Annotated in this window: 51 protein-coding genes and 1 pseudogene (1 of these 52 only partly in view); 31 read left to right on the forward strand and 21 right to left on the reverse strand. The window is 71.5% G+C overall.

The window, feature by feature from the left end; translation table 11 throughout:
- Positions 1-160: 160 nt before the first annotated feature.
- Positions 161-727, forward strand: coding sequence for a hypothetical protein (locus tag OG462_RS21695; RefSeq protein WP_406059891.1), 567 nt, complete (start codon positions 161-163; stop codon positions 725-727).
- Here OG462_RS21695 and OG462_RS21700 read toward each other — a convergent pair.
- The 5 genes from OG462_RS21700 to OG462_RS21720 all read right to left on the reverse strand — a co-directional run bounded on the left by OG462_RS21700 (position 685) and on the right by OG462_RS21720 (position 4900).
- Positions 685-1089: a hypothetical protein gene (locus OG462_RS21700; RefSeq protein WP_406059893.1), complete on the reverse strand. Its 405-nt coding sequence runs from the start codon at positions 1087-1089 to the stop codon at positions 685-687. The genes OG462_RS21695 and OG462_RS21700 overlap by 43 nt on opposite strands.
- Before the next feature lie 130 nt (positions 1090-1219).
- A complete protein-coding gene (locus OG462_RS21705; RefSeq protein WP_406059895.1) occupies positions 1220-1681 on the reverse strand; it encodes a RidA family protein in 462 nt (153 codons plus the stop codon).
- On the reverse strand, positions 1678-2871 hold the full coding sequence (locus tag OG462_RS21710) for an MFS transporter (RefSeq protein ID WP_406059897.1): 1194 nt from the start codon (positions 2869-2871) through the stop codon (positions 1678-1680). Before OG462_RS21710 ends, OG462_RS21705 begins: the two co-directional genes overlap by 4 nt.
- 107 nt (positions 2872-2978) lie before the next feature.
- Entirely contained in the window at positions 2979-3452 is a 474-nt protein-coding gene (locus tag OG462_RS21715) for an RrF2 family transcriptional regulator (protein WP_406066646.1), read from the reverse strand.
- 104 nt (positions 3453-3556) lie between these two features.
- Complete coding sequence (locus tag OG462_RS21720; protein ID WP_406059899.1) at positions 3557-4900, reverse strand: PLP-dependent aminotransferase family protein; 1344 nt, start codon at positions 4898-4900, stop codon at positions 3557-3559.
- Positions 4901-4976: 76 nt separating this feature from the next.
- Here OG462_RS21720 and OG462_RS21725 point away from each other — a divergent pair, with 76 nt between their 5' ends.
- From OG462_RS21725 to OG462_RS21760, 8 genes are all read left to right on the forward strand, one after another.
- The gene (locus OG462_RS21725; protein WP_406059901.1) at positions 4977-5774 is read left to right on the forward strand and encodes an alpha/beta fold hydrolase; all 798 of its coding nucleotides are present in this window, start codon (positions 4977-4979) and stop codon (positions 5772-5774) included.
- Positions 5775-5811: 37 nt separating this feature from the next.
- Positions 5812-6243, forward strand: a complete 432-nt coding sequence (locus OG462_RS21730; protein WP_406059903.1) for a hypothetical protein — start codon at positions 5812-5814, stop codon at positions 6241-6243.
- A 10-nt stretch (positions 6244-6253) separates the two neighbouring features.
- Positions 6254-6685, forward strand: a complete 432-nt coding sequence (locus OG462_RS21735) for a hypothetical protein (protein ID WP_406059905.1) — start codon at positions 6254-6256, stop codon at positions 6683-6685.
- Positions 6686-6761: 76 nt separating this feature from the next.
- A complete protein-coding gene (locus OG462_RS21740) occupies positions 6762-7754 on the forward strand; it encodes an endonuclease/exonuclease/phosphatase family protein (RefSeq protein ID WP_406059907.1) in 993 nt (330 codons plus the stop codon).
- A gap of 18 nt (positions 7755-7772) precedes the next feature.
- Positions 7773-8009, forward strand: coding sequence for a DUF2630 family protein (locus OG462_RS21745; protein WP_073908441.1), 237 nt, complete (start codon positions 7773-7775; stop codon positions 8007-8009).
- An 85-nt stretch (positions 8010-8094) separates the two neighbouring features.
- On the forward strand, positions 8095-10050 hold the full coding sequence (locus tag OG462_RS21750) for an FUSC family protein (RefSeq protein WP_406059909.1): 1956 nt from the start codon (positions 8095-8097) through the stop codon (positions 10048-10050).
- Between the two features lie 197 nt (positions 10051-10247).
- Positions 10248-11723: an APC family permease gene (locus tag OG462_RS21755; protein ID WP_406059911.1), complete on the forward strand. Its 1476-nt coding sequence runs from the start codon at positions 10248-10250 to the stop codon at positions 11721-11723.
- A 139-nt stretch (positions 11724-11862) separates the two neighbouring features.
- Positions 11863-12852, forward strand: a complete 990-nt coding sequence (locus tag OG462_RS21760) for a hypothetical protein (protein ID WP_406059913.1) — start codon at positions 11863-11865, stop codon at positions 12850-12852.
- Positions 12853-12952: 100 nt separating this feature from the next.
- On the opposite strand, the gene OG462_RS21765 is transcribed toward OG462_RS21760, so the two are convergent.
- Positions 12953-15025 (reverse strand): PhoX family protein, encoded by a 2073-nt coding sequence (locus OG462_RS21765; RefSeq protein ID WP_406066648.1) that lies wholly within the window; start codon positions 15023-15025, stop codon positions 12953-12955.
- A 257-nt stretch (positions 15026-15282) separates the two neighbouring features.
- On the opposite strand from OG462_RS21765, the gene OG462_RS21770 reads away from it, so the two are divergent.
- The gene (locus OG462_RS21770; RefSeq protein WP_406059915.1) at positions 15283-17022 is read left to right on the forward strand and encodes a VWA domain-containing protein; all 1740 of its coding nucleotides are present in this window, start codon (positions 15283-15285) and stop codon (positions 17020-17022) included.
- Here the strand turns inward: OG462_RS21770 and OG462_RS21775 are convergent.
- Complete coding sequence (locus OG462_RS21775) at positions 16989-18104, reverse strand: sensor histidine kinase (protein ID WP_406059917.1); 1116 nt, start codon at positions 18102-18104, stop codon at positions 16989-16991. The two genes, OG462_RS21770 and OG462_RS21775, sit on opposite strands and share 34 nt — an antisense overlap.
- Complete coding sequence (locus tag OG462_RS21780) at positions 18101-18757, reverse strand: response regulator transcription factor (protein ID WP_406059919.1); 657 nt, start codon at positions 18755-18757, stop codon at positions 18101-18103. The genes OG462_RS21775 and OG462_RS21780 overlap by 4 nt, the downstream gene beginning before the upstream one ends.
- A 156-nt stretch (positions 18758-18913) precedes the next feature.
- On the opposite strand from OG462_RS21780, the gene metG reads away from it, so the two are divergent.
- On the forward strand, positions 18914-20521 hold the full coding sequence (gene metG / locus OG462_RS21785; RefSeq protein WP_406059921.1) for a methionine--tRNA ligase: 1608 nt from the start codon (positions 18914-18916) through the stop codon (positions 20519-20521).
- Positions 20522-20590: 69 nt separating this feature from the next.
- On the opposite strand, the gene OG462_RS21790 is transcribed toward metG, so the two are convergent.
- Positions 20591-20941, reverse strand: coding sequence for a DoxX family protein (locus tag OG462_RS21790; protein ID WP_406059923.1), 351 nt, complete (start codon positions 20939-20941; stop codon positions 20591-20593).
- A gap of 100 nt (positions 20942-21041) precedes the next feature.
- A pseudogene (locus OG462_RS21795) lies at positions 21042-21344 on the reverse strand (Uma2 family endonuclease); the annotation flags it as partial.
- A gap of 267 nt (positions 21345-21611) precedes the next feature.
- On the opposite strand from OG462_RS21795, the gene OG462_RS21800 reads away from it, so the two are divergent.
- Entirely contained in the window at positions 21612-22388 is a 777-nt protein-coding gene (locus OG462_RS21800; RefSeq protein WP_406059925.1) for a triphosphoribosyl-dephospho-CoA synthase, read from the forward strand.
- Here the strand turns inward: OG462_RS21800 and OG462_RS21805 are convergent.
- The 3 genes from OG462_RS21805 to OG462_RS21815 all read right to left on the reverse strand — a co-directional run bounded on the left by OG462_RS21805 (position 22385) and on the right by OG462_RS21815 (position 24482).
- Positions 22385-23329: an intradiol ring-cleavage dioxygenase gene (locus OG462_RS21805; RefSeq protein WP_406059927.1), complete on the reverse strand. Its 945-nt coding sequence runs from the start codon at positions 23327-23329 to the stop codon at positions 22385-22387. The genes OG462_RS21800 and OG462_RS21805 overlap by 4 nt on opposite strands.
- Positions 23330-23400: 71 nt before the next feature.
- Positions 23401-23610, reverse strand: coding sequence for a DUF397 domain-containing protein (locus tag OG462_RS21810; protein WP_406059929.1), 210 nt, complete (start codon positions 23608-23610; stop codon positions 23401-23403).
- The gene (locus tag OG462_RS21815) at positions 23607-24482 is read right to left on the reverse strand and encodes a helix-turn-helix domain-containing protein (RefSeq protein WP_406059931.1); all 876 of its coding nucleotides are present in this window, start codon (positions 24480-24482) and stop codon (positions 23607-23609) included. The genes OG462_RS21810 and OG462_RS21815 overlap by 4 nt, the downstream gene beginning before the upstream one ends.
- A gap of 151 nt (positions 24483-24633) precedes the next feature.
- Here OG462_RS21815 and OG462_RS21820 point away from each other — a divergent pair, with 151 nt between their 5' ends.
- The 7 genes from OG462_RS21820 (at position 24634) to OG462_RS21850 (ending at position 33660) form a co-directional block, all read left to right on the forward strand.
- A complete protein-coding gene (locus OG462_RS21820) occupies positions 24634-25065 on the forward strand; it encodes an ATP-binding protein (protein ID WP_406059933.1) in 432 nt (143 codons plus the stop codon).
- Positions 25066-25354: 289 nt separating this feature from the next.
- Entirely contained in the window at positions 25355-26203 is an 849-nt protein-coding gene (locus tag OG462_RS21825; RefSeq protein ID WP_406059935.1) for a helix-turn-helix domain-containing protein, read from the forward strand.
- Between the two features lie 55 nt (positions 26204-26258).
- Positions 26259-27143, forward strand: a complete 885-nt coding sequence (locus tag OG462_RS21830; protein ID WP_406059937.1) for a hypothetical protein — start codon at positions 26259-26261, stop codon at positions 27141-27143.
- Positions 27144-27339: 196 nt separating this feature from the next.
- Entirely contained in the window at positions 27340-27861 is a 522-nt protein-coding gene (locus OG462_RS21835) for an SseB family protein (protein ID WP_406059939.1), read from the forward strand.
- Entirely contained in the window at positions 27858-28505 is a 648-nt protein-coding gene (locus tag OG462_RS21840) for a hypothetical protein (RefSeq protein ID WP_406059941.1), read from the forward strand. The genes OG462_RS21835 and OG462_RS21840 overlap by 4 nt, the downstream gene beginning before the upstream one ends.
- Positions 28505-33184 (forward strand): putative T7SS-secreted protein, encoded by a 4680-nt coding sequence (locus OG462_RS21845; protein WP_406059943.1) that lies wholly within the window; start codon positions 28505-28507, stop codon positions 33182-33184. Before OG462_RS21840 ends, OG462_RS21845 begins: the two co-directional genes overlap by 1 nt.
- The gene (locus tag OG462_RS21850; RefSeq protein ID WP_406059944.1) at positions 33178-33660 is read left to right on the forward strand and encodes a hypothetical protein; all 483 of its coding nucleotides are present in this window, start codon (positions 33178-33180) and stop codon (positions 33658-33660) included. The genes OG462_RS21845 and OG462_RS21850 overlap by 7 nt, the downstream gene beginning before the upstream one ends.
- A 68-nt stretch (positions 33661-33728) precedes the next feature.
- Here OG462_RS21850 and aspS read toward each other — a convergent pair whose 3' ends face one another.
- Positions 33729-35555, reverse strand: coding sequence for an aspartate--tRNA ligase (gene aspS / locus OG462_RS21855; protein ID WP_406059946.1), 1827 nt, complete (start codon positions 35553-35555; stop codon positions 33729-33731).
- Positions 35556-35725: 170 nt separating this feature from the next.
- Between aspS and OG462_RS21860 the strand changes: the two genes are divergently transcribed.
- Together OG462_RS21860 and OG462_RS21865 are read left to right on the forward strand one after the other, a co-directional pair.
- Positions 35726-37846, forward strand: coding sequence for a SpoIIE family protein phosphatase (locus OG462_RS21860; RefSeq protein ID WP_406059948.1), 2121 nt, complete (start codon positions 35726-35728; stop codon positions 37844-37846).
- Positions 37847-38024: 178 nt separating this feature from the next.
- Complete coding sequence (locus OG462_RS21865; RefSeq protein ID WP_406059950.1) at positions 38025-38840, forward strand: MBL fold metallo-hydrolase; 816 nt, start codon at positions 38025-38027, stop codon at positions 38838-38840.
- On the opposite strand, the gene OG462_RS21870 is transcribed toward OG462_RS21865, so the two are convergent.
- From OG462_RS21870 to OG462_RS21880, 3 genes are all read right to left on the reverse strand, one after another.
- Positions 38837-39958 carry an AI-2E family transporter gene (locus tag OG462_RS21870; protein WP_406059951.1) on the reverse strand — a complete coding sequence of 374 codons (1122 nt, stop codon included), beginning with the start codon at positions 39956-39958 and terminating at the stop codon, positions 38837-38839. The genes OG462_RS21865 and OG462_RS21870 overlap by 4 nt on opposite strands.
- A gap of 191 nt (positions 39959-40149) precedes the next feature.
- Positions 40150-41112 carry a pirin family protein gene (locus OG462_RS21875; RefSeq protein WP_406059952.1) on the reverse strand — a complete coding sequence of 321 codons (963 nt, stop codon included), beginning with the start codon at positions 41110-41112 and terminating at the stop codon, positions 40150-40152.
- Between the two features lie 133 nt (positions 41113-41245).
- Positions 41246-41737, reverse strand: a complete 492-nt coding sequence (locus OG462_RS21880) for an SseB family protein (RefSeq protein WP_406059953.1) — start codon at positions 41735-41737, stop codon at positions 41246-41248.
- Positions 41738-42087: 350 nt separating this feature from the next.
- On the opposite strand from OG462_RS21880, the gene OG462_RS21885 reads away from it, so the two are divergent.
- Complete coding sequence (locus tag OG462_RS21885; RefSeq protein WP_406066649.1) at positions 42088-43917, forward strand: acyl-CoA dehydrogenase; 1830 nt, start codon at positions 42088-42090, stop codon at positions 43915-43917.
- Between the two features lie 150 nt (positions 43918-44067).
- On the opposite strand, the gene OG462_RS21890 is transcribed toward OG462_RS21885, so the two are convergent.
- Positions 44068-44619: a YciI family protein gene (locus OG462_RS21890; protein ID WP_406059955.1), complete on the reverse strand. Its 552-nt coding sequence runs from the start codon at positions 44617-44619 to the stop codon at positions 44068-44070.
- A 74-nt stretch (positions 44620-44693) separates the two neighbouring features.
- Here OG462_RS21890 and OG462_RS21895 point away from each other — a divergent pair, with 74 nt between their 5' ends.
- Both OG462_RS21895 and OG462_RS21900 read left to right on the forward strand, forming a co-directional pair.
- A complete protein-coding gene (locus OG462_RS21895; RefSeq protein ID WP_406059957.1) occupies positions 44694-46001 on the forward strand; it encodes a M18 family aminopeptidase in 1308 nt (435 codons plus the stop codon).
- A 47-nt stretch (positions 46002-46048) separates the two neighbouring features.
- Positions 46049-46393, forward strand: coding sequence for a hypothetical protein (locus OG462_RS21900; RefSeq protein ID WP_406059958.1), 345 nt, complete (start codon positions 46049-46051; stop codon positions 46391-46393).
- Between the two features lie 88 nt (positions 46394-46481).
- Here OG462_RS21900 and OG462_RS21905 read toward each other — a convergent pair whose 3' ends face one another.
- Positions 46482-48281, reverse strand: a complete 1800-nt coding sequence (locus OG462_RS21905) for an NHL domain-containing thioredoxin family protein (protein ID WP_406059960.1) — start codon at positions 48279-48281, stop codon at positions 46482-46484.
- Between the two features lie 85 nt (positions 48282-48366).
- Here OG462_RS21905 and OG462_RS21910 point away from each other — a divergent pair, with 85 nt between their 5' ends.
- A complete protein-coding gene (locus OG462_RS21910) occupies positions 48367-48861 on the forward strand; it encodes an LURP-one-related/scramblase family protein (protein WP_406059962.1) in 495 nt (164 codons plus the stop codon).
- A 13-nt stretch (positions 48862-48874) separates the two neighbouring features.
- Here OG462_RS21910 and OG462_RS21915 read toward each other — a convergent pair whose 3' ends face one another.
- Positions 48875-50077, reverse strand: coding sequence for a trans-sulfuration enzyme family protein (locus OG462_RS21915; RefSeq protein WP_406059964.1), 1203 nt, complete (start codon positions 50075-50077; stop codon positions 48875-48877).
- 63 nt (positions 50078-50140) lie between these two features.
- Here OG462_RS21915 and OG462_RS21920 point away from each other — a divergent pair, with 63 nt between their 5' ends.
- The 5 genes from OG462_RS21920 to OG462_RS21940 all read left to right on the forward strand — a co-directional run bounded on the left by OG462_RS21920 (position 50141) and on the right by OG462_RS21940 (position 55280).
- Positions 50141-51676 carry a PLP-dependent aminotransferase family protein gene (locus OG462_RS21920; RefSeq protein ID WP_406059966.1) on the forward strand — a complete coding sequence of 512 codons (1536 nt, stop codon included), beginning with the start codon at positions 50141-50143 and terminating at the stop codon, positions 51674-51676.
- Between the two features lie 170 nt (positions 51677-51846).
- Positions 51847-52218, forward strand: coding sequence for a hypothetical protein (locus OG462_RS21925; protein ID WP_406059968.1), 372 nt, complete (start codon positions 51847-51849; stop codon positions 52216-52218).
- 14 nt (positions 52219-52232) lie between these two features.
- A complete protein-coding gene (locus OG462_RS21930) occupies positions 52233-53690 on the forward strand; it encodes a hypothetical protein (RefSeq protein ID WP_406059969.1) in 1458 nt (485 codons plus the stop codon).
- Positions 53691-53734: 44 nt separating this feature from the next.
- The gene (locus OG462_RS21935) at positions 53735-54343 is read left to right on the forward strand and encodes a hypothetical protein (protein WP_406059971.1); all 609 of its coding nucleotides are present in this window, start codon (positions 53735-53737) and stop codon (positions 54341-54343) included.
- Between the two features lie 52 nt (positions 54344-54395).
- Positions 54396-55280 carry a histidine kinase gene (locus tag OG462_RS21940; RefSeq protein ID WP_406059972.1) on the forward strand — a complete coding sequence of 295 codons (885 nt, stop codon included), beginning with the start codon at positions 54396-54398 and terminating at the stop codon, positions 55278-55280.
- An 83-nt stretch (positions 55281-55363) separates the two neighbouring features.
- Here OG462_RS21940 and OG462_RS21945 read toward each other — a convergent pair whose 3' ends face one another.
- Complete coding sequence (locus OG462_RS21945) at positions 55364-56161, reverse strand: carbon-nitrogen family hydrolase (protein WP_406059974.1); 798 nt, start codon at positions 56159-56161, stop codon at positions 55364-55366.
- A 155-nt stretch (positions 56162-56316) separates the two neighbouring features.
- Between OG462_RS21945 and OG462_RS21950 the strand changes: the two genes are divergently transcribed.
- Positions 56317-57108 carry the 5' portion of a maleylpyruvate isomerase family mycothiol-dependent enzyme gene (locus OG462_RS21950; RefSeq protein WP_406059976.1) on the forward strand. Its footprint extends 36 nt past the window's final position, so only the first 792 of its 828 coding nucleotides appear in the window; it begins with the start codon at positions 56317-56319; the stop codon falls past the right edge of the window.

Genomic DNA, 57108 nt, shown 5'->3' on the forward strand with positions numbered 1-57108 from the left:
GGCGCGGAAGAGCGCGCGGCGCGGAAGCGGGCGCTCCCCCCAGTCTCCGTCGCCCGGCGCCGTCTCGCCAGAGCGGAGGAGCTCTCCTCCCTCGCCCGGCGGAGGCGGACCGCCCTCCGGAGCGATGTCCGGGCCCGTGCCCCGGCGGGACGCTGACCGCATGATGAGAATCAAGGCCCTTCCCGACGTGCCCCGCTGGGCCGTCCTCGCCGCCCACGCCGTCCCGCTCGTCACCCTCCCGTCAGGGCTGTGGCGCCTCGCGCTCGTCGCCGGTCTCCCGGTCACCCAGGACACCGGGCTCGGCCCCTTGGGCTTCGGGGAGTCCGTGTACGTCGTCTCCCTCAGTGTCGTGTCGGAGCTGCTCGCCTTCCTCACCCTGGGGCTCGTCCGCTCCTGGGGCGAGGTCTTCCCGCGGTGGATGCCGTTCCTCGGCGGGCGCCGGGTGAACCCGGCCGCCGCGACCGGCGCGGCCCTGGCCGGGGTGGCGGGGCTGTGCGCGATCGCCGCCTGGGGCGCGTACGCCTCGTACGCCGGTCTGGGGCCCGGCATCCCGGCCACGCCGGCGCAGGACGCCCTGCTGGTCGCCTGCTACGCACCGCTCCTGGCCTGGCCGGTGCTGCTCGCCGCCGTGACGGTCGCCTATCGTCGGCGCCGCCGCGGTGACGAGCGTCGGGGTGGGGGTCGTCAGTACGGCGCAGGCCGCCCGGCGGCGTCCTCGTGGGTGTAGAAGAGGTAGTACGCGGCGGTGGCGGTGACCGCGCCGAAGGCCAGTCCGAGCCCGCTCGAAGACAGGATGCTGGCATCGGACAGGCTGAAGAGGAAGCCGACGGCGATGCCCGAGAAGGCACCCCAGGCGGCGGCCCGCACCTCGCGGGGGAGGACGTGGCCGTGGCGCCGCAGCAGGTGGATCCCCGCGGCGAGGACGATGGCCGAGATGAGGCCGAGCCACAGCTGCCCCAGGGTGAGGGGGCCGCCGTCGCGGGCGATGGTGGGCGCCCAGAGGCCGTACAGGACGCCGAGGGTGACCGGTACTCCCCAGCCGTGGGTGCTGAACTGGCGCCCGACGGGTACCGCTGCGTGTGCGGCCATGGCAGGAGCTCCTTCGTCTCTCGCCCCCCTGCTGCTTCCCGCACCCTCAAGGGCACACCCGCGCCCGGCGCCCCGCAAGTGGAGCAGGCGGCGGGCCGGGCGGAGGGGGTCGTGTGCCTCGGACGGGCGGTCAGGCGGCGGGCCGCACGGCGACCGCGTCGATCTCGAAGAGCATGCCCGGCAGGGCGAGCGCCGCGACCCCGCTGAGGGTCTGGGCCGGCAGCCGCTCGCCGAAGTGGGCGTGCAGGCCCTTGCCGAGGGCCTCCAGCTTGGCCATGTCGTGGTCGACGACGTACGAGCCGAGCCGGACGACGTTCTCCAGGCCGAGGCCGACGCCTTCGAGGGCGAGCCGCAGGTTGGTCAGGGAGAGCTCGACCTGGGCGGCGAAGTCGCCGGGGACGGGGGAGCCGCCGGCGTCGGAGGCGTACTGGCCGCCGATGAAGACGAGCTCGCCGGGCGCGGAGACGGCGTGGCTGTAGCCGAAGGGGGTGGGGTCGTGGAGGGTGTCGGGGTTGGTGATGACCCGCTGGTCGGCGGGGGCGGCGGAGGCCTGAGCGGCAGAGGTCTGGGCGGCGGAGGTCTGAGCGGTCATGACTGATCGTTCCTTCCGGAGAGTGCGGCCACGGGGAACGCGGCCAGGATGAGTGCGGCGCCCGCGAGGAGCACCGTGCTGAGGGAGTACGCGTCGGCCAGGAGCCCGCCGAGGAGGGCCCCGAGGGCGATCGCGAGGCAGAAGACGCTGACGTTGAGTCCGGTGGCGGTCTCGACGTCGTCGGGAGCGGCGGCCATGAACCAGGACTGGAGCGCGACCGAGACCCCGCCGTAGGCGAGCCCCCAGAGGAGCAGCAGCCCGGCGCCGGCGAGCGCGGAGTCGCCGAAGAGGTGGACGGCGAGGAGGACGGTGCCGAGCGCGGCGGCGATGACCGCGAGCGTACGGCCCGGAGAGCGGGCGGCCCGGGAGCCGGCGAGGAAGTTCCCGGCGACGCCCGCGACGCCGTACCCGAGGAGCAGGGCGCCGAGGAGCGAGTCGGGGATCCCGGAGTGGTCGGTGAGCAGCGGGCGGACGAAGGAGTACGCGAGGAAGTGCCCGGTGACGAGGGCGAGGGTGAACAGAAGCCCGGCCCGCACGCGCCGGTTGCGGCGGGGCAGGGCGACGAGGGCCGCCGGCCCGGAGCGGGCACCGGGTCCCTGACGCGTGCGTGCTCCCCCTCCCCCTCCCGCTCCCGTTCCCGGCAGGCGGGGCAGCAGGGCCCGCAGGGCGACCGCCGCGAACAGCGCGAGGACTCCGGTGGCGGCGAACGCCCAGCGCCAGCCCACCCGTTCGGTCAGGAGGGTGGCGGCGGGGACGCCGAGGACCGAGGCGGCCGAGACGCCGCCGAAGATCACGGCGGTGGCTCGTCGCACGGCGTCGGCGGGCACGAGCCGCGGCGCGAGGCCGCCGGCGAGCGCCCAGAAGCCGCCGATGGCGATGCCGAGCAGGACGCGGGCGCTGAGGACGACCGCGAGGTGTCCGGCGAGGGCGGAGACGAGGTTGGCGGCCGAGGCGAGGAGCAGGAAGGCCACCAGGAGCGCCCGGCGGTCGGCGCCGGCCGCGCGGACGGTGACGAGCGGTGCGGCGAGGGCCGCGACGAGGCCGGGCACGGTCACCATGAGGGCGGCGGTGCCCTCGGAGACGGAGAGGTCGGCGGCGGCCGGCGTGAGCAGTCCGACCGGTACGAGTTCGGCGGTCATGACCGTGAAGATGCCGAGTGTCACGGCGGCGACGGCGGGCCACCCGCTCACCGTGCCCTTGCCTGCCTGCCCTGCCTGCCCTGCCTGCTTTAACTGGACATCTAACATCCAGAATCACCTCCTTCAGAAGCCCTCCCGCAGCCGGGAGGGCGGCCTGTTCAGACGTTGGCGAACCAGCGGCGGAGCCGCTCGGGCGCGGCCGGTGCCTGGAGTTCGGCCCGCTCCCGGATGTCGTCCAGGGTCTGGGCCGAGAGCTCCCGGCGCCAGGCCAGGTCGGCCCGCCCCATGGCCCCGGCGATGGCGCACTCGGCGGCGTAGGTCTCCGGCGCCCCCGCACCGGGCCCCTTCTGCCGGATCTCTGTACAGCGGAAGGCCTCGTCAGGGCCTTCGACGGCGGCGACGACATCCATCAGCGTGATCCGGTCGAGGCCGCGCGCCAGCCGGAAGCCGCCCTTGGGTCCGGAGACCGAGGTGACGATCCCGGCGCGGGCGAGTGCCTGGAGCTGCTTGTTGAGATAGGCCGGGGGCAGCTCGTGATAGGCCGCGAGACGCGCGGCGGTGACCGCCCGTCCGGACCCGATCCAGGCCAGGTTCAGGCAGCTGTGCAGCGCCCATTCCACGCCCTCACTCATCTTCATATCCTGGACTCTACATATCCAGAATAGGGAGTGCAAGGACGGAACCGCCGAACACGCGGCCCGTTCAGGCCCGTTCACACGCTGCCCCCTCCGCCCCCTCACGCTCCCTCCGCCGCCAACGCCGCGAGCCGCCCGAGCGCCTCGTCGAGGACGGCTCGCGGCGGGGAGGCGAGCCCGATCCGGATCGCGTCCGGAGCCGTGTCCGTACCGTCCCGGCCACCCACCGCGAAGGCGCCGCCCGGAGTGACCGCCACGCCCGCGCGTGCGGCGGCCGCCGCCGTGAAGGTCTCCGCCCGCCAGGGCGCGGGCAGCTCCCACCAGCAGTAGTACGCGTACGGGGAGGTCCGGACGACCTGCCCGGCGAGCCGCCGCCGGACCAGGGCGTGCCGGGCCTCCGTGTCCGCCCGCTTGGCGGCGACCGCCTCGGCGACCGTGCCGTCCCCGGCCCACCGGGTGGCGGCCGCGAGCGCGAGGCCGCCCGCCGTCCAGGCACCGGAGCGCAGGGCCTCCGCCACCGCCGCCCGGAGCCGTCCGGGTACGACGAGGTAGCCGACGGTCAGGCCGGGCGCGAGCCGCTTGGAGAGGCTGTCGACGAGGAGGACCCGCTCGGGGGCGTGCGCGGCGAGCGGTGCGGGCGCGTCCGGTACGAGGAAAGCCCAGGTGGTGTCCTCGACGGCCGTCAGGTCCAGGCCCCTGAGCGCCTCGGCCAGTTCGGACCGGCGCCCCTCCCCGGCGGTCGAGGAGAGCGGGTTGTGCAGGGTGGGCTGGAGGTAGACGGCGGCCAGCGGCGCCGCCCGGTGGGCCGCCGCGAGCGCCTCGGGCCGTACCCCCTCGTCGTCGAGGGCGAGCGGTACGAGCCGGATGCCGAGCGTCTCCGCCACCGCTTTGACCAGGGGATACGTGAGCGCTTCGACGCCCAGCCGGCCGCCGGGCGGGACGAGGGCGGAGAGGGCGGCGGCGATGGCCTGCCGGCCGTTCCCGGCGAAGAGGACGCTCTCGGGGTCCGGCGCCCAGCCGGGCCGGGCGAGCACGGTCGCCGCCGCGTCGCGGGCCTCCGGGGTGCCGGTGGCGGCGGCCGGCCGGGAGACGGCCTCGGCCAGCACGTCGGGCCGGGCGAGGGCGGCGAGCGCGCGGGCCATCAGCTCCGACTGCCCTTCGGCGACGGGGTAGTTGAGCTGGAGGTCGACGGGCGCGGCGCCGGTCGCCTCGGTGAGCGCGGGGCCCGGCAGCGGGGGTGCGGCCCGGACGAAGGTGCCGCGCCCGACCTCCCCGACGACGAGGCCCCGGCGGGCGAGCTCCCCGTACACGCGGATGGCGGTCGAGTTCGCGATGGCGTGGCGGCGGGCGAAGACCCGCTGCGGCGGCAGCCGGTCACCGGGCCGCAGCCGCCCGTCCCGTACGGCGGCCTCGACCCGATCGGCGATCCTCCGGTACTCCTCCACGCCCAGCCCCTCCCCCATTGCACCGAGAGCAAAGATCTTATTGCACCGAGAAGTTGGCGGTGCCTAGCCTGCGGACATGCACGTCACCCGCACCCTCGCCACCGAGATCCACTACGAGGACAGGGGCGAGGGCCCCGCCCTCCTCCTCGTCCACGGCCACCCCTTCGACCACACGATGTGGCAGCCCCAGATCGACCGCTTCTCCCGTACGCACCGGGTGATCGCCCCCGACCTGCGCGGCTACGGCGCCACCCCGCTCGGCGCGCACCCGGACTCCACCGACCTCGGCGTCTTCGCCGAGGACCTCGTCGACCTCCTCGACGACCTGAAGATCGAGCAGTGCGTCCTCGCCGGTCTCAGCATGGGCGGCCAGATCGCCATGGAGCTCTACCGCCGCCACCCCGGGCGGATCCGGGGCCTCGTCCTCGCCGACACCTTCCCCGCCGCCGAGACCGACGAGGGCAGGACCGCCAGGAACGCCATGGCCGACCGGCTCCTCGCCGAGGGGATGAGCGGGTACGCCGACGAGGTACTGGACCGGATGGTGGCCCCGTACAACACCCATGCCGCGCCGCACGTGCACCGCATGATGCGCGAGACCGACCCGGTCGGCGCGGCCGCCGCACTGCGCGGCCGGGCCGAGCGCCCCGACTACCGGGAGACGCTCACCACGGTCCCGTTCCCCGCGCTCGTCGTGGTCGGCCGCGACGACACGTACACCCCGGTCGCCGACGCGGAGGACATGTGCACGCTGCTCCCGCACGCCACGCTCGCCGTCGTCGAACGGGCCGCGCACCTGCCCAACCTGGAGCGGCCCGAGGAGTTCGACGCCGTCCTCGACACCTACCTCCGCTCACTCGTACGGCCCAACTGAAGATTCGGATCCGCACGAACACTCGGACGATGGGGCCATGAGCCAGAACACGGCACCACCCCGCACCCCGAGCTCCTCCAGCAGCGCCTGGGCGGCCGGCGGCACGCTCTTCGCCGGCGTCCTCATGCTGATCACCGGCTTCATGGACATCTTCCAAGGCATCGCCGGCATCGCCGAGGACGACGTCTACACCCGCGTCGGCGACTACGTCTTCAAGTTCAACCTCACCACCTGGGGCTGGATCCATCTGATCCTCGGCATCGTGGTCGCGATCGCCGGTTTCGGGATCCTCAAGGGCGCGGAGTGGGGACGGGTCGCCGGTATCGCGCTGGCCTCCCTCAACATCCTCTTCCAGTTCCTCTTCCTGCCGTACCAGCCGTGGTGGGCGCTGTTCTCGATGGCCATCTCGGTCTTCGTGATCTGGGCGCTGGCCACGGACGAGCTGTACGGCTCGGACAGGAAGCACTGAGGGCGGGCCCATGAGACGCATCCCTGCCATCGCCCTCGGGATCACCACCGCGGCGACGCTCACCCTCACCGGGTGCGACGCCGCCAAGGAGACGGCGGGCGACATCGTCTCCTCGGCGACCGCCGCCGTCGCCTCGGCCGCCGAGCAGAAGATGAACGAGGTCAAGGACGGGGTGAACGCCACCGGCGACGTGAGCGCCGGGCCGACGAGCACCGACGGGGACCGCACGGTCGCCGAGATCACGGCGACCAACCCGAAGGACAAGAACGCCGACTACACGGTCATGGTCACCTTCCGGGACGCGGACGGGAACTTCCTCGACTCGGTCGTCCTGAACATCGACGGCGTCGAACCCGGCAAGTCCAAGACCGGTACGGCACGCAGCAATCGGACCCTCTCGGGCGAACCGAAGGCAGAGATCACGCAGGCCCTGCGACACTGACGGAGTGGACCGAGTCCTGACCGCAGAGCCCCCAGAGCCCGCAGAGCCCGCGAAACCCGCAGAGACCGCGGAACCCGTGAACAGCAGCCCCGCCCCACCGACCCCCGAGCCACCCCTCCGGCCCAGGCACCGCGTCACGGCCTGGGCCGCGGGGCTGCTCCTGGTCGTGCCGGCCCTGATCGCGGCCTGCCGCTTCCTGGACACGGACGCGGTCACCCCGGTCCCCCAACTGCTCTCCTTCCTCCCCTGGCTGACGGTCCCCGCGGGCCTCGCACTGCTCCTCGCCGCCGTGGCCCGGCGCCGCGTGCTGACCTTCGTGACGGTCCTGGTCCTCGGCGCGACCGCCTGGAGCTCCGTGCCGTACATGCCGCAGACCGTCATCTCGTACGGGCTGCCGCTCGCGCGGGTGAAGGTCATCGCCGCGAACGTCGAATTCGGGCAGGGAACGGGGGCGTTGACCGAGGTGATCCGGCGGGAGCACCCCCAGCTCGTCTTCGTCTCGGAATGCGACCGCGCCTGCCGGGGCACCCTCACGAAGACCTTCGCCACGGACCTCCCCCACTACGCCTCCGTCGAGGGCGAGGGCTCGGTCGGCTCGATCCTGCTCAGCGCGTACCCGCTGCGCCACTGGCGGATGATTCCCGCGGCCATGGGCATGCCGGGCGCCACGGCGGAGATCGCGGGCGTGCCGGTACAGCTCCAGCTGGCGCACCCGCTGCCGCCGCTACCGCGCCAGGTGCACCTGTGGAAGCGGGAACTGGGCCGGGTGAAGGCCGCCGCCGCCGCACAACGCACCGGAGCCATGCTGATCGCCGGCGACTTCAACGCGTCCCAGGACCACGCGGCCTTCCGCGCGATCCTCGACGCGGGCCGGCTCCAGGACGCGGCACGGCGGGCGGACGCCAGCCGCACACCGACCTGGCCCATGGAGGGCCCGCTCCCGCCGTACGTCCAGATCGACCACGTCCTGGTCAGGGACTTCAGCGTCCGCGACGTCCGCTTCCTCGCCCTCGAAGGCTCCGACCACCGGGCCGTCCTCGCCGATCTCGACCTGCGCGGGCCGCGCTGATCGGCGACGCTGGAGGACATGGAGAACGAGGAGATCCTGGACGACATCGGCGCCCTCGTCGAGGAGGAACGCGCCCTACGCCAGCGCACGGGCGGCCTCCTCCCCGAGGAACGCGCCCGCCTGTCGGAACTGGAGGTCCGCCTGGACCAGTGCTGGGACCTGCTGCGGCAGCGCCGCGCGAAGGCCGAATTCGGCGAGGACCCGGACACGGCGACGGTCCGGCCGGCCACAGAAGTCGAGTCCTACCGCAACTGACCGGGGACCGGGCCCGCGCGGACGGGCACGCGCCCGTGCGGACCACCGGCCGCAGGCCTCAGGCCCCGGCCAGTACGTTGGCCCCATGGCGCGTCCCTCCAGTTCCACCCGGCTCTCCCCGCCCGCCTGGCTGACCGCCGGGTTCAAGCCCGCGCCCGCGCCGATCCCCTGGGCCGCCGTCGGACGCGCCGCCGTCGCGCTCTCCGTGCCGCTCGCCGTCGGGCTGGCCGTCGGGCAGCCCGCCTATGGGGCGCTCGTCTCCATGGGGGCGCTCTCCGGGGTCATCGGCGACACCGCCGACGCCTATCGGATGCGGATCTTCAACATCGCCGTGCCGCAGCTGTTCGGGGCCGTCGGAGTCACCCTCGGGACCGTCGTCTTCGGGCACGGGTGGGTCGCCGTCGCCGTGCTCACGTTCGTCGCGCTCGTCTCCGGGATGATCTCCTCGATCGGGGCCGTCGCCTCCGTCTCCGGGCTGCTTCTGCTCCTCAACGCCGTGGTGGGGGCGGGGCTCCCGATGCCCGATCCCTGGTGGAAGGCGCCGCTCCTGCTCACCCTCGGCGGGCTCTTCGTCCTTCTCCTCTCCCTCCTCGGCTGGCCGCTGCGCGGCGCCGCCCCCGAGCGCGCCGCCGTCGCCGCCACCTACCGCGCCGTGGCCGGGCTCTACGGAGCCACCGGCAGCGCCGCGTACGACGAGAAGCGGCAGGCGGTCACCGCCTCGCTCAACCAGTCCTACGACCTCGTCCTCGCCCGCCGTGCCCGCCAGCACGGCCGCGCGCCCTCCCTCGTCCGGCTGCTCGCCCAGCTGAACGTCGTCATCCCGCTCGTCGAGGCCGCCCCCGCCGCCCACCTCCGCGCCCAGCTCCACGGCCCGCTGTCCGCCACGATCCCCGCGGCCGTACGCGAGCTCGCCGACGCCGTCGAGGAGGGCCGGACCGGGGCACCCGTACTCGATCTGCCGGCCCCCGAGCGGCCTTCCGAGAAGGCCGTCGACCATGCCCTGCGGTACGCCGCCGCCGTCGTCCACAAGGCCGAGCCCGACGCTTACAACGTCGACGACCGGCTCGGCCGCCCCGCCGCGCTCCGGGTGCGCGCCCGCCGGGCCACCCGTGCCGTCCTGTTCTCCGAGGCGTCCTGGCGGTACGGGCTCCGCCTCGCCCTCTGCATCGGGCTCGCGCAGGCGCTCGTCTCGCTGATCGCCGTCCCCCGCTCGTACTGGGTCGCGCTCACCGTCACCTTCGTCATGAAGCCCGACTTCGGCTCGGTCTTCTCCCGCGCCGTGCTCCGCGCCTTCGGTACCGCCGCCGGGCTCCTCCTCGCCGCCCTCGTCCTCGCCGAAGTCCCGCGGGGCTGGTGGGACGTGCCCGTGATGTGCGTGCTCGCCGCTCTCATCCCGGCGTTCTCCGCGAAGGGGTACGCCTTCCAGACCGCGGCCATCACCCCGGTGATCCTGCTGCTCTCCGACACCCTCAACCAGCAGGGTTTCGACCTGGTCATGCCCCGCCTGTACGACTCCCTCATCGGCTGCGGCATCGCGCTGATCGCCGGCTATCTCCTCTGGCCCGAGTCCTGGCACACCCGGATCGGCGACCGGCTCGCGGACGCCGTCGCCGACACCGCCGCCTATGTGGCCTGCGCCTTCACCGGGGATGCCGACGATCAGGGCGGGCGGTTGCGCGCCCGGCGCACGCTCTACCGCGATCTCTCCACCGTCCGTTCCGAGTTCCAGCGCGCCCTCACCGAACCGCCGCCCACCGGTACCCGCGCCGCCGCCTGGTGGCCGCTCGTCGTCGCCGTCGAACGGATCGTGGACGCGACGACAGCCGCCCGGATCCGGGTCGACCACGGCGCGCCCGACCCCGACCCGGCCGAGGTCGCCGCCGTCGAGCGGGAGCTCCGCGAACTCGCCGAGGGAATCCGCGCGTCGGAGACCCTCGTGGAGGTCCGCACCGACCTTCCCGGCGACGAGAACGGAGTCCTCGCACCCCTCCGTCAGGAGGTCCGCGCCGCCCGCGCCATCGCCGGTCCCGACCTGCGGTAAACCTTCCCCGGGGGGCGTACGGGAGGACTTACCGGCGGTCACGGAACGGAACCTTCCCCACCGCCGTTACCGGAAGCCACCCGGGCGACTACGATGCGCTCGAAATCACCGTGATCCGCGCCCGCCGCCGTCGGCAACCGGCCCGGCGGACGGGCCACTTCGACCTGCCTCACCCCCCGCGCCCCGAGGACCCCGCCATGCGCACCACCACGAACAGAGGGCTCCAGCCCAATGTCCTCGGCACCTTCGACACGATCGTGATGGCCGTCGCCGGCAGCGCCCCCGCCTACTCGATGGCCGCGACCACCGCCGTTCTCTTCGGAGCCGTCGGCTACGCGGGGCCCGCCGCCCTGCTCTACTGCGCGATACCGATGTTCGGCATCGTCCTCGCGTACGCCCGCCTCGGGCGGATCGACGTCAACGCCGGTGCCGGCTACTCCTGGGTGGGCCGCACCCTCCACCCCTTCCTCGGCTTCCTCTCCGGCTGGGCCCTCGTCTTCGCCGCCACCGTCTTCATGGTGGCCGGCTCGCTGCCCGCCGGCTCCCTCACGCTCGCCCTGATCGACCAGGACCTCGCCGACAGCACCCCGCTCGCGGCGGCCGTCGGCGCCGGCTGGTTCCTGATGATGCTGCTCGTGGTCCTGGGCGGCGCCCGGCTGACCGTACGGGCCCAGCTGATCATGTCCGGGGTCGAGATGCTGATCCTCGTCGGCTTCGTCCTGGCCGCCGTGGCACACCGGGGGCGGGCCACCGCCTTCGACTGGTCCTGGTTCGGATTCGGCCAGTTCGACGGGCCTGAGGGCTTCGCCGCCGGCGCGCTGATCGCCGCGTTCTACTACTGGGGCTGGGACGTCACCAGCAACCTCAGCGAGGAGACCCGGAACAGCCGCCGCACCGCCGGACTCGCCGCGCTCGTCGGTGTCGCCTTCGTCTTCCTCCTCTTCGTCGCCGTCACCGTCGTCGTCAACGTCCTGCTGACCGCCGAGGAGATCCGTACCGCGGGACCCAACGTCCTCGCCGTCATCGGCCAGGAGGTCTGGCCCGGCATCGGCGGCAAAATCCTCGTCTGCGCCGTCCTCCTGTCCACGGTCGCCACTCTGGAGACCACCCTCCTCCAGGTCACCCGCTCGCTCTTCGCGATGGGCCGCGACCGGACCCTGCCGGTCGCGCTCGGGACCGTGCACCGCCGCTGGAACACCCCGTGGGTCGCGATCGTCGCCGTCGGCGGCGCCGCCCTGCTGATGTTCGCGGCCGCCGCGGCCGCCGGCTCCGTGCAGCAGATCCTCAGCGACGCCGTCTCCGCGATCGGACTGCAGATCGCCTTCTACTACGGCCTCGCGGGCATCGCCGCCGTCGTCGCGTACAAGTCGGTCCTCCTCCGCTCCGTACGGAACCTGCTGCTCGGCGGTCTCTGGCCGTTGCTCGGCTCCGCGTTCATGCTCTGGACCTTCGTCGAATCGCTCGGCGAACTCTCCACCACCGCCCTCACGATCGGCCTCGGCGGCCTCCTCCTCGGCGTCGTCCCGCTCCTCGTGTACTGGCGGAAGGGCAGCGACTACTACCGCCCGGCCCGCCTGGACGCGGCCCGCGCGATGGCGGCCTCGGAGGGCTCGGGACCGGCCACGCACGCGCACAAGGGCGCCAGGGACAAGAGCTACGCGACGGACTTCTGACGGCGAGTACGAGTCAAACGCCGACCGACCGCAACGCCCGACCCGCGCACGCCATCTGACGCAGAGAACGAGCGCACCACGCACCACCCCCCGCACGCCCACGACTTCTGACGGCAGCCGAACCCGAAGGAGGCCCCCGATGGCCGTACGCCGCCGCTCCACGCGCTCGGGACGTCCGGAGCGCTTCGTGCCCGACTTCGACCCGGACTTCGGGGACCGCGCGCTGACCGAGGCGCGCCACGACATCGTCATCGGCCGCTGGCAGGGCGTACGGGACCTGCTCGCCGCCACCGGTGACCACTGGGCGCGCCGCACCCACCGGCTGCGGCTCCTCTCGCACGCCGCCGCCGGCAGCTCCACCGTGGAGACCTGGCGGGCCGCCGAGCCGGGCAACCCCGACGCGGCCGTGCTGCGGGCGGCGACCGAGGTGGTACGGGTCTTCGACGCGGCCATCGCGGCGGGCCGGGGCGCCGCCGTCGAGCGGGGCCGGATCGACGCCGCCGTCGACGCCTGCCGGGGCGCGGCCGAGGCGGCCCCCGCCGACCCGATGCCGTGGGTGTCGCTGCTTTCGGTGGCCCGGCTGTACGAGGGCGGGGTGCCGCGCCGTGAACTGCGGCACTGGTTCGACGAGTTGCGGCGCCGGGACCCGTACAACACGGAGGGGCACATCCAGGTGCTGCGCTACTGGTCGGCGCGGTGGCACGGCACGCACGGCAGCATGTACGACTTCGCCCGCGACGCGGCGGGCGTGGCGCCGCCCGGCTCGCCGCTGCCCGTGCTCGTCCAGGTGGCCCGGGTCGAGGAGTACCGGTACATCGCGGACGGGGCGCTCGGGCGGGGCCCGGTGCGCGGCTTCGACCAGCACTGGAAGCACGAGCTGGCGGTGACGGAACTGCGACGCACGCACGCGCGGTGGATCGGCGGCCGGGAGCCCGGAGCACCGGTCGCACCGGAGGAGGTCGGGGACCTCCACTTCCTGGTGCACGCGGCCTGTTACGCGGGCCAGGTGGAGATCGCCCGGGAGTTGCTCGGGCTGCTGGGCACGCGGGCGGCGTGGGTGCCGTGGGCGTACACGGGGGACCCGGAGGAGCAGTTCGTACGGTTCAGGGAGGGCCTGGGGGTGGAGTGAGGCCCGGGGGTGGGATGAGGCCCGGGGGTGGAGTGAGGCCCGGGGGTGGGATGAGGCCCGGGGGGGGAGTGAGGCTCTCCACCCCCGGGCTCCGGTGGTGCTAGATGCCGATGTCGCGGCCGTCCGTGCGCCAGACGGCGACGACCGACGGGCGGACGATCTTGCCGGGCCCGTCGGGCCACTCCGACTTCGGGTTCTCGACGGAGGCGCCGTCGATCTCGCCCGGGTGCTGCACCGCCACCAGGACGCGGCGGTCCTGGATGATCGGGCCGCAGGTCTCGGCGCCCTTGGGCACGGTCAGGAACTGCTTGAGCTCACCGCGGCGCTCGCCCTGCGTGGCGACGCCGAACAGGCCGTCGTGCGAGCCGAGCTGGGCGCCGTCCGTGGAGATCCACAGGTTGCCGTGCGGGTCGAAGGCCACGTTGTCCGGGCAGGAGATCTGGGAGACCTTGTCCTTGGGGTAGCCCGCGAAGTAGGTGGCCGGGTCGTTCGGGTCGCCGGCGACGAGGAAGAGACGCCAGGCGAAACCGTCGGAGGACGGGTCGTCCCAGTTCTCGGCCAGTTCGAGGATCTGCCCGTGCTTGTTGAGGTTGCGCGGGTTGGCCTCGTCGGCGGGGGCCTTGCCGGCCTTGCCGCGGTCGGTGTTGTTGGTGAGCGCGACGTAGACGCGACCGGTGCGCGGGGACGGCTCGACGTCCTCGGGGCGGTCCATCTTCGTGGCGCCGACCTTGTCACCGGCGAGGCGGGTGAAGACGTACACCTCTTCGGCGGTCATGCCGGGGACGTGCGAGACGTCGCCGGTGGCGAGCGGGATCCACACGCCGGAGCCGTCGAACTCGCCGTCGGCGGGGTGCTTGCCGGTGCCGTCGATCTCGGCGGCCGGGGAGTCGCCGGTCAGCTTGGCGACGTACAGGGTGCCCTCGTCGAGCAGGGTGAGGTTGTGCTCGCGGGCGGCCCGCGAGTTCCCCTTCTTCATCCGCTTCGAGGAGACGAACTTGTAGAAGTAGTCGAAACGCTCGTCGTCGCCCATGTAGACGACCGGGCGGCCGTCGTCGGTGAGACGGGGCTGCGCGGCCTCGTGCTTGAAGCGGCCGAGCGCGGTGCGCTTGCGGGGCGTGGAGTCGGGGTCGTACGGGTCGAGCTCGACGACCCAGCCGAAGCGGTGGACCTCGTTCGGCTCCTGCTTGAGGTCGAAACGCCGGTCGAACCGCTCCCACTTGCGCTCGGTGGCACCGGTGCCGACGCCGTAGCGCTTGTCCGTGGCGCTGGAACCGTTGGCGAAGTACTGGTTGAAGTTCTCCTCGCCGTGGAGGGTGGTGCCCCACGGGGTGGTGCCGCCGGCGCAGTTGTTGAGCGTGCCGAGGACGGTACGGCCCTCGGGGTCGGCCGAGGTCTTCAGCAGGGCACTGCCGGCGGCGGGGCCGGTCACCTCGAACTCGCTCGTCGTGTGGAGACGACGGTTGAGGTGGTGGCGGGAGACCGGGGCGAGCCTGCCCGTGCGGTGCTCCTCCTGGACGACGACGACCGAGAGGCCGTGCGCGGCCCAGGCGATCTCGACCTGCTCGCGGGTGGGGTTGGCGGCGTCGTAACCGCGGAACATCAGGACTTCGTCGGTGTACTCGTGGTTGGCGACGAGGACCTGGCGGCCGTGCTCCCCGCGCAGCGGCAGCAGGGAGAGGAAGTCGTTGTTGTAACCGAACTGGCCGGCCTGGGCCTTCGCCGTCTGCTTCTCGGAGTCGAAGGCCGGGGTGCCGCGGAGGATCGGCTCACCCCAGCGGATGACGACGTTCTGCGAGTAGCCGGAGGGGACGCTGACCTGGTCGGCGGTGTTGGGCGCGACCGGGGTGAAGCGGAGACCGCGGGCGCCGTCGGCCTTGCCGTGACCGTGGCCGTGGCCGTGACCCGTGCCGGACTTCTGGGTCAGGGCTTCGGCGGCGGGCGCGTTGCCGAGGGTCAGGGCGCCGCCGGCGGCGGAGGCGACGGTCACGACTGCGGCGGCACGCAGGGCCGAACGGCGGGAGAGCACACCGGCTATGACGTCGCCGGCGTACTCGTTGTCGCTGGTGTTGGGCACCTCGTGGAAGCAGGCGTCCCCACAGCGGTAACGGCAGGTGAGAGCGGAACGCCCGCCTCCGTGGGGGTTCGTGCTCAGCAGCGGCAGCAGTTTGCGCACTTCGTCCTCCTCCGGCGCACACTGCGCCGACATGGTGTCGGGTAGTCCTTCGGCGGCGACGCTATGTGCGCACATCTGCACAGGGACTGCGACGGAGTGAACGCCGAATGAATGCACGGCAACCGGGGGCGACCGGGTCACCGAGGAGGGGAGGGGTGGCCGCTAACCTTACGTGTCCGCCCTGGCCAGGGATGAACGTCCCGAAACGCCCAGTACGGACATTCACACGCACCCCACTCATGCGAAAGGGTTCGCCCATGGGTATTCGGAGCATGCTGCGCAAGGTCTTCGGCCGGGACCGCGAGGAATCCCCGGCGACCTCCGTCGTCCCGCCCCAGACGCGTGAGACCACGTCGACGGCGACGGCGAAGTCGACGGCCTCGGTCACGGCTGCGGCTGCGGCGTCCGGGTCGACGTCCAAGGCCAAGGCCACGGCCTCGTCCACGTCCACGGACACCTCGGATGCGGTGGCGCGCCGCGCGGCGGACGACTTGGTGGCGGCGTCGTTCGACAACCCGCAGATCCCGCGGGCCCGCGCGAAGACGCCGACGGCGGGGACGGGGACGGAGGCGCCGAAGGCCGCTGTTGCGGCGGAGCCGGCTGAGGCTCCTGTCGCGGCTGAGGCGGAGGCGCCTGCTGCCGTGGTGGAGACACCTGCCGTAGAGGAGACGCCTGCCGTTGAGGCGGAGGCTCCTGCTGCGGCTGAGGCAGAGGCTGTGGAGACGTCCGAGGCGGGTGCCGACGAGTCGGCTGCCACTGCGGAGACCACGCCGGCGGAAGCGGCCGCTGACACGGAGCCGGAGCTGGAGCCGGAGACGGAGGCGGCCGAGCCGCAGGCCGTGGACTCGGCGGAGACGCCGGTCGCCGAGGAGCCGGCCGAGGCCGACGAGGCGGAGACGGAGACGGAGACGGAGACGACCGCCACGGCCGAAGCCGACGCGTCGGAGCCGGAGACTGTTGAGCCCGCCACGGCGGAGTCGGACGCCGTCGAGCCCGTCGCCGAAGCCACCGCCGTCGAGGCGGAGGCTCCCACCGCGGAGGCCGACGCCGCCCCGCAGGAGCAGGACGTGGAGCCCGAGGCCGTCACGGCCGAGCCGGAGGCGGACGCCACCGAGCCGCAGGCCGACGAGGCCGCCACCGCCACTGAGTCGGAGGCCGTCGTCGAGGCGCCCGCCCCGGAGCCGGAGCCGGAGCCGGAGGCCGAGGCCGAGGCCGTCGTAGCCGCTGCGGAGCCGGAGCCCGAGGCCGTCGTCGAGGCGCCCGCCCCGGAGCCGGAGCCGGAGCCGGAGGCCGAGGCCGAGGCCGTCGTAGCCGCTGCGGAGCCGGAGGCGACCGTCACCTCCACCGCGCCGAAGGCCACCGTTGTCCTTCCCGCGCATCTGACCGACGCCCACACCGCCGCCGGAGCGCAGCTCGCCGCGCAGGGGCTCGACGGGGCCCGGGCCGCCGTGTACCTCGTCGTCGACCGGTCCGGGTCGATGCGCGGGTACTTCAAGGACGGCTCCGTGCAGCGGCTCGCCGAGCAGGTCACCGCGCTCGCGGCGCACCTCGACGAGGACGCCACCGTCACGACCGTGTTCTTCTCCACGGACATCGACGGCACCGTCGACCTGACTCCGGCCAGCCTCACCCCCACCCACGTGGAGGAGGTCAACGCCGGGCTCGGCCGCCTGGGCCGTACCAACTACCACCGTGCCGTGGAGGAGGTCCTCGCCCACCACGAGAAGGCCGACCCGACCCGTACCGCGCTGGTCGTCTTCCAGACGGACGGCGCGCCGGAGTCGAAGACCGCTGCGACCCAGGCCCTGGCCGAGGCGGCGGAGCGTCCGCTGCACTGGCGGTTCGTGGCCTGGGGCGAGGAGGACAACAAGGCCTTCGACTACCTCCGTAAGCTCGACGGCACTCCCCGTACCGGCACGTACTTCGCGGGCGCGACGCCCGTGGAGACGGCTCACCCGGACTTCTACCGCGGGCTGCTCGCCGACCTGAGGTTCTGATCCGAGGCCGTGGTGGCGGTGACCGGCAGGGTCACCGTCACCACCAGGCCGCCGCCCTCCCCCGCGTCCCGCGCCACCGCGCCCACGCTTCCCCCGTGCGCCGCCGCGATCGACCGCACGATGGACAGTCCGAGCCCCGCGCCCGGCCCCATCCGGTCCCGGCCCTCGCCCCGCCGGAAGGGTTCGAAGAGGCCGGCCACCTCATCGGGCGGGACGACCGGCCCGGTGTTGGTCACCGTCAGGACGCCGCCCTCGGCCCGTACCTCCACGGTTCCGCCCGGCACGTTGTACGCGACGGCGTTCGCGACGAGATTCCGTACGAGCTGTCCGAGCAGCACCCGGCTGCCCCGTACGACACCGCCGTCCGCCACCACGCACGCGCCCGCGTGCTCCTCCTCGACGACCTCGCCCAGCGGCACGTCGTCCCGTTCGGCGAGCCCGCGCTCGCTGCGGGCGAGGAGCAGCAGTCCGTCGATGAGGCGTTCGCTGCGCCGGTTGGCGTCGAGCAGCACCTGTCGTACGTCGCAGTCGTCGTCGAGGCCGACCTGGATCGCGACGCGCTGGGTGGCGAGCGGGGTGCGCAGTTCGTGGGAGGCGTTGGCGATGAACCGGCGCTGGCTGTCGAAGGCGGTCTCCAGGCGTCCGAGCAGCGCGTCGATGGTGTCGCCGAGTTCCTTGAGCTCGTCGTCGGGCCCGCTGACCGCGATCCGGTCGTGCAGGTTGCGTTCGGAGAGGCGCCGGGCGCGTGCGGTCATCTCGTGCACGGGCCGCAGGACGCGCCCGGCGGTCCACCAGCCCACGAAGACGGCGCAGCAGGCCATGACGAGGAGGGCGAGGCCCGACCACATGAGCATCTGTTCACCGGCGGCGCGGCTGATGTCGTCACCCAGCTCGTACGCCTCCACCACCGCCACCCCGTTCGCGCGCGCCACGATCGCGTCCGCCTCGTCGTCCGTCCCGGCGAGGACCAGCAGGTTCACGACGAGCAGCAGCACCGTGCCGAGCACGAGGAAGGCACCCCCGTACACGAGCGCGATGCGGGTCCGGATGGTGGACCCGGACCCCAGATAGCCACGGGTCACAGCTGGTACCCCACGCCCTGCACCGTCCTGATCAGCGCCGGCTCGCCCACTTTCGCGCGCAGCTTGCTCATGCAGACGCGTACGGCTCCGGTGAAGGGGTCGGCGTGGGCGTCCCAGGCGCGGTCGAGGAGCTCCTCGGCGGAGACGGCCGCCCCGTCGGCCTCCAGGAGGATCTGGAGGACGGAGAACTCCTTCGGGGAGAGGTCGAGGTCCCGCCCGTCACGGGTGGCGGTCCGCCGCACGGTGTCCATGCGGAGCCCGTACCGCTCCAGGAGCGGGGGCAGCGGCGCCCGGGCGGAGCGGCGTCGCAGGGCGCGGACCCGGGAGACCAGCTCGGGGAACTCGAAGGGCTTGCCGAGGTAGTCGTCGGCGCCCAGGTCGAGCCCGGTGACGCGGTCCTCGGTGGCGGTGGCGGCGGTCAGCATGAGGATGCGGGTCGGGGAGCCCTCGGCGACGAGCCGCCGGGCGACGTCGTCGCCGTGGACGCGCGGCAGGTCGCGGTCGAGGACGAGGACGTCGTACGGGTGAAGGTCCAGGTGTTCGAGGGCGGCGTCGCCGCTGTGGACGGTGTCGACGGCGAAGCCGGCCCGTCGCAGTCCGGTGGCGACGAGCTCGGCGAGGACCCGCTCGTCCTCGGCTACCAGTACACGCATGGGCCTCATCCTCCCGCGCGCCTGTTCCCGGACGGCCGGGCCCCCTGTTCCCGACGGCCGGACCTCCGGTTCGCGAGGGAGGGCCCCTGGTCCCGACGGCCGGGCCCCTGGTCATCGATGTGAGTGGATCTTCGTACGCCCGTTAGGATTTCGACCATGGCGGCCACTGGATCCGAGAAGCAGGGGGCGAAGGCGTTCTACGTCACGACCCCCATTTACTACGTCAACGACGCTCCTCACCTGGGCCACGCCTATACGACCGTCGCAGGCGACGTGCTCACGCGCTGGCACCGTCAGCGCGGCGAGAAGGTGTGGTACCTCACCGGCACGGACGAGCACGGTCAGAAGATCATGCGCACGGCCGAGGCGAACAACGTCACGCCCCAGGCCTGGTGCGACAAGCTCGTCGAGGAGGCCTGGAAGCCCCTCTGGGAGCACCTGAACATCGCGAACGACGACTTCATCCGCACCACGCAGAAGCGTCACACCGACCGCGTCCAGGAGTTCGTGCAGGACCTGTACGACAAGGACGAGATCTACAAGGGCGGCTACGAGGGCCCGTACTGCGTGGGCTGCGAGGAGTACAAGCTCCCCGGCGACCTCATCGAGGCCGAGGACGGCACGAAGCTGTGCGCCGTCCACAAGAAGCCGGTGGAGATCCTCAAGGAGGAGAACTACTTCTTCAAGCTGAGCGAGTACGGCCCGAAGCTCCTGGAGTTCTACGAGGCGAACCCGGGCTTCATCCAGCCGGAGTCGGCCCGCAACGAGGTCGTGAACTTCGTCAAGCAGGGCCTGGAGGACCTCTCCATCTCGCGCTCGACGTTCGACTGGGGCGTCCCGGTGCCGTGGGACGAGAAGCACGTCATCTACGTGTGGATCGACGCGCTGCTCAACTACGCGACGGCCGTCGGCTACAACGAGAACCCGGCGAAGTTCGACGAGACCTTCCCGGCGAACGTGCACCTCATCGGCAAGGACATCCTGCGCTTCCACGCGGTGATCTGGCCGGCGATGCTGATGGCGCAGGGCCTGCCGATCCCCGGCCGGGTGGCCGCGAACGGCTGGCTGATGGTCGGCGGCGAGAAGATGTCGAAGTCGAACCTGACCGGCATCAAGCCGCAGGACCTGACCTCGCACTTCGGCGTGGACGCGTACCGCTGGTACTTCCTGCGGGCCATCGCGTTCGGCCAGGACGGCTCGTTCTCGTGGGAGGACTTCTCCGCCCGCTACACGTCCGAGCTGGCCAACGACTACGGCAACCTCGCCTCGCGCGTCGCGGCCATGGTCGGCAAGTACTTCGACGGCGCGCTGCCGGCCTCGACGGCCGACGGTGACGCGGAGAAGGCGATCCAGGACGGCCTCGCCAAGGCCGTCGCGACCGCCGACGCGAAGATCGGCGAGGAGCTCGACTTCCAGGCCGGCATCCTGGCGATCTTCGACTTCGTGAAGCAGGTCAACGGCTACATCACGGAGCAGGAGCCGTGGAAGGTGGCCAAGGACGAGTCCGAGGAGGGCAAGGCCCGCCTCGCGACCATCCTCTACACGGCCGCCGAGTCGCTCCGCGCCGTCGCCGTCCTGCTGAACCCGATCATGCCGGAGACCTCGCAGGCCCTCTGGGACTCGCTGGGTGCCGAGGCGTCCCTGGGCGCGCTGGCCTCCCAGCCGGTCCAGTCCTCCGCCACGTGGGGACAGCTCCCCGCGGGCGCGACGGTGACGAAGGGCGCGGTGCTGTTCCCGCGCCTGGAGGAGCCGAAGAAGGACTGACGACGCCCCTGTCCTACGGCGAAAGGCCGCCGCCCCCGGAGAGGGGGCGGCGGCCTTCGTCGTACGTCCTCACGCCAGGGCGAGGGCGGCGACGGCGGGCGCCATGTAGACGAGCGGGAAGGGCACGTGGCCGTACGAGCGGGCCCGGAGCACGGTGATCACGGCCCCGGCGAAGTACAGGATCAGCCCGATCGCGGCGAGGGTCCCGACGACGGGCACGAAGAACCCCGCGACCAGCCCCACGGCGCCGGCGGCCTTGGCGGCCCCGAGCCAGTTCCACCAGGCCTGCGGCACCCCGTACTGGGCGAGGGGCTCGACGACGAACTTCGCCCGGAAGAAGATCGAGGCCCCGGAGAACCCGGCCATGAACGCGGCGACGGCGGTGACGACGACAGCGGTGGTGGACATCTCGGTGAACATCGCGACGGCTCCTTCAGCCTCTCCCGTGTCCGCCTCGACCGAGCCGGACACAGCACTGACGGAGCGGGGCCGAGGAGTGTGACGGCCCGCGCGAAAAACTTCAGTGGACCCAGTTCTTCAACGGTTCCGTGTTCAGCTCCATCCCCACCGGCTCCGGCGGAGTGACCGTCTTGCCGAAGGGCACGGTCGCCACCATTTCGTACCGTTCCCCGTCCGGCTGGGAATGGACCTTGACCTCGCACGTGGTCCTGTCGACCAGCAGGTACACGGGGATACCGGTCTCGGCGTAGGCACGCGGTTTCACGACGCGGTCGCGGTGACCGGTGTCCGAGTCGCCAGAGGTGACTTCGACGACCATCAGGACGCCGTCGGCACTCGCCCACTCACCCTGGCCGACGAAAACTCCAGGCGCAGAGATTCGTCCACACGTTCGCCAAGACGAGCGAGCTCTTCGAACCCTTCCTGAGTCAGGACGCTCACGGCAGACTCCTCCCGAATCGGTGACCCAGCCCCGCGTGACCGGGTTCGTTGCTGTCGCCATGACCGTCTCCGTGGCATATGCCAACGAGCTGGGATCCGGGAATCCTCAGCCTTCACCCCTGTGGGTGACACAGCCGACCCACAGGACGACCCGAGGAAATGCCCAGGTCCGGTGCCTAGCGTGCGCGGCATGATCGTGACACGTGAGGACGAGGGGCTGGCCCGGGCCGCTGTGGAAGGGCTGCTGGCCGGGGTGGAGTTGACGCCCAAGCCGGGGCTGCCGGATGCGCGGGAGGCTGACCTGTCGAGGCTGCGGTGGTCCGCGCGGGCGCTGGAGCCGGGGCTCGCCGCGATGGCGGCGGCCGCGCGGCGGAGCGGGGAGCCAGGGAAGGGACTTCGGGGCGAGCTCGGGGCGGTCGGGCGGTCCACCGAGCGGGCCATGGCGCGGGCGGACGGCGGCGCGGGCTTCCACCACGGGGCCGTGTGGCCGCTGGGGCTACTGGTGGCGGGCGCCGCGCTCGCGCCGGGTGGAGCCGTGGAGGAGATCACCGGGCTCGCGGGGCGGATCGCGACCCATTCGGACGGCCGGGCTCCGCGCGTGGCCACCCCCGGCTCGGCCGTCTCCGTCCGGTACGGCGCCGCCGGTGCGAAGGGCGAGGCGCGGGCCGGGTTCCCGCACGTACGAAGGGCGTCGGCAGCCCTCCGTACCGCCCGCGACGCCGGAGCGCGCGAGCCCGAGGCCCGTCTGAACGCCCTGCTCGCGGTGATGACCACGCTCCAGGACACCGGCCTGCTGCACGCGGCCGGCCCGCACGGCCTGCGGGAGGTCCAGGACGGAGCCCGGGAGGTCCTGGCGGGCCGCCTGCCGCTCGACGCTTTCGACCTGCGACTACGGGAACGAGGCCTGCGCCCGAGGGGCAGCGGCCATCTGCTGGCCGCTGCCCTGTTCCTGGACGGCCTCCGCTAGGTGGAGGTACCCGTGTGGGTCTCGTCCGGGTCGACGCCCAGGGTCAGCGTGGCGACGACCCCCTTCGCGATCCTCCCCTTCGGGTACTTGAGGGTGAGCAGACCGCCCTCGGCGCCGTTGCCGGGGTAGATGGTGTCGTCGTCGAGGGTCGTGCGTTCGGTGGTGCTGGTGGAGTACGGGGCGACCTCGGCGGAGTCCAGAACGGCGGTCTCGGCGAAGAAGAGCTGGCCGGTGTGGCAGGTGTGACCGCCTTCGTAACCGGACGCCGTCATCTTTCCGCCGACGTGCACCTTGGTGTGGATGTGCACGCAGCGCCCCCGGTACCAGCCGGGGAACACGGTCCGGAACTCCACGTACCCGTGCTTGTCGGTGAGCTGGGTGCCGCGCAGGTACCGCTTGTCGTCGGTGGGCTCCTCGTGCCCGCCGCCACCGCCGCCGCCGGGGCCGCCGGTGGGGGGAGTACCGGTGGGCGCGTCGGTGGGCGGCGTACCGGTAGGGGGAGTACCGGTGGGGGCGTCGGTCGGAGGAGTACCGCCGCCGGGACCACCGGGACCGCCCGAACTGAGGCTCTCGTAGCCGGAGTAGATGCCGAGCGCGTCGCAGTGCCAGACATCGACGGCGACGTTCCGCAGGGGCTTGCAGGTGTCGGAGTCGACGACCTTGAGCCGCAGGGTCATCGGAATGCCCTCACGGTCCTCGGTGATGTCCCTGCGGATCTCGTCGGCGTCGATGTAGTACGGGCCTTCGGTGGTCTCGGAGGTCAGCCGGTAACAGGCCTCACCGGCCGTCGGCTTCGCGGCCGGCTTCTTCCCGGCCGCGCCGCCTGCCGAGGCGGTGGAGACGACCCCGACGCCGATCCCCGCCGCGACCACGACCCCACCACCCGCGACCAGGGCCCGCCGCCGGGTCATGTCCCGCCTGTGCTTCTGGTTTTCGCTCATGGGCGAGGACCCTAGGAACCGCGCCTGTCAGGAACGTGAGAGCCGACTGTGGATTCCTGTGTACACGTACGTCAGTTGCCGACGGCGTACGAGACGAAGCCCGCCCAGGCGGTCGGCGTCAGCGCGAGCTGGGGACCGCCGAGGTTCTTGGAGTCACGGACGTGGACGGTGGCGAGGGTGGCGGCGACCTCGATGCAGGAGTCGCCTTCGTTGCCGTCGCTGTAGCTGCTCTTGAACCACGCCAGTTCGGAGGCGTCCCCGGTAGAGAACTTGCGGATCATGTCTCTCCCAGCAATTGCTCAATGAAGGCCAGTGACTCCCGGGGCGGGAGAGCCTGAGCCCGGATCGTGCCATACCGCAGCTCAAGGATGCGTACCTGCCTCGGGTCCGTGACAGGACGACCGTTAAACGCGCCGTCGGAGCGTCCCGTCGCAGTACCGTCCACGAACTTCAGCAGCTCGATCTTGCCGTCCAGACCGGGATGGACCTCTACGTGCGTCGGCATCACCTGAAGGGTGACGTTACGCAACCGCCCCACCTCCAGAAGACGTTCGAGCTGCCCTCGCCACACCATTGTGCCTCCCAGCGGCCGCCGCAGCAGCGCCTCTTCCAGCACGAAGCCGAGCGAAGGCGCCGGGTCCCGCTCGAAGATGGACTGCCGAGCCACCCGAGCAGCAGCCAACCGCTCCACCTCGGCCTGCGGGTAGGGAGGTTGCCGCGACTCGAATGCGGCGCGAGCGTGCTCCGGTGTCTGCAGCAACCCACTGATGCTGTTGCAGACGTACACACCGATCTCTACGGCCTTCCCCTCGACGTGGGCCAGATCCCGCACCTTCTTCGGGTAGCGGACCTTCGCCACGTCCTCCTTCATGGCTGAGAGCAAGCCCGCCGCCCGCAACACCTCGTCCGCCTTGTCCAGGAACTCAGGGCGTGGGATCCGCGTCCCGGCCTCGATCTTGTAGATCATGTCCTCGCCGTAGCCGGTAGCAGCCCCGAGCTCGGCGGCCCGCATCCCCACCGCCTCCCTCCGCAGCCTCAACTGCCGTCCCACGGTGGCGACCACGGCCACACCCCAGTCATCGTCGGGATCGACCTCCCACCCCGGCTCGTCCGCTTCGGTCTTGAGCCGCTGCGCCCCACCGTCCACCGACATACCGCACCCTTCCCTCGCCCCTTCGTGGCGCGACACCTCCCCCGGAAGGGCTCCGGACAGCCCGGACAGCAGTGGACAAGCTCCGGACAGTCACCCTACGCATCGGCATCGTCACTGTTCACGGTAAGCGGGGGCGGCCACGCTCGGTGATGTGAATCAGCAGAACACCACCCAAGTCCTTGCGCCCACAGGACACTTCACGGTCCTCCTGTCGCCCACGCCACGCGGGGCCCGGCTCGCCCGGCTGCTCGCCGTCGAGTGGATGCGGGATCACGAGGTGCCGCACGGCGTGACGGAGGCCGCCACCCATGTCGTCGCCGAACTCGCCGCGAACGGGGCCACGCACGGCCGGGTCGCCGGCCGGAGCTTCCGACTCGCGCTCCTCAGTCACGAGGGCGTCCTGCGGATCGAGGTCACCGACACCCGGGGCGATCGCCTCCCGCGCACCCAACCTGCCTGCCCCGAGGGCGACTCCGGGCGCGGACTGCTCCTGGTCGAGGCGCTGGCCGACCGGTGGGGCGTCGAGCTCGGTCCCGTACCCAGGAAGACGGTATGGGCCGAACTCGATCTTCCGCATCCCTGACCTGCGGAAACAACTGAGGCACCGGATTCCAGGAACGTGGGATCCGGTGGGTCGGGCGGTCCTTCCAAGGAACGACGAGAGAGAAAGAAACCTCGCCAAGCCCCACCCCTCCCGCCCCACGGCGGGCTCTCACTCATGCGGGTGAAAGACACCAACTCAGCTGGATTCGGGAGGGGTTGTCTGCCTTACGCTCGCTCTGACTGGCATATGACAGCGGACATAGGTCGGCCCCCGCAGGGAGGGCAATCCCAAGGCGAGGGCCTGACCACGAGGAAGTAGGAGCTTCCCCATGGGTACTCACGACACTAGCGCGCGCTCCTCCGCCTCGTCCCGTAAGGGCGCGGAAAACCACCCCCACACGCGCACCCGCGTCGCCGGCGTCGTCCACGACAACTCCCGCCACGCCACCCGCTTCACGGTGATCGGTAACCACCTCGCCCAGCACGCCGAACTGTCACTGCTGGCCATCGGGCTCGCCGTGCACATCCAGTCGCTTCCCGGCGGTGCTCCCGTCGGCATCAAGAGCCTCGCCGCCCGGTTCCCCGAGGGGACCACGCGGATCTCCGCCGCGCTGCGCGAGCTTGAGGCCCACGGCTACCTGCGCCGTACCCGCGAGCGGACCGGAAGCGGCCGGATGGTGACTCGCACGGTCTCCTGCAACCAGCCGGGCCGGACCGGCGGCGAGGAGCAGACGACGGAGGCGCCGAAGCCCAAGCCACCCACTCGCCGGGCGGAGCCGAAGCGCCGCGCGCTGCCCGCCGTACCGCAGCCCGCGTACCCGGCGCCGGACCTCCTCGTCACCGCCCTCGACATCCTGGCCGCCCTCCGCCGCGTGGACCCCCGCCTGCACCTCTCCGCCACCGACGCCGAGCACCTCGCCCCGGGCGTCGCCACCTGGCTGGAGCGCGAGCTCACCCCCGACGCCGTACGCCGCGTCCTGACCTTCGACCTCCCGACGGAACCCCTCCGCCGCCCGGCCGCCCTCCTGGCCCACCGCCTCGGCGCCCAGCTCCCGCCCCTGCCGCCGTTCCGCACCTCCGAGGACCCGGCCACCCGGTACCCCCTCCAGAACTGCGACACCTGCGACCGCGCCTACCGCGCCCCCGAACCGGGCACGTGCGGCGGCTGCCGCAGCTGACCGGCCCCGTCCCCACACCCCGAGGAACCCCGTGGTCAACCCACCGCATGAAGCGATGCACCACATCTTCCGGCACGACCTCCACCTCTTCAGCCGCCTCAAGGACGTGCTGGAGCTTCCCCTCCCGGCCGTCGTCGAGGCGGTCGTCCTGCCCAACGACCTCACCGAGACGCGGCCCGTCGAGCGCCGCGTCGACACCCTCCTGCGGCTCGACAGCGCCAAGGACGGATCCCTCCTCCTCGCCATCGAGGCGCAGGGCAAGAAGGACCCGGCCAAGCCGGCGAGCTGGGCGTACTACGTCTCGTACCTGTGGACGAAATACGGACTGCCGACCGCCCTGCTGGTCGTCTGCCAGGACCGCACCACGGCGGAATGGGCAGCCCGGCCCGTGGCCAGCGGCCCCGCCTACATGCCCACCCTCAGCATCCGGCCGATCGTCGCGGGCCCGCACAACATGCCCGTCATCATCGACCCGGCCAAGGCCGCCGAGGACCTGGCGCCGGCCACCCTGTCGGCCATCACGCACGCGGGCGATCCGGACATCGGTGCCATACTGAAAGCACTGTCCACCGCGCTGCGGGACGTTCCCGAGAACGTCGCCGACCCGATCATCGAATTCACCGCACAGGGGCTGAGCAAGCGCCCGGCCCAAGACCTCTGGAGGACTCTGGTGGCCGTGGACCTCTCCTTCTACAAGTCGTACCTCTCCGAAGAGATCCGAGACGAGGGCCGGACCGAGGGCCGGGCCGAGGGCTTGGCCGAGGGCCGGGCTCAGGCCGGCGCCGCCGCCATACTGCTGGTCCTGGAGCAGCGCGGCCTCGACGTTCCCGACGACGTCCGCGACCGCGTCACCAGCTGTGCCGACCCCGAGATGCTGCGCGGCTGGCTCACCCGTGCCGTCACGGCGGCCTCGGCCGAGGAGATCTTCGCGGACGAGTAGAGCCGGCGGGGAGTACGGAAGGGGCCCGGGGACGACGTCCGTCCCCGGGCCCCCGCGCGTCGGCCGGACCCGTGATCCGCAGGTCACCGGCGCGTTCGCACGGACCCAAGGCATTGCCGGCCACCGACCGCCCGACATGACGGGCTCGGACCTTTGTTCGTTGCTCGTGTGAATGGTTGCGTGCCAGCATGCGCGAGTGAATGAGGACCGGGACGACGCACCGAAGCCTGAACAGTTTTCGAGGCTGGCAGAGTTGGCAGACACGCCAGTTTCGGCGGTGCAGCCGGAACCGGAGTCGGTTTCGGCCGCACGACCCGCGCGGACCACGCCGGAGCCGGAACCTGCCGACGAGGTGACCGTGGCGCGGCGGGAGTTTGCGCGATTGCTCGGTGAATTCCGGCGTACGGCCGTACTGGTGCCCTTCGACGCATCCGAAAGTCTGTGGACTGCGGACTTCAACGGGGTGCGGTGGATCTGCGCGTTCTCGGACGAGGAGGCGCTGGCGCGGTTCGCGGTCGCGCGGGGAGACGCGGGCCGCGAGTGGACGTACCAGACGATTCTCGGCGCGCGGCTTCTCGACGTGATGGTGCCGATGCTGCCCGGTCCGGGCGGGGTCGCGCTGGACGCGGGCAGTACGGACGGAACGCTCTTCCCGCCGGTGGCGGGGATCGTCCCGGACGAGGTGGCGGTGGATCTCGGGGGAACGGGGACGCAGTGAGTGGGAACGAGCCTGACCTCGCGGCGCCGGCGGCGGCGCTTGCGGAGATAGCGAAGGGCATCGACCTGGCGCACGCCGAGCTGAAGGAGCTCGGCATGATCGGTGAGGCGTCGGTGGGCCGTGGCTTCTCCGATCTGGCCCTGTCGGGAATGGAGTTGGGGCACGGCGGTCTGACGTCGGAGTTCGAGACGTTCTGCAACCGGTGGGAGTGGGGCATACGTGCGCTCACCCTGCGAGGAAACGGTTTCGCGCAGGCGGTCGGCCTGTCGGCGGGCTCGTTCGCGGAGCAGGAGCAGTACATCAAGGACTCGATCAAGATCGGCGTGAACTCCCTCGACGGGAACCCACACCTCTCCGAGGACGAGGTCAAGGAGATGCGCTGGGACACCATCCGCGACCAGCACATGTGGGACGACCCGGACTGGAGCGGGGAGTCGTTCGAGGACGCCCACCAAGAGGTCAAGCAGAACTGGAAGAACACCACGTACGACGTCGAGGACTCGATGCTCGACGGGTTGGAGCGCTCGGGTGCGCTGGACTCGGAGCGGCGGGAGAAGGCTGACGAAAGGCTCCGGGACCTGCTCGATCCCGACCAGGCGACCATCGACCAGGCCGAGCAGCCGCGTTGGGGGGAGAACCGCTGATGGTGGACTGGGGAGGTCTGGTCGACAAGGGGATCGACAAGATCGGTGACGGCATCGACAAGGGCAAGGAGCTGCTCGGCGAGGGCATCGACCACGCCACCGACAAGGTCGGCCAGGGCCTGGACAAGATCGGTGCGCACGCCATCGCGGATTCGGTCGAGGACTGGGGCGACGAGACCGCGTCCTCTCTCGGCGCGCAGGTCGGTGAGCAGCAGCTCGGGCAGACCGAGGAAGCGAACGAGCTGATCCACGGCAAGCCGGAGAAGATCACCGAGGCGGTGAAGAACCTCCGGGACTTCCAGAAGGCGTTCGACCTGGTCGGCGGCGGGATGAGGAAGCTCGACGCCGGTCATTGGAAGGGCGAGGCGGCCGACGCGTTCCGGGAGAAGTTCTCGACGCTGCCGACGGACTGGCTGCACGCGGCCGACGCGATGGAGAACGCGGCCAAGGCGCTGGAGACTTACTCCCAGGCGGTCGTGAGCGCGCAGGGCAAGGCGCGCGAGGCGATAGCCCTCTACAAGGAGGGCGACCAGGACTCCAAGACGGCCGTCGACACGTACAACAAGAAGGTCGACGCCTACAACGCGGCCCGCACCGGGGACAGTCCGCTGCCGGACCCCGGGCCCTTCTCCGACCCCGGCAAGGCCAAGCGGCAGCGGGCCCAGGAGATCCTGAACGACGCGCGGAAGGCACGCAACGAGGCCGGGGACACCGCGAAGGCAGCGGTCAGCGCCGCCCTCGCGCACGCGCCCAAGGAGCCGACGGGCCTCGAGAAGGCCAAGCTGGAGCTGATGGACTACGGCCTGGGCCAAGGCATCGAGCTCGCCCACGTCAGCGGCGGGATCGTCAAGGGCACGGCAGGTCTGCTCAACTTCGTCCGCTCGGTCAACCCGGTGGACCCGTACAACCTGACGCACCCGGCGGAGTACTACAAGGGCGTCAACATGACGCTGGCCGGGCTGGTGTCCACGGCGGCCAACCCGGACAGGGCACTGAAGAACGCCTGGGACGCGGCGAAGGGCGACCCGTCGGAGTTCTTCGGCCGGATGCTGCCGGAGATGCTCGGGACGAAGGGCGCGGGAGCGATACGGGGAGGCCTGCGCGCCGGGCTGAAGGACGCCACCAAGCACCTGCCGGACACGAAGAAGCCGGGCAGCAGCCGCGGGGACCAGGAGAAGGGCCCGCCCACCAACGGCAAGACGTGCGGTGAGACGCGGTGCAAGAACGACCCGATCGACATCGCGACGGGCCGCATGCTGTTGCCCCAGACGGACATCGCGCTGCCCGGCTCTCTGCCGCTCGTCTTCCGGCGCACCTTCGACTCCTCGCGCCGCTCGGGCCGCTGGTTCGGTCCGGCGTGGTCGTCGACGGTCGACCAGCGGCTGGAGATCGACTCCGAGGGCGTGGTCTTCAGCTGCGACGAGGGCAGTCTCCTCGCCTATCCGCACCCGGCCCCCGGTGTCCCGGTCATGCCCACGCACGGCCGGCAGTGGCCGCTGGACCGGGTCGGGGACGGCTACACGGTGACCGACCCGGACAGTGGCACGGTCCGGCACTTCGCCGACCACGGCGACGAACTCGCGCTCCTGGCCCAGATCGACGACCGCAACGGCCGATGGATCGCCTTCGAGCACGACGAGGCGGGCGCTCCCACGGCGATCGTGCACCACGGCGGCTACCACCTGAAGCTCACCACGAGCGAGGGCCGGGTCACGGCCCTCCACCTCGCGGGTGCGGCGGCGGACGGATCCGACCAGGAGATCCTGCGCTACGGCTACGCCGACGGCCACCTGACCGAGGTCACGAACTCCTCCGGGCGCCCGCTGCGCTTCGGCTGCGACGAACACGGCCGCATCACGTCGTGGACCGACACGAACGGCAGCCGCTACGACTACGTCTACGACGACCAGGACCGCTGCACCTATCAGGCAGGCGGCAACGGGCACCTCGAAGCCACGTTCACCTGGGACGACGTCGACCCGGCGACCGGGCTCCGCCTGACCACCTTCACAGACGGCCTGGGGAACACCGAGCAGCACCTGATCAATGACCGTGCCCAGGTCGTCGCCGAGATCGACCCGCTGGGAGCGGTCACCCGCTACGAGTACGACAGCCGCAACCACCTGCTGTCCCGGACGGATCCGCTGGGCCACATCAGCCGCTCCACGTACGACGAGCACGGCCGCGTGACGGTGCTGGAGCGCCCCGACGGGCGCCAGGCTCGGGCTGAGTACGACGACAGCGGACTGCCGATACGCATCGTCGGCACGGACGGCAACGTCACCCACCAGACCTTCGACGAGCGCGGCAACCGCACGTCGGTGACGGACCCCGCCGGAGCCTGTACGGAGTTCGCGTACGACGAGGCGGGCCGACCCATTTCGACGACGGACCCGCTCGGCGCCACCACTCGCCTGGTCCTGGACAGCCGTGGATTGCCAGTCGAGATCACCGACCCGCGGGGGGCCACGACCCGCTACGAGCGAGACGGCTTCGGTCGTACGATCCGGATCACCGACCCCCTCGGCGCGGACACGCGGCTGGAGTGGACGGTCGAGGGACGTTTGTCCCGACGTACAGCACCGGACGGGACGTCGGAGGCCTGGACGTACGACGGCGAGGGCAACTGTCTCGGCCACACGGACGCGGCGGGCGCCACAACCCACTTCACGTACACCGACTTCGACCTGCCGACCTCCCGCACCGGCCCGGACGGTGTCCGCTACGAGTTCAACCACGACACGAACCTGCGGCTGACGCGGGTGACCAGCCCGCAAGGCCTGACATGGGACTACACCTATGACGCGGCGGGCCGACTGGTCGCGGAGTCGGACTTCGACGGCCGGGTGCTGAACTATGGCTACGACGCGGCGGGCCGTCTGACGTCACGAGTGAACGGCGTCGGCCAGACGATCCGGTTCGACCGAGACAGCCTCGGCCGGATCGTCGGCAAGTTCGCCGATGGGGCAGTCTGCAGCTACGAGTACGACCTCTTCGGCCAACTAGCGGCGGCGACCGGCCCGGACGCCACACTGGAGCGTCTCCGGGACCGCTACGGCCGCCTCCTCTCCGAGACCGTGAACGGCCGAACGCTCTCCTTCACTCACGACGCGGTAGGCCGGCGGACGGGGCGGACGACGCCGGGCGGTTCGACGAGCACGTGGTCGTACGACGCGGCGGGCCGCCGCACGGAACTGACCTCCTCGGGCCGAACCCTGGCCTTCGCCCATGACGCCATGGGCCGTGAGTCGTCCCGCCACATCGGCGACTTCGCCGCCCTGACCTCGTCGTTCGACACGATGGGACGCCTTACCGAGCAGGAGGTCACCGGCGGTGCCGGCGATCGTCTCCAGCACCGCACGTACGCCTACCGTGCCGACGGGGGCCTCGTCGGCATCATCGACGAACTTTCGGGGAACCGCCGTTTCGAGCTGGACACGGCCGGCCGTGTCTCGGCCGTCCATGCGAACAACTGGACGGAGCGGTACGCCTACGACGACGCCGGCAACCAGGCTGAGGCCTCCTGGCCAGCCACGCACCCCTCCCACGACGCGACAGGCGCACGCACCTACCGGGGCACTCGAATACTCGGCGCGGGCTCGGTCCGCTACGAGCACGACGCCGACGGCCGGGTCGTCCTGCGCCAGAAGACCCGCCTCTCCCGCAAACCGGACACGTGGCATTACACGTGGGACGCAGAGGACCGCCTCACCGCGGTGACGACACCGGACGGCACGGTCTGGCGGTACGCATACGACCCCTTGGGCCGCCGCATTTCCAAGCGTTCCGCTCGGGAGTCGATCCACTTCACTTGGGACGGAACGACGCTCTGCGAACAGACGACGGACGACGTCACCATGACCTGGGACCATGCGGGCCTCCGCCCCCTGGCCCAGACGGAACGCCGCACGGACTCCACCGACGAGCGCTTCTTCGCCATTGTCACCGACCTGATCGGCACCCCGACAGAACTGATCGCCGAATCGGGCGATGTGGCCTGGCGCACCCGCACGACCCTCTGGGGAACGACCACCTGGAACAGAACGGCCACCGCCTACACCCCACTCCGCTTCCCGGGTCAGTACTACGACCCGGAGTCGGGCCTCCACTACAACCACTTCCGCTACTACGACCCGGAATCGGCGCGCTACCTCTCACAGGACCCCCTGGGCCTGGCCCCGGCCCCAAACCCGGCGACGTACGTCCACAACCCGCACACGTGGAGCGACCCGCTGGGCCTCGGGCCGTGCCCTCCGAAGGGGGAGCATGCCAACCCCTTCGAGCACAGAGGTGATGCGGAGAAGGCCGCGTTCGAGGCAGCCGGCGTCCCCTACGGCACGGCGCCTGACGCCGAGTGGATTGTTACGGGTGACGTCACCCGTGCCCACATGCCCGGCTACTTCTATTCTTCGAGCGAGGCCCATTGGGGTCGATTCAGACAATTCGAGACGGCTGAAGGTTCTCGTGTCGTCGTGGAACACACCTTCGATCGAGCCGGTCCACACTTCCATGCAGGAATGCCGAAAATCGACCCGAGTCAGAACGGGGTGAATTTTGGTTGGGACAATTCACGTGGAGACTTTTTCCGCTACACGGACACCTGGGAGAGGTACGCATCGATAGACAAACCCGGAGGGGATCATCATTTCTTCTACAAGGAAGGCTGGGGAACGTGGTGAAGCGTCGCGAGAATGAAGTCCATAGCGACCTGGAGCTGCTGGAAGCTCTCAAACGGCAAGCTCTGGAGGAGGTGGGCGGAGAGGTACCGAAAAGTGCGCCGGACCCCAAGAAGGCGATTCTCGCCGTGACGGGAGGCTTCGTACAACCAGCAGTCAAGGTTCCCCATTCGGACCCCGCTGCAAGGGATCGCGTGGACGCCCTCTGGCACAAGGAGGCGGATCGGCTGGCAATCCTCGACAGGAGCAGAGAGTTTCTACTGCTTGCCACATATCCCGGGAGCCTCGCCAGGGGGTGGATCAGAGTGAGGGACTTGATCGGAGGCCGTCTCCCTTCACGTGTCGCTGCCGCGAGCGGCTCCCGCGATTTCATCGCAGTCTCCCTCGATGGAAAGTCGCTGTGCGCTGTTTCCGTCGAGGAGTACGAGGACTGGATCGTCACGCATTCCTTTGAAGATGGCGGGACGGCAGGGCGGTAGTTCGGCAGCCGTACGGCGAAGGGCCCGGAACCGTCGTGCGGTTCCGGGCCCTTCACATCAGGTATCGCTTACCGCGCCGCGTCCGGATGCACCGCGTCCGTCACCGGGCGGTCCTCGGTCGGCTTCGGCGCCGCCTTCTCCACCGGCTTGCGGAGCTGGATGTTCAGTTCGCGCAGGCGGGACTCGTCCAGCTCGGTCGGGGCGCCCATCAGGAGGTCCTGGCCGTTGCCGTTGAGCGGGAAGGCGATGATCTCGCGGATGTTGGGCTCGTCGGCGAGGAGCATGACGATGCGGTCGACGCCCGGGGCGATGCCGCCGTGCGGCGGGGCGCCGTACTCGAAGGCGCGGAGCATGCCCGCGAACTCGTGCTCGACGGTCTCGCGCGAGTAGCCCGCGATCTCGAAGGCCTTGAACATGATCTCGGGCTCGTGGTTACGGATCGCGCCCGAGGAGAGCTCGATGCCGTTGCAGACGATGTCGTACTGCCAGCCGAGGACGTCCAGCGGGTCCTGGGTCTCCAGGGCCTCAAGACCGCCCTGCGGCATCGAGAAGGGGTTGTGCGAGAAGTCGATCTTGCCGGTCTCCTCGTCCTTCTCGTACATCGGGAAGTCGACGATCCACGCGAAGCGGAAGACGTTCTCCTCGAACTGGCCGGCGCGCTTGGCGGCCTCGACCCGGACCGGGCCCATGATCTTGGAGACCTCGTCGAACTCGCCCGCGCCGAAGAAGATCGCGTGGCCGGGCTCCAGGCCGAGGCGCTCGGTGAGGACCTTGATGTTCTCCTCGGTGAGGAACTTGGCGATGGGGCCCGTGAGGGCGTTGCCCTCGCCGACGCGGACCCAGGCCAGGCCCTTCGCGCCGAGGGAGACCGCGAAGTCGCCGAGCGCGTCGAAGAACTTGCGCGGCTGGTCGCCCGTGTTCGGGACGGCCAGGGCGCGGACGTGCTTGCCGGCGAAGGCCTTGAACTCCGAGTTCTCGAAGACGTCGGAGATGTCGACGAGTTCGAGGGCGGTGCGCAGGTCGGGCTTGTCGTTGCCGTACTTGAGCATCGACTCGCGGAACGGGATCCGCGGGAACGGCGAGGTGACGTGGCGCCCGCCGCCGAACTCCTCGAAGAGCTCCGTCATGAGCTTCTCGATCGGCTGGAAGACGTCTTCCTGCTCGACGAAGCTCATCTCGACGTCGAGCTGGTAGAACTCGCCCGGCGAACGGTCCGCACGGGCGTCCTCGTCGCGGAAGCAGGGCGCGATCTGGAAGTACCGGTCGAAGCCGGAGATCATCAGCAGCTGCTTGAACTGCTGGGGCGCCTGCGGCAGCGCGTAGAACTTGCCCGGGTTCAGCCGGGACGGGACGACGAAGTCGCGGGCGCCCTCGGGGGAGGTCGCGGCGAGGATCGGGGTCGCCATCTCGTTGAAGCCGAGGGCCACCATCTTGGAGCGGATGGAGGCGATGACGGCGGAGCGCAGCATGATGTTGCGGTGCATGCGCTCGCGGCGCAGGTCGAGGAAGCGGTACTCCAGGCGCCGCTCCTCGTTGACGCCGTCGTCGGCGTTGATGGTGAACGGGATCTGCTTCGCGGCGCCCAGGACCTCGACCGTGGCGGCCTCGATCTCGATCTCGCCGGTGGCGAGCTCCGGGTTCACGTTCTCCGCGCCACGCGAGACGACCTTGCCGTCGACGCGGACGACGGTCTCCTTCGTCAGCTTGTCGAGGACCTCGGCCGCGGCGGTGCCGGGCCGGGCGACGAGCTGCGTGATGCCGTAGTGGTCGCGCAGATCGATGAAGAGGATGCCGCCCAGGTCGCGCCGATTGTGCAGCCAGCCGCTCAGCCGGACGTCGGTGCCGACGTCAGAGGCGCGGAGCTCGCCGCAGGTGTGGGACCTGTACCGATGCATCGTCGTTCATCCAGTCTTCGGGATCTTGGGTCGTGGACCGCCGCCCGTGGTCCCTGTCACAGATGTCACAGGACACGCGGGCAGACCTACCCAGCGTACCGGCCGGGCCAAGATCGCTTTTCGAATACTCTCGGTGGCGACCTGGTGTCCGATATTCATAAAGTGGGGCAATGCGCACCGAGGACGTCCTGGCCGCGATCGCGACCGGCCTGTGGCGCTGGGACAACGCGTCCGGGATCGTCTCGCTCGACGCCGAGGCCGCCCGGCTGCTCGGGCTGCCGTCGGAGCCGGTTCGGCTCACCGAGGCGGCCGTGCGCTCCCGTTTTCACCCGGTCGACTGGAACGAGATCGACGGGGTCGTGAACCTCGCCGTCGCCGAGGGGACGCTCGCCGAGGCGCGGCTGCGGATCATGGACGAGCACGGCCGGGTGATCCGTACCGTACGGAGCCGGTCGAAGCCGCTCATCGAGGGGAACGACTACCAGCTGGTCGGCACCCTTCAGGAGGTCGCCGAGCAGGTGCCGGGGACCGCCGCGCACACCCCCATCACGGGGGACTGGCGCCGGTCCCGCGAGGCCTTCCTCCTCGACGCCGGGCGGGCGCTCGCGGAGGCCCGGTCGACGGCCGAGGTGCTGCGGGTGGCGGCCTCGCTGTCGATGCCCGGGTTCTCGCCGGACGGGCTCGCGGTGTTCGGGGTGGCGGGCGACCGGCTGACGGTCATCGGGCATCACGGGCACAGCGACGGCGACGAGGGGCCGTTCTCGTCGATGTCGCTCGACACGGACTACCCGGCGGCGGAGGTCGCGCGGACGGGCCGGGCGATCTATCTCCCGAGCCCCGACGAGTACCTGCGCCGCTTCCCCATGACCTGGCCGCTCGCGCAGCGCTTCGGGCGCCGCTCCTGGGCCTTCGTGCCGCTGGTCGTCGCCGGGCGCACGATGGGGGCCTGGATGGCGGCCTTCAAGCATCCGGTGGCGTTCACGCCCGACGAGCGTTCCGTCCTCACGACCGTGGCCCGGATGCTCGCCCAGGCCCTCGCACGCGCGGGCGTGGCCGAGTCCGAGCGCGAGCTGTCGCTCGGCCTGCAGCGGACGATGATGCCGGTCCTCGGTCCCGGCATCCCCGGCATCCAGGTCGCCGCCCGGTACGTGCCGACCGGCGGCGGGCTCCAGGTCGGCGGCGACTGGTACGACATGATCAGGCTGCCCGGTGGCACCTCCCGCACCGGCGGGCGCGGCGCCGGACGCATCGCCCTCGTCATCGGCGACGTCCAGGGACACGACGTGCGTGCGGCCGGCCTGATGGGACAGCTGCGGATCGCCCTGCGCGCGTACGCCTCCGAGGGCCACCGGCCGGACGCCGTCCTCTCCCGCGCCTCGCGTTTCCTGTACGGGATCACCGACGGCGACGACGGTGAGGGCGCGGCGGGTCCGCGCTTCGCCACCTGCCTCTACCTGGAGGTCGACCTGGAGAGCGGGACGGTCGACATCGCGCGGGCCGGGCATCCGGACCCGGCGGTACGGATGAACGACGGAACGGTTCTCCTGCGGCCCACCGCGGGTGGCCTCCCGCTCGGCATCGACCCCGACACCGACTACCCCACGACCCGGCTCACCCTCGATCCCGGCGAGACCCTGATGATCTGCACCGACGGCCTCCTGGAGACCGGCGGGCACGACCTCGACACCGGCTGGGAGCGGGTCCGGGCGCTCCTGGAGGCCCACGACGGCGAGGACCTGGAAACGCTCGCCGACACGCTCGTGGAGGCCGTCCACGGTCCCGGCTCCCACCACACGACCGGGCCGCTCGCCGACCGCCGCGAGGACGACATCGCCGTCCTGTTGCTCTCCCTCCGGCCCGCCGGGGCGGTGCCGGAGGCCCCGCGCCGCACCCTGATGACGATCGCGCAGGCCGAGCCGGAACGGATCGCCGAGGCGCGCGAGCAGGTACGGCAGCTGCTGCACGACTGGAGGGACGAGGACCAGCTCGACTCGGCGGTCCTCATGGTCTCCGAGATGGTCACCAACGTCCTCGTCCACACGGACGGCGACGCGCTCCTCGTCGCCGAGGTCGCGTGCGGCGAGAAGGCCCGGCGGCTGCGCGTCGAGGTCGCCGACACGAGCGACGAACTGCCGCACAAGCGCCACCCGGGCGAGATGGCGTCGAGCGGGCGCGGCCTGGTCCTGATGGAGATGCTCGCGGACGCGTGGGGGGTCGACCCGCAGGGCGAGGGCAAGGCGATCTGGTTCGAGCTGAACGAACCGGACTCGGGGCAGGGCTGCTGCGGGTAGCCCCGGCCGGGCGGGGCTCCCTCCCTGTGTCTCCCCGTGCACAAGGGGCTCTCTCCACGGGGAGGGCTGGGGCTCCATCCCCGTGTGCAGGGCTCTCGTGTGCGGCGCAGACTGGTGTCGTACGGCCGCCGGGGGACCACGTCACGGGACCCGCCTCGGGGGGACCACGGAGTTTGCCATGGACACCCACAAGGTCGGCAGTGACACCACCGTGCTGGCCGACAGCCTCGAAGCCCCGGGCATCGGGTACCTGCCCATCAACGCCTATGTCGTCACCGCCACCGAACCCGTCGTCGTCGACACCGGCGTCTCCCTCCCCGACCGTGACTTCGTCGCGGCGCTCGGCGAGGTCATCGACCCTGGAGACGTGCGCTGGATCTGGCTCACCCACCCCGACCGGGACCACACCGGCGGCATCTTCGACCTCCTCGACGCCGCCCCGGACGCGCGCGTGATCACGACGTTCCTCGGGGCCGGCGAGATGACCACCGAACGCCCGCTGCCCATGGACCGGGTGTACTTCCTCAACCCCGGCCAGTCCCTGGACGTCGGCGACCGCGCCCTGCACGCCTTCCGGCCGCCGCTCTTCGACAACCCGGCCACCGTCGGCTTCTACGACGACCGCACCCGTTTCTGCTTCAGCTCCGACTGCTTCGGCGGGCCCATGCCGAGCGCCGAGGTCGCGGAGAGCGGGCACGCGAGCGACCTCAAGCCGGAGGACCTGCGGCAGGCCCAGCTGCTGTGGGCGACGATCGACAGCCCCTGGGCGCACCTCGTGGACCCGGAGAAGTACCGGGCGACGATCGAGCCGATACGGGAGATGGACCCGGAGATCGTGCTGTGCACGCATCTGCCGCCGGCCGTACGGATGCTGGACCGGATGATCGAGACGATCGCGATGGTCCCGGACTCCGACCCCTTCGTCGGGCCCGACCAGGCGGCCCTCGAACAGCTCCTCGCCTCGTTCCAGCCGGGCGGGATGGCGCCCGCCTAGGCGGTGCCCCCGGCGTCCCCGGTGCCCCCGGCGTCCCCGGTGCCCCCGGCGTCCCCGGTGCCCCCGGGCGTTTCGCGGGGAGCCCCGTACCGCGTGCGCAGTTCGCCGAGGATCCCCGTCGCCGCGGCCGTCAGCGGTACGGCGAGCAGCATGCCCAGGATGCCGGCGACGGACGCCCCGGCCGTGATCGCCAGCATCACCGCGGCCGGGTGCATCTGCACGGTCCGGCTCTGCACCATGGGCTGGAGCAGGTAGCCCTCGATCATCTGGACGGCCAGGACGATGGCGAGCACCCACAACGCGATGGCGAAGCCCCGGTCGGCGAGCGCGACGAGGACGGCGATCGCGCCGGAGAGGAAGGCGCCGAGGTACGGGATGTAGGCGGTCACGAAGACGAGCGCCGCGAGCCCCACGGCGCCGGGCACGTCCAGGACGACGAGCCCGATCCCGATGAGGACGGCGTCGACGAGGGCGACGAAGGTCGTCCCGCGCATGAAACCCTCGACGGCCTCGAAGGCACGGCGCGCCATGGCCTCGACGAGGTCGCCGGTGGCGCGGGGAGCGAGGGAGCGCAGCGCGCCGGCGGCCCGGTCCGAGTCACGCAGGAAGAAGAAGATCAGCACCAGGGCGAGGGCGGCGGTGGCGAGCATCCCGCCGACGACGCTGAGGCCCGTGAGTACGCCGGACGCGGCAGTTCCGCCGAACTGCTTCAGGAGGCCCTCGGCGTTCTGGGCGAGGTCGTCGAGGGAGGTCCCGGCCGGGCCGAGGTGCTCGGCGATGTCGGTGGCGGCCTGCCGGAGCGAGGCGATGATCTGGTCGCCGGTCTCGATGAGCGCGGCGACGACGATGTACGTGGCTCCGCCGACGACCGCGAGGACGGCGACGACGGTGAGCGCGGCGGCGAACGACTTCCGGACCTTCATCCCGAGCAGGCGCCGGTAGAGGGGCCCGAGGAGGGCGGTGCCGAGGATCGCGAGGAGGACGGGGGTGACGACCGTCTCGAAGACGACGCACAGCCAGATGCCGACGGCGGCGACCCCGGCGGCGAGCAGCAGGACGACGCACCAGGCGCCGACCCGGCGGGCGGGTTCGGGAAGGAGCGGGGGCGACGTCTGCACCCGACCACCGGACCACGCCCCTCGGCGTGTCGTCGCGCGCGGACGGGCCGTACGGGTGACGGGGCGTCAGCGAGCCCGCGTGCGCGGCGTACGGACGTCCCCACACGCGCGTACGCGTGCGCGGCCTGCGGACGTCCCCACGCGCGCGTACGGGGCCGGACACGTGGTCCGGCCCCGTACGCGTCACCGTCTTACTCGCCCATCCCGTGCACCGCCGGGATCGTCCCGAGCCGGCCCGCCTGGAAGTCCTCGAAGGCCTGGCGGAGTTCGGCCTGGGTGTTCATGACGAACGGGCCGTAGTGGGCCATCGGCTCACGGATCGGCTGTCCGCCGAGGAGCACGACCTCCAGGTCCGGGCTGTTCCCGTCCTGCTTCTCGTCGGCGCGGACGGTCAGGGAGCCGCCCTTGCCGAAGACGGCGGTCTGGCCCATGTGGACCGGGCGCCGCTCCGCACCCACGCTGCCGCGTCCCGCCATGACGTACGCGAGGCCGTTGAAGTCCTCGCGCCACGGCAGGGTGATCTCGGCGCCCGGTCGCAGGGTCGCGTGGATCATCGTGATCGGGGTGTGGGTGATGCCCGGCCCGTCGTGGCCGTCGAGCTCGCCGGCGATGACGCGGAGCAGCGCGCCGCCGTCGGGGGAGGTGAGCAGCTGGACCTGGCCGCCGCGGATGTCCTGGTAGCGGGGGGCCATCATCTTGTCGGCGGCGGGCAGGTTCACCCACAGCTGGAGGCCGTGGAAGAGGCCGCCGCTGACGACGAGGGACTCCGGCGGGGCCTCGATGTGGAGGAGGCCTGCGCCGGCTGTCATCCACTGGGTGTCGCCGTTGGTGATGGTGCCGCCGCCACCGTTGGAGTCCTGGTGGTCGAAGGTGCCGTCGATGATGTAGGTGACGGTCTCGAAGCCGCGGTGGGGGTGCCAGGGCGTGCCCTTGGGCTCTCCGGGCGCGTACTCCACCTCACCCATCTGGTCCATCATGATGAACGGGTCGAGGTACTGGTAGTTGATCCCGGCGAAGGCGCGGCGGACCGGGAAGCCCTCGCCCTCGAAGCCCGAGGGGGCCGTGGTCACGGCGAGCACCGGGCGGGGGGTGGCGTCGGCCTGGGCGGCCACGCGCGGCAGGGTGAGCGGGTTCTCGACAGTCACTGCGGGCATGACGGACCTCCTTGAGCGGCCTTCTCCGACCTTATGCGTCCACTTTAGTTGAACAGTGAACTTCTTGCTACCCAGAACACGGAACGCCCGGGAGGAATTCCTCCCGGGCGTTCTCCCACGTCTCCAGGCTGCGTCAGCCGTACATCCGGCGCATCGCGAAGTCGACCATCTGCTCCACGGCCTTCGCGTCGAAGACCATCCGGTGGTCGCCCTCCATGTCGAGGACGAAGCCGTAGCCCGTCGGCAGCAGGTCGATCACCTCGGCGCCGGTGATCACGAAGTACTTCGACTCCTTGCCCGCGTACCGCCGCAGCTCCTTGAGCGAGGTGAACATCGGGATGACCGGCTGCTGGGTGTTGTGCAGGGCCAGGAAGCCGGGGTTGTCGCCGCGCGGGCAGTAGACCTTGGAGGTGGCGAAGATCTGCTGGAAGTCCTCGGGCGCGAGCGTGCCGGTCGTGAAGGCACGGACCGCGTCGGCGAGGGAGGGCGGCGAGGGCTCCGGGTAGAGCGGGGGCTGCTGCCCGTAACCGCCCTGCATCCCACCCTGCGCACCGGCCTGCATCCCGCCCTGCTGCGGCGGGGCGTACTGCTGCTGGGCACCCGGATTCTGCTCGTAGCCGTACATGGGGCCAGCCTATCGACCCGGGTGCGGTCGCAGCACTGCGCGGGGCTCGATCGCGGCTGCCGCACCCGTCGGTCACCACCCCCTGCCGAAGCAGGGCTTCGAGCGGCTGCGGCAGGCCCTGCCCGCCAAGGGCTGGAAGGTCGTCCCGCACGGCCCGGACAACAGGCCCGGGGCACATGCCCCGGGCCCTTTTTCTGCGGCTCGCGTCACAGATGGCCGGATAGGGGTTGCCCTTATTACCGGTGGGTAGCATCATCGTAGAGAAGCGTGGGCTACTCACCGGTAGTACGAGCACGAGCTTGCGCGCGTATCAGGACATCCGCCTCCCCGAGCCTTACGGAGCCGTCGCCATGGGGCACTACAAGTCGAATCTCCGCGACATCGAGTTCAACCTCTTCGAGGTCCTCGGCCGCGACAAGGTGTACGGCACCGGTCCGTTCGAGGAGATGGACGTCGAGACCGCGAAGAGCATCCTCGACGAGATCCGCCGCCTCGCCGAGAACGAGCTCGCGGAGTCCTTCGCCGACGCCGACCGCAACCCGCCGGTCTTCGACCCGGAGACCAACACCGCCCCGGTGCCGGCCACCTTCAAGAAGTCGTACAACGCCTTCATGGAGTCCGAGTACTGGCGTCTGGGCATCCCCGAGGAGATCGGCGGCACCGTCTCCCCGCGCTCCCTGATCTGGGCGTACGCGGAGCTGCTGCTCGGCTCGAACCCGGCCATCTGGATGTACTCCTCCGGCCCGGCCTTCGCCGGCATCCTCTACAACGAGGGCAACGAGGCGCAGAAGAAGGTCGCGCAGATCGCCGTCGAGCGCCGCTGGGGCTCCACGATGGTCCTGACCGAGCCCGACGCCGGTTCGGACGTCGGCGCGGGCCGCACCAAGGCCACGCAGCAGGAGGACGGCTCCTGGCACATCGAGGGCGTGAAGCGCTTCATCACGTCCGGTGAGCACGACATGGAGGAGAACATCCTCCACTACGTCCTCGCCCGCCCCGAGGGTGCCGGCCCCGGCACCAAGGGCCTCTCCCTCTTCCTCGTCCCGAAGTACGAGTTCGACTGGGAGACCGGCGAGCTCGGCGCCCGCAACGGTGCCTACGCCACCAACGTCGAGCACAAGATGGGCCTCAAGGCCTCCAACACGTGCGAGATGACCTTCGGCGACCAGCACCCCGCCAAGGGCTGGCTGATCGGCGACAAGCACGACGGCATCCGCCAGATGTTCCTCATCATCGAGTTCGCCCGCATGATGGTCGGCACGAAGGCGATCTCCACCCTCTCCACGGGCTACCTCAACGCCCTGGAGTACGCCAAGGAGCGCGTCCAGGGCACCGACCTGGCGAACTTCATGGACAAGGCCGCGCCCAAGGTCACCATCACGCACCACCCCGACGTCCGCCGCTCGCTCATGACGCAGAAGGCGTACGCCGAGGGCATGCGCACCCTCGTCCTCTACACGGCCACCGTGCAGGACGCGATCCAGCTCAAGGAAGCGGCCGGCGAGGACGCGAAGGCCCTGATCGGCCTGAACGACCTGCTGCTCCCGATCGTCAAGGGCTACGGCTCCGAGAAGGGCTACGAGCAGCTCGCACAGTCGCTCCAGACCTTCGGCGGCTCCGGCTTCCTGCAGGAGTACCCGATCGAGCAGTACATCAGGGACGCCAAGATCGACACCCTCTACGAGGGCACCACGGCCATCCAGGGCCAGGACTTCTTCTTCCGCAAGATCGTCCGCGACCAGGGCGCGTCCCTGAACGCGCTGTCCGAGGAGATCAAGAAGTTCCTCGCGGTCGGCACCGGCGGCGAGGACCTGGCCGGCGCCCGCGACTCGCTCGCCAAGGCCGCCGTCGACCTGGAGAGCATCGTCGGCACGATGATCACCGACCTCACCGCCACCGGCGAGGACGTCAAGAACATCTACAAGGTCGGCCTCAACACCACCCGCCTGCTGCTCGCCTCCGGCGACGTCGTCGTCGGCTACCTGCTCCTCAAGAGCGCGGCCGTCGCCGCCGAGAAGCTGGCCGCGGGCGCCACCGGCAAGGACGTCACGTTCTACCAGGGCAAGATCGCGGCCGCGAAGTTCTTCGCCGCCAACATCCTCCCGGGCGTCGGCGCCGAGCGCGCCCTCGCCGAGGCCGTCGACGGCTCGCTCATGGACCTGGACGAGGCCGCGTTCTAAGAACGCTCCTCGCCCACACCGGCAACGGCCCGTCCCCGGGGAGGGGGGCGGGCCGTTCCCCTTTTCCCGGGCCCGCCGTACTCGACGGAGCGTGCCCGCCCGGCTTTTATCGGCCATTGCCCGGGCTATTCCCGGGCTATTCCCCGCCCGCTACGACGGACGCCCGCCGAACTGCCAGAGGTGGACCTCGATGTCGGCGTACCGGTCCCGGGTCAGAACGGCGCGTGCCGTGTCCGGATCCGGCGCCCGGACCAATGCCGCCGTACCCAGCCAGATGGTGCCGTCGTCGGAAAGCAGCGGCCCGTAGGCGATCAGCTCGTCCCGGCCGGGCGGCACCGCGAGATCGGCCGCCGGCCCCTCGCCGAAGCCGAGCACCAGGTACCGGTCGCCGCCGGTCCGGCCGCCGGGGAAGTCCCACATGGTGCGACCCAGCGTGTTGCGCCACCGTCGCACCATCACGTCCCGGTAGACGCCTGCCTGGTAGGTCGGCTCGTCGAAGGCGAACGCGCGGGCGGCGCTTGGATCGGGCAGGTCCACGATGTGCACACTGCCGGTGGGGATCTCGCCGTCCTCGGAGAGGGTCGGACCCCGGGCGATCATCTCCTTCGCGTACCCGTCCATGTACGACCGGTGGTCCTCCAGCAACGCGTCGCGCAGGTTCAGGGAGCCGGGCCGGTCACGGTGGTAACAGAGGAATTCCATGCCAGAGGATCTCGTCAAAGCGGTAACGGGGTCGAGCGGATTTCCCATTCCGGGCCCTGCGTAAGGTGGAACCCATGAGCAGCGCAGCTTCCCGTCCGACCGCCGGCGCATTCGACCGCGGACACACCGATGACCTCATGGCCTTTCTGACGGCCTCGCCCTCGCCGTACCACGCGGTCGCGAGCGCCGCCGAGCGACTTGAGAAGGCCGGGTTCCGCCGGGTCGAGGAGACCGCCGCGTGGGACGCGACAAGCGGCGGGAAGTACGTGATCCGCGGCGGCGCGATCATCGCCTGGTACGTGCCGGAGGGCGCCGCCGCCCACACCCCGTACCGCATCGTCGGCGCCCACACCGACTCCCCCAACCTGCGCGTCAAGCCGCAGCCCGACATGGGCGCGCACGGCTGGCGGCAGGTCGCCGTGGAGATCTACGGCGGCACCCTCCTCAACACCTGGCTCGACCGCGACCTCGGCCTCGCCGGGCGTCTCACCCTCCGCGACGGCAGCCACCACCTCGTCAACGTCGACCGGCCGCTGCTGCGCGTCCCGCAGCTCGCCATCCACCTCGACCGGGGCGTCAACGACGGCCTCAAGCTGGAGCGCCAGCGCCACATGCAGCCGATCTGGGGCATCGGCGACGTCCACGAGGGCGACCTGATCTCCTTCGTCGCCGCCGAGGCCGGCGTCGACGCCGAGGACGTGAGCGGCTGGGACCTGATGGTGCACGCCGTCGAGGCGCCCGCCTACCTGGGCCGTGACCGCGAGCTGCTCGCCGGCCCGCGCATGGACAACCTGCTCTCCGTGCACGCCGCGGTCGCCGCGCTCGCCTCCCTCGCGGGCCGCGACGACCTCCCGTACATCCCGGTCCTCGCCGCCTTCGACCACGAGGAGAACGGCTCCGAGGCCGACACCGGCGCCCAGGGCCCGCTCCTCGGCAACGTCCTGGAGCGCTCGGTGTACGCGCGCGGCGGCTCCTACGAGGACCGGGCGCGGACCTTCGCCGGCACCGTCTGCCTCTCCTCCGACACCGGCCACGCCGTCCACCCGAACTACGCGGAGCGCCACGACCCGACGCACCACCCGCGCGTCAACGGCGGCCCGATCCTCAAGGTGAACGTCAACCAGCGGTACGCCACCGACGGCAGCGGCCGCGCGGTGTTCGCCGCCGCCTGCGAGAAGGCGGGGGTGCCCTGGCAGTCGTTCGTCTCCAACAACGACATGCCCTGCGGCACGACGATCGGCCCGATCACAGCCGCCCGTCACGGCATCAAGACCGTCGACATCGGCGTCGCGATCCTCTCCATGCACAGCGCCCGCGAACTCTGCGGCGCCGACGACCCGTACCTCCTCGCCAACGCCCTGGTCGCCTTCCTGGAGGGCTGAGCCCCGCGAAACATCCGCGAAAGGCCCCGCTTGGCAGCCTCGGGCTCATGCATCGTCATGAGGGTCCCTCGCGGGGAAGGTTCGCCGCCGGTCTCACCGTCGCCGTCGTGCTCGCCACGGCGGGGGCGGGGCTTCTGATCGACACGTACAACGAGCGGCCCCCGTGGGGCACCGACATCGCCTACGAGGGCGGCTTCGTCCAGGCGTCCCGCATCCGCGGGTACGACGTGGACGGCTCGCGGACGAAGGCGCTGCTCGCCGGGGAGTGCGCGCTCATGGAGCGGCAGGGCATGGGCGGCGACCGGGCCGTCCACGACCCGGCCGCGTGGGTGGAGGGGTGCCTGGACGCGGCGGCGGGGCGCCAGTCCAGGAACCAGGGGATCGTCCGCTGACCAGGCGGTCCGCCGGCCAGGCGGTCCGCGGACCAGGCCGTCCGCGGATCAGGGTCTGACCGACCGACCCCGATCCGCCGGACATCCCCTAGGCGTCGAGCCCGGCCAGGATCAGGGGGAGGCGGGACACGCCCGTCTCCGTGATCTTCACCGGGACACCCCAGTCCTGCTGGTGGACGTGGCAGGCCGGGTACTCGTTGGCCGGGTCGTCGTCGCAGGACGCGGCCATCGCCGAGACGTGCAGGACGCCCTCCGTCAGCTCCGGGTTCAGGTCGAGCTCCCGGAAGAGGTCCGTGCCCGTGCCCTCGCCCGCGAGGAGGAGTTCCGGCGGGGTCGAGGAGACCAGGAGCCGGGTCGAGGGACCGTACCGCTCGTCGAGCTTCTGGCCCGTCGGGGCCTGGAAGACCACGTCCAGGCGGAGCCGGCCCGGGGCGACCTCGGTGGCCTCGCGCCGGGTGCGGTGGGCGACGGCCTCGACCTGGACGGCCTCCTCGGGGAGGCGCAGCCGGGTCAGCCGGTGCCGCGCGGACTCGACCACCACGATGTCGCCGTCGACGAGGACCGCGTCGCTGGGCTCCCGCAGATCGGTGGCGAGGGTGCTGACCTCGCCGGTCGCGGGGTCGTAGCGGCGCAGGGCGTGGTTGTACGTGTCGGAGATCGCGACCGAGCCGTCGGGCAGGGCGGTCACGCCCAGCGGGTGCTGCAGCAGGGCCTGGCCGGCGGCGCCGTCGCGGTGGCCGAAGTCGAAGAGCCCGGTGCCGACGGCGGTGTGGACCACGCCCTCCGTGTCGACCCAGCGCAGGGCGCTGGTCTCGGAGTCGGCGACCCACAGCCGGTCCTCGGTGGCGGCGAGCCCGGAGGGCTGCGCGAACCAGGCCTCGGCGGCGGGCCCGTCGACGAGCCCCTCGTTGGTGGTGCCCGCCGCGACCTCGACGGTCTTCGTGGCCGGGTCGTACGTCCACAGCTGGTGGACACCGGCCATGGCGATCCACACCTTGCCCTGCCACCAGGCGACGTCCCACGGCGAGGACAGGTCGACCTCCAGGGCGGGCCCGGAGGTGGGGGATCCCTGCCACCACTGCTTCCCCGTGCCGGCGATCCGCTCGATCGCGCCGGTGGCCGGGTCGAGGACGCGCAGGGCGTGGTTCACGGTGTCGGCGACGACGACCGTGCCGTCGGGCAGCCGGGCGAGCCCCTGCGGCTCCCGGAAGACGCCCTCGCCGATCCGCCGCACGACGGTCTCGCCGTCGGCGGCCAGCTCGACGAGCTGGTGCCGGGTGGTGTCGGAGACCAGGAAGTTCCCGGAGGGCAGCAGGATCGCCTTGCCGGGGAAGCGCAGGTCGGTGGCGACGGGCTCGGGCGCCACGTACGGCCCGTCTCCGCGCCGCAGGGTCCCCTTGGCCTCGTGCTCGGCCTCCAGCTCCTCGACGAGCGTCCGGATCGCGTTGGCGTGCCCCTCACCGGCGTGCTGGGCGACGACGTACCCCTCGGGGTCGATCACGACGAGCGTCGGCCACGCGCGCACGGCGTACTGCTTCCAGGTGGCGAGCTCCGGGTCGTCCAGTACGGGGTGGTGCACCTCGTACCGCTCGACGGCGTCGACGACGGCCTGGTGCTCGGCCTCGTGCACGAACTTCGGCGAGTGCACGCCGACGATGACGAGCGTGTCCCGGTGCTTCTCCTCCAGGTCGCGCAGCTCGTCGAGCACGTGCAGGCAGTTCACGCAGCAGAAGGTCCAGAAGTCGAGCAGAACGATCTTGCCTCGCAGTTCGGCGAGGCTCAGGTCGTCCCCTCCCGTGTTCAGCCAGCCGCCCTTGCCGATCAGTTCGGGGGCACGGACACGGGCACGGCGGGGCGCGGGGGTGGGCGCCGGGGCGGCATCGTTCATGCTTCAAGCTTGCCATCCGCCGGCCCTTCACCGTCACCCGCCGTTTCGGGTGAGAAGCACCGGCCGTCCGGGCAGGCATAGCGGCGTGAAATATCTCGTACGGGACAAGATCTTCGCGATCGGCGACGACTACTGGATCGAGGACGAGCAGGGCCGCCACGCCTTCCTCGTCGACGGCAAGGCCCTGCGGCTGCGCGACACCCTGGAGCTGAAGGACCCCGACGGGCAGGTCCTGATCACCCTGCGCCAGAAGATGTTCAGCCTTCGGGACGCCATGACGATCGAGCGGGACGACCGGCCGCTCGCCTCCGTGCGCCGCAAACGGCTGTCGCTGCTGCGCAACCACTACCGGGTGACGCTCGTCGAGGGCACGGAACTCGATGTCAGCGGCCGGATCCTGGACCGGGAGTTCACCGTCGAGTACGACGGTGAACTCCTCGCCCACGTCTCCCGGCAGTGGTTCCACGTCCGCGAGACGTACGCGGTGAACGTGGTCCGCGAGGACACGGACGCCGCGCTGCTCGTCGCCGTGGCGGTGTGCGTGATCCGGATGTCCGAGCGGGAGCGGGGGGACGACTAGAGGCCTGGAGAGTTCAGAGAGCCTTCTGCAGCGCCTGCTCCAGGTCCGCCCACAGGTCCTCGACGTGCTCGATGCCGGTCGAGATCCTGACCGTGCCGGGGCCGATCCCGGCTGCCTCCAGGGCCGCCGGGTCGAGCTGGTGGTGGGAGGTGGAGGCCGGGTGCATCACCAGGGTCTTCACATCGCCGAGGGAGACGCTGAGGGAGGCGAGGCGGACCGCCTCGACGAAGGTACGACCCGCCTCCCGGCCGCCCGCGATGTCGACCGAGATCACCCCGCCGCCCCCGTCGGGCAGCAGGCGCGCGGCGATCGCCCGGTCCGGGTGGCTGTCCAGGGCGGGGTGCCGTACGGCCGCGACCGCCGGGTGCGCGGCGAGCCGGGCCGCCAGGTCGGCGGCGCTCGCGCACTGGCGCTCCATGCGCAGGGACAGGGTTTGCATGCCGCGCAGGGTGAGCCAGGCGGCGAACGGGTCGGTGGACGCGCCCTGTCCGACCGAGTGGTGGCGGATGCGTTCGTACAGCTCGGCGTCCTTGAAGACGGCCATCCCGCCGAGGACGTCCGCGTGCCCGGACAGGTACTTGGTGGCGGAGTGGACGACGATGTCGGCGCCGTGGTCGAGCGGCCGGAAGAGGAGCGGCGAGGCGAAGGTGTTGTCGACGGCGACCGGGACCCCGGCCTCCGCGGCGACGGCGGCGAGCGCGGGCACGTCGGAGACGCGGGTGGTCGGGTTGGCGATGGTCTCCAGGTAGAGGAGCCGGGTCTCGGGGCGCAGGGCCGCCCGCACCTCCTCCGGGTCGGTGCCGGAGACGTACGTGACGTCGACGCCCCAGCGGGTGGCGAGGTCGGTGAGGACCCCGTACGTGCCGCCGTACAGGCAGGTCTGGGCGATGACGTGGTCGCCGCTGCCGAGCAGGCCGAAGAGGACGGCGTTCACGGCGCCCATGCCGGAGGCGAAGGAGACGCCGGCGGTGCCGCCTTCGAGGCGGGCGACGGCGTCCTCCAGGGTGCGGACGGTGGGGTTGCCGTGGCGGCTGTAGAGGAAGGCCTCCGTGGAGGTGAAGGCGGTGGCGAGGGCGTCGGCCGAGTCGAAGGCGAAGACGTGCCCCTGGTGGAGGGGGACGCCGAGGGGCCTGCTCCCGGTGATCTCGACGTGGGGCGGGTGGACGGCGAGGGTCTCGGGACGGGGGGAGGCCGAAGAGGACGACGTGAGGCTCATGAACTCAGTCTGTGGACAGGCTGTTTGCCTTCCCAGGGCCAATCCCGGCAGATTGGTTCGGCGATGAAGCCAATCGGAAGCTCCCTGGATCCCGACGACCTCGTCTCGCGGCTCGGTCGCTGGTCCGCCGGCCGCGGGCCCCTCCACCTGCTGCTCGCGGCCCGGCTGCGCCGGCTGATCGACGAGGGGGCGCTGCCGCCGGGCGCGCTCCTGCCGCCCGACCGGCGGCTCGCGAAGGCCCTGGCCGTGGGCCGTACGACGGTGGTCGCGGCGTACGACACCCTGCGCCAGGAGGGGCGACTCGTACGGCGGCAGGGCAGCGGGACCCGGGTGACGCGGGCCGCTCTGGCGCCGGAGACACCGCGTGCGACGGAGACGCCCCGGGTGACGGAGACGTCGAACCCGCTGTTCCTGCATCTCCTGGAGGCGCCGGACGAGGTGATCCTGCTGAGCTGCGCGGCCCCGGTGGAGCCGCCGCCCGAGCTGGCGGAGGCGTACCGCTCGCTCGTCCTGCCGGGCGGGGACCTCGGCTATCACCCGGCCGGTCTCGGGGTGCTGCGGGAGGCGGTGGCCGGGCGGTACGCGGAGCGCGGCGTACCGACAGGACCCGGGCAGATCCTGGTCACCACCGGAGCGCAGCAGGGGCTTTCGCTGCTCGCCCGGCTGCTGTTGGCGCCGGGGGACGGGGTGCTCGTGGAGGCGCCGACGTATCCGGGGGCGCTCGACCTGTTCCGGGAGGCGGCGGCCGTCCCGCTGCCCGTGGCGGTCGGGCCGGACGGGCTCGACGTGGCGGAGGCGGTACGGGTGATGGAGCGCCACCGCCCTGCCCTGGCCTATGTGGTGGCCCGGTTCCAGAACCCCACGGGGACGGTGCTCCCGCCGCTCGCCGGGCGCCGGCTCGTGGAGGCGGCGAACGCGCTGGGGGTACCGCTCGTCGACGACGAGGTGCTGGGCGACCTGGCCTTCGGCGCGACACGGGAGCCCCGGACGCTCTCCGCGTACGGCGACGTCATCGCGGTCGGTTCGCTCAGCAAGGTCGTGTGGGGCGGGCTGCGGATCGGCTGGGTGCGCGGCCCGGCGCCCCTGATCGCCCGCCTCGCCCGGCTGAAGGCGCTGCACGACCTGGGCTGCGACGTGCCGTCCCAGCTGGTCGCGGCCCGCCTCCTCGCCGACTTCGCGTCCGTACGGGCCACCCGGCTGCGCGCCCTCCGCGCGGGTCACGCCCACCTCCGCGCCGAGCTCGCCCGTCTCCTCCCCTCCTGGTCCTGCGCCCCGGCGACCGGCGGCCAGACGCTCTGGGTGCGCCTTCCGGTCGGCGACGGCGTGTCCTTCGCCCAGGTCGCCCTCCGGCACGGGGTGGCCGTCCTGCCGGGCGCGACCACCGACGCCCTCGGCGGCAGTGTCCGGAACCTGCGGCTGCACTTCCTGCTGCCGCCGGACGTGCTCACGGAGGCGGTACGGCGACTCGCGGCGGCCTGGGCGGAGTACGCGCCGGCCTCGGGACCCGAACCGGTACCGGGACTGGAACCCGGACCGGGACTGGAACCCGGACCGGGACCGGGGCCCGCGTCGGCGTCCCTGCGGGGCATCACGGTCTGAGCGGACAGGAGGAATCCAGCCTTGCGTCACGGGCGTCGCCACGGAAACATACGGTGCACCTGCAAAGTGATGATCGTTCTTTTCCATGGGGGCGCAGCGGTATGGGTTTTGACGAGGACTGGGCCGGAATGCGGTCCGGAACAACCGAACAGCCCCCCGTCGGAACGCGGTTGAACCAGCTCGACGGCGGCGGTGGCGCCGGCACGTCCGGCGGGCCGCCCCACCTCGCTACCGCACCAGCAAAGAAGAAGTCCGCGGCAAACACCATCGAGAACGAGCTGGAACCGGACACCGCCAAGGCCGCCAAGGTGGCGGACGCCGCCACGACCGCCGCCGTCGGCGGCTTCGAGGGCTGGGCGACCGCGGCCGGTCTGAAGACGGTCGAGACCACCTGGGACAACCAGGTGAAGAACCTCCTCGCCCGGCTCGCCTCCGAGAAGACCGCCCTGCGCGGCACCGCGGTCGCGTTCAGCCGGCAGGAGCTCGACGCCCGTGCCCGTATCGCGGGGGTCCGGCCGACCTCCTCCATCGAGAAGTACTGAGGGGGCGGACGGACATGCTGACGTACTCCGAGATCATGACGACCGACCTGGGCAAGCTCGCCACCACCGCCGACAAGTGGACCGAGATGGCGGGCGACCTGCGCAAGGTGGAGGAGCGCTACCGGGACAGCGTGCAGTCGCTGACGACGGCGCAGACCTGGCTGGGCGAGAGCGCGACCGCCGCCCACACCAACTTCGCCGCGACCCGCTACGAGTACCAGGCCGCCCAGAGCCAGGCCAAGGCCACCGCGACGCTGCTGCGCAACGCCCACGAGCAGTTCACCGAGCTGAAGAAGCAGCTGGACAACGCCCGCGCCGATGCCGTCAAGGCCGGGATGAAGGTGTCCGAGCAGGGCAGGGTCGCCTACGACTACGACCGGCTCTCGGCGAGCGAGCGCAGCGCGCTGCACCACGACCCGGACGGCGCCAAGAGCGTCCGGGAGGCCGAGACGGCCTGGACCGAGCACCTGGACGGCTGCGTCAAGGCCTTCGACCTCGCCGACCAGGACCTGAAGAAGGACCTGGAGGCCGTGGTCAAGGACGGCTACGGCAACAAGAACGACGCCACCCTCGGCACCGGGTTCAACGGTGACGCGGGCAAGGTCGCCACGGCCGACGACAAGGCCAAGGACGACCGGATGAACCTGGCCTGGCTGAAGATGAAGGACGACGAGACGCTCGACGACTACGTCCAGCGGCTCCAGCGCGACGGCATCGCGAAGCTCACCGGCAACGAGAAACTGGCCGATCTGGTCGACAAGTTCACCAAGGGCACCATCACGGCGGGCGCGTTCGCCGGCGCCCTGACCGCGGCCGGCCTGTACTCGTACAAGCTGTCCAAGGCGATCCGGCCGCCGTTCGTCCACCCGACCGCGCCCGGCACCTTCCTGTCCCGGCAGTTCAACATGCGGCTGGCCGGGGCGGCTCCCGGAAGCCTGCTCACCAAGGTGCCGCCGGGCCTCGCGACCGCGCTGACCGGCTCGGACGAGGCCGCCATGTTCGGCGGGTTCATGCGCAACGGCGCCTTCTTCATGCCGACCGCCGCCGAGGCCAACCTTCTGAAGGTCGCGCAGAACGGCGGCCTCGCCAACGCCGCGAAGGCGGCCGGCTGGATACGGGGCGCAGGTGTCGTCGGCGGCGTCGCGGCCACCGCGTACGGCGTGGCCAACCTCGCCACGTACAACACGGACATGATCAAGGCCGACCCGGCGAAGTTCGCCTCGGACCTCACCGGGACGGCCTTCAGCGCCTCGATGACGGCGCTGACCGTGGCCCCGAACCCGGTCACCCTCGGCCTCGCCGTCGGTACGGGTGTGGCCTACGGGGCCGCGCTGATCTGGGACAACCACGAGGCCATCGGGAAGGGTATCGAGGAGGCCGGGGACTGGATCGGCGACAAGGCGTCCGACGTGGGCTCCGGGATCGCGAGCGGAGCGAAGAAGCTGGGCAGCGCGTTGAACCCCTTCGACTGAGTCCGCCGAGTCCGCCCGCCCTGTCACCGCAAAGGAATCCGTCCATGCACACCCAGGTCAGCCCCTTCGAACTCCACGCGTGGAAGGAGGGAAACCGGCACAACTACAGCGCCGGCTGGAAGGGGGTCTCGCCGGAGTTCGGCGAGATCACGCTGACCGGCCCGCTCCCCCGCACCCACCCCGAGACGATCGTCTCGGAGGTGCGCGGCGGTCTGCTCCCCGTCGCCTCCTTCGAGGCCCGCGGGATGCACGCCGAGGCGCTCAAACTGCCGACCCTGAACCGGTCCACGCTGCGGGTCGGCGACCGCATGGTGTACGTGCAACGGAACCGTTTCGGCGCCACCCTCGAACAGCGCGCCCTGACGATGCGGTACGCGGGCGACCACTACCGGCTCGCGGCCCTCGACAAGAACGCCTACGTCCTGACCCGCGAGCCCGACGACGAGGACCCCGGGGTCAGGATCACCGTCCGCGAGTCCGGGCGCGGCAAGAACCGCAGGCTCTCCGTGCAGGTCACCGGGCGCGCCGAGGGCGGGGACCTGGCCCTCGGCCTGATCTTCGCGGGCGTCGACCGCTCGGCCCTGACACGGATCGGTGCGGTGAAGGCGGGCATCTCCCGCGTGACCCATTTCTGGGCCGAGTCCCAGTCCTGAGCCCGCTTCACCCTCGACTCCCACCCACCCGTCCTACCCGAGTGAGCGACACATGCCTTCCTTCGACGTGACCCGATCCCGTTTCCGGCTGACCGACGACCAGGTCTTCGTCCTCGCCCAGCTGGCGACCGGTCAGCCGGTCCCGGAGTCCATGGCGCCCGCCGAGGCGCGGCTGCGGGACGCCGGGCTCACCAACGGGGCCGGGGAGCTGTCCGCGCTCCTGCTGCCCCTGATGCGGACCCTCGTACAGCCCTCCGTGATCGTCTCCCTGGAGGCGGGCGGCCGGCAGGGCACCCTGCACCACGGGCTGCTCATCGGTGACGACCACGTCGTCTGCCACGAGACCTGGCCGGGCGAGGAGGAGGCGGAGTACCGGCTCGTCGAGCCGCGGACCGTGGTGTGGACGCTGGCCGACCTGATCGCCCTGCGCCAATCCGACCGGTTCGACCGGTCCACCGGGGCCACCGGGGCCACCGGGGCCGGCTCCGAGAAGGCCGACGAGGTCGTCGAGACGACCATCGGCGTCCTGGAGGCGGGGCTCGCGGCCCTGGAGAAGGCCGCGTCGACGCCGGGCACGGACGAGCGCGCCCTGGTCGTCGAGGCGCTGCGGGAGGCCGGAGCGGCGGAGGACACCGCCACGCGGCTCTCGCAGCTGATCGTGGAGGTGCGCTCCAACTGGCGGATGACCGCGGCCTGGCAGGGCCGCCAGGACGGGGTGCCGGGTGTCGCGGCCCGCGCGGTCGCCGCCTGGGACTGCGGTCCGCTCGGCCACTGGCTGCGGGAGCTGCCCGCCGAGCCGATGGCGGAGGGCGGGGCGGAGGGCGGCAGCCCGTTCCGGCTGCGCCGTGTCGCACCGAAGCGGATCTGGCAGGAGCTGACCGGCCTGCTCCCGGACGCCGCGGAGCTCGTACGGGAGCAAGCCGCGCCGGAGGCCTGACGCGGGGCCGGGGGGGATCACCCGGGACTCCGGATCGCTCAGCCCCGCTTCGGCGTCGCGATCCGTGGCTGCTCAGCCCCGCTTCAGCCCCGCTTCGGCGTCGCGATCCCGAGGACCCGGTCCTTCAGCGCCGGGAACTGTTCGCGCGTCGTCGTGACCTTCGCCGGGTCCAGGACGACCCGGAGGATCTCCTCGTCCGGGCCCGCCTCGGCGAGGGTCTCGCCCCAGGGGTCGACGACGATCGAGTGGCCGGCCTGCTCCACGCCCGCGTGGGTGCCCGCCGTACCGCAGGCCAGGACGTACGCCTGGTTCTCGACGGCGCGGGCCCGGGCGAGCAGGCTCCAGTGGGCGCGGCGGCGGGCGGGCCAGCCGGCCGGGACGACGAAGGCCTGGGCCCCCGCGTCGACGAGCCCGCGGAAGAGTTCGGGGAAGCGCAGGTCGTAGCAGGTGCCGACGCCGACGGTGAGGTGCGGCAGGTCGACGGTGACCAGGTCCTCCCCGGCGGCCATCATCACCGCCTCGCCCTTGTCGAAGCCGAAGCGGTGGATCTTGCGGTAGGAGGCGGCGAGTTCGCCGTCGGGGGAGAGGACGAGCGAGGTGTTGTACAGCGCGCCGCCCTCCGCCTCGACGAAGGAGCCGGCGTGCAGCCAGACCCCGGCGTCGCGGGCGGCGGCCGCCATCGCGCGGTGCGTGGGGCCGTTCAGCGGCTCGGACTCGGCGGCGAACCGCTCGTACGCGAAGGCCCCCATGGGCCAGAGTTCCGGCAGGACGACGAGGTCGGCGCGGCCGCTTTCCTCCCGTACGAGGCGGCCCACGCGGGCGCGTCGGGCGTCGACCGGTTCGTCCGGGTCTACCGCGATCTGGATCAGCGAGGCGCGCACACTACCACCGTCCTGGCATTCGAGCCGTCAACACCGGCCTACGATCGTCACACGAAAGCACTGCCGGGGTGCCTTCGGGCAGCGTAACTTAGCGTCCGAGCCTCCCACCCAGTCGTGTTTTCAGCCCGCGCACCGAAGAACCGCCGAGGGGTCCCGTGACCGTCCATCCCAGCCTCCAGAACTACGCCGACGCCTGGACCCATTCCATCGAGGCGATAGCCGAGCTGGTGCAGCCGCTCGTGGAGGGCGAGTGGAACCGGCCCACACCGTGCCCCGGCTGGTCGGTGCGGGACATCGTGTCCCATGTGATCGGCATGGAGACGGAGATGCTCGGCGACCCGCGGCCGATCCATTCCCTGCCGCGCGATCTCTACCACGTACGCAGTGACTTCGCGCGCTACATGGAGGTCCAGGTCGATGTGCGGCGGCACCACACCGCGCCGGAGATGACCTCGGAGCTGGAGTACATCCTGATCCGCCGGGCCCGGCAGCTCCGTAACGAGAACCGCTCCCCCGAGCATCTGATCCGCGCCCCCCTCGGAGCCGAGCAGTCGCTGGAACTGGCGTACCGGATGCGCGCCTTCGACGTGTGGGTGCACGAGCAGGACCTGCGGGTCGCGCTCGGCATGCCGGGCAACCTGGACTCGGCGGGCGCGCACGTGACGCGTGACGTGCTCCTGGAGGCCCTGCCGAAGGTCATCGCCAAGGACGCGGGGGCGCCCGCCTCTTCGGCCGTGGTCATCGACGTCAGCGGTCCGGTGGAGTTCCTGCGGACGGTACGGGTCGACGCGGAGGGCCGGGGTTCGGTCGACGGCGCGCCCTCGCTCGGCCCCGCCGTGACGCTCGCGACGGACTGGGAGACGTTCGTCCGCCTCGCCTGCGGGCGGGTCCGGCCGGCCGATGTGGCCGACCGGGTCAAGACGGAGGGTGACGCCGACCTCGCCCAG

Origin of the sequence: Streptomyces sp. NBC_01077 (assembly GCF_045162855.1) — a bacterium.
Taxonomy (GTDB): Bacteria; Actinomycetota; Actinomycetes; order Streptomycetales; family Streptomycetaceae; genus Streptomyces.

Coding starts and splice junctions, on each gene's coding strand:
- OG462_RS21825 (WP_406059935.1), top strand. CDS start 25,355: ATGGGTACTCACGACACTAGCGCGCGCTCCTCCGCCTCGTCCCGTAAG.
- OG462_RS21715 (WP_406066646.1), bottom strand. CDS start 3,452: ATGAGTGAGGGCGTGGAATGGGCGCTGCACAGCTGCCTGAACCTGGCC.
- OG462_RS21895 (WP_406059957.1), top strand. CDS start 44,694: ATGAGCAGCGCAGCTTCCCGTCCGACCGCCGGCGCATTCGACCGCGGA.
- OG462_RS21790 (WP_406059923.1), bottom strand. CDS start 20,941: ATGTTCACCGAGATGTCCACCACCGCTGTCGTCGTCACCGCCGTCGCC.
- OG462_RS21700 (WP_406059893.1), bottom strand. CDS start 1,089: ATGGCCGCACACGCAGCGGTACCCGTCGGGCGCCAGTTCAGCACCCAC.
- OG462_RS21770 (WP_406059915.1), top strand. CDS start 15,283: ATGGGTATTCGGAGCATGCTGCGCAAGGTCTTCGGCCGGGACCGCGAG.
- OG462_RS21750 (WP_406059909.1), top strand. CDS start 8,095: ATGGCGCGTCCCTCCAGTTCCACCCGGCTCTCCCCGCCCGCCTGGCTG.
- OG462_RS21695 (WP_406059891.1), top strand. CDS start 161: ATGATGAGAATCAAGGCCCTTCCCGACGTGCCCCGCTGGGCCGTCCTC.
- OG462_RS21830 (WP_406059937.1), top strand. CDS start 26,259: ATGCACCACATCTTCCGGCACGACCTCCACCTCTTCAGCCGCCTCAAG.
- OG462_RS21865 (WP_406059950.1), top strand. CDS start 38,025: ATGGACACCCACAAGGTCGGCAGTGACACCACCGTGCTGGCCGACAGC.
- OG462_RS21920 (WP_406059966.1), top strand. CDS start 50,141: ATGAAGCCAATCGGAAGCTCCCTGGATCCCGACGACCTCGTCTCGCGG.
- OG462_RS21735 (WP_406059905.1), top strand. CDS start 6,254: ATGAGACGCATCCCTGCCATCGCCCTCGGGATCACCACCGCGGCGACG.
- OG462_RS21755 (WP_406059911.1), top strand. CDS start 10,248: ATGCGCACCACCACGAACAGAGGGCTCCAGCCCAATGTCCTCGGCACC.
- OG462_RS21705 (WP_406059895.1), bottom strand. CDS start 1,681: ATGACCGCTCAGACCTCCGCCGCCCAGACCTCTGCCGCTCAGGCCTCC.
- OG462_RS21780 (WP_406059919.1), bottom strand. CDS start 18,757: ATGCGTGTACTGGTAGCCGAGGACGAGCGGGTCCTCGCCGAGCTCGTC.
- aspS (WP_406059946.1), bottom strand. CDS start 35,555: ATGCATCGGTACAGGTCCCACACCTGCGGCGAGCTCCGCGCCTCTGAC.
- OG462_RS21890 (WP_406059955.1), bottom strand. CDS start 44,619: ATGGAATTCCTCTGTTACCACCGTGACCGGCCCGGCTCCCTGAACCTG.
- OG462_RS21880 (WP_406059953.1), bottom strand. CDS start 41,737: ATGTACGGCTACGAGCAGAATCCGGGTGCCCAGCAGCAGTACGCCCCG.
- OG462_RS21860 (WP_406059948.1), top strand. CDS start 35,726: ATGCGCACCGAGGACGTCCTGGCCGCGATCGCGACCGGCCTGTGGCGC.
- OG462_RS21875 (WP_406059952.1), bottom strand. CDS start 41,112: ATGCCCGCAGTGACTGTCGAGAACCCGCTCACCCTGCCGCGCGTGGCC.
- OG462_RS21935 (WP_406059971.1), top strand. CDS start 53,735: ATGCACACCCAGGTCAGCCCCTTCGAACTCCACGCGTGGAAGGAGGGA.
- OG462_RS21905 (WP_406059960.1), bottom strand. CDS start 48,281: ATGAACGATGCCGCCCCGGCGCCCACCCCCGCGCCCCGCCGTGCCCGT.
- OG462_RS21800 (WP_406059925.1), top strand. CDS start 21,612: ATGATCGTGACACGTGAGGACGAGGGGCTGGCCCGGGCCGCTGTGGAA.
- OG462_RS21815 (WP_406059931.1), bottom strand. CDS start 24,482: ATGTCGGTGGACGGTGGGGCGCAGCGGCTCAAGACCGAAGCGGACGAG.
- OG462_RS21845 (WP_406059943.1), top strand. CDS start 28,505: ATGGTGGACTGGGGAGGTCTGGTCGACAAGGGGATCGACAAGATCGGT.
- OG462_RS21805 (WP_406059927.1), bottom strand. CDS start 23,329: ATGAGCGAAAACCAGAAGCACAGGCGGGACATGACCCGGCGGCGGGCC.
- metG (WP_406059921.1), top strand. CDS start 18,914: ATGGCGGCCACTGGATCCGAGAAGCAGGGGGCGAAGGCGTTCTACGTC.
- OG462_RS21760 (WP_406059913.1), top strand. CDS start 11,863: ATGGCCGTACGCCGCCGCTCCACGCGCTCGGGACGTCCGGAGCGCTTC.
- OG462_RS21725 (WP_406059901.1), top strand. CDS start 4,977: ATGCACGTCACCCGCACCCTCGCCACCGAGATCCACTACGAGGACAGG.
- OG462_RS21745 (WP_073908441.1), top strand. CDS start 7,773: ATGGAGAACGAGGAGATCCTGGACGACATCGGCGCCCTCGTCGAGGAG.
- OG462_RS21930 (WP_406059969.1), top strand. CDS start 52,233: ATGCTGACGTACTCCGAGATCATGACGACCGACCTGGGCAAGCTCGCC.
- OG462_RS21900 (WP_406059958.1), top strand. CDS start 46,049: ATGCATCGTCATGAGGGTCCCTCGCGGGGAAGGTTCGCCGCCGGTCTC.
- OG462_RS21730 (WP_406059903.1), top strand. CDS start 5,812: ATGAGCCAGAACACGGCACCACCCCGCACCCCGAGCTCCTCCAGCAGC.
- OG462_RS21885 (WP_406066649.1), top strand. CDS start 42,088: ATGGGGCACTACAAGTCGAATCTCCGCGACATCGAGTTCAACCTCTTC.
- OG462_RS21915 (WP_406059964.1), bottom strand. CDS start 50,077: ATGAGCCTCACGTCGTCCTCTTCGGCCTCCCCCCGTCCCGAGACCCTC.
- OG462_RS21940 (WP_406059972.1), top strand. CDS start 54,396: ATGCCTTCCTTCGACGTGACCCGATCCCGTTTCCGGCTGACCGACGAC.
- OG462_RS21810 (WP_406059929.1), bottom strand. CDS start 23,610: ATGATCCGCAAGTTCTCTACCGGGGACGCCTCCGAACTGGCGTGGTTC.